Origin of the sequence: Mucilaginibacter sp., from assembly GCF_039925265.1 — a bacterium.
Lineage (GTDB): Bacteria > Bacteroidota > Bacteroidia > Sphingobacteriales > Sphingobacteriaceae > Mucilaginibacter.
Genome location: NZ_JBDSZG010000064.1, coordinates 1 through 54993, shown reverse-complemented (window position 1 = coordinate 54993; position 54993 = coordinate 1). Strand labels below are relative to the sequence as shown.

At 46.7% G+C, this 54993-nt stretch carries 44 protein-coding genes; 14 read left to right on the top strand and 30 right to left on the bottom strand.

Annotation, left to right across the window (positions count from 1 at the left end; all coding sequences use genetic code 11):
• Nucleotides 1-231: 231 nt before the first annotated feature.
• The 3 genes from ABIX36_RS26625 to ABIX36_RS26615 are packed head-to-tail and all read right to left on the bottom strand — an operon-like array spanning nt 232 to nt 2748.
• Nucleotides 232-1221: an MlaD family protein gene (locus ABIX36_RS26625; protein ID WP_348085208.1), complete on the bottom strand. Its 990-nt coding sequence runs from the start codon at nt 1219-1221 to the stop codon at nt 232-234.
• A 17-nt stretch (nt 1222-1238) separates the two neighbouring features.
• Complete coding sequence (locus ABIX36_RS26620) at nt 1239-2012, bottom strand: ATP-binding cassette domain-containing protein (protein WP_348085207.1); 774 nt, start codon at nt 2010-2012, stop codon at nt 1239-1241.
• Nucleotides 2013-2019: 7 nt separating this feature from the next.
• Complete coding sequence (locus tag ABIX36_RS26615; RefSeq protein ID WP_348085209.1) at nt 2020-2748, bottom strand: ABC transporter permease; 729 nt, start codon at nt 2746-2748, stop codon at nt 2020-2022.
• Nucleotides 2749-3278: 530 nt separating this feature from the next.
• Here ABIX36_RS26615 and ABIX36_RS26610 point away from each other — a divergent pair.
• The 5 genes from ABIX36_RS26610 to ABIX36_RS26590 all read left to right on the top strand — a co-directional run bounded on the left by ABIX36_RS26610 (nt 3279) and on the right by ABIX36_RS26590 (nt 9060).
• Nucleotides 3279-4154, top strand: a complete 876-nt coding sequence (locus ABIX36_RS26610) for an AraC family transcriptional regulator (RefSeq protein ID WP_348085206.1) — start codon at nt 3279-3281, stop codon at nt 4152-4154.
• A 207-nt stretch (nt 4155-4361) separates the two neighbouring features.
• On the top strand, nt 4362-6209 hold the full coding sequence (locus ABIX36_RS26605) for a sodium:solute symporter family protein (RefSeq protein WP_348085205.1): 1848 nt from the start codon (nt 4362-4364) through the stop codon (nt 6207-6209).
• An 8-nt stretch (nt 6210-6217) separates the two neighbouring features.
• Entirely contained in the window at nt 6218-7402 is a 1185-nt protein-coding gene (locus ABIX36_RS26600; RefSeq protein ID WP_348085204.1) for a glycosidase, read from the top strand.
• A gap of 5 nt (nt 7403-7407) precedes the next feature.
• Nucleotides 7408-8601: an AGE family epimerase/isomerase gene (locus ABIX36_RS26595; protein ID WP_348085203.1), complete on the top strand. Its 1194-nt coding sequence runs from the start codon at nt 7408-7410 to the stop codon at nt 8599-8601.
• 189 nt (nt 8602-8790) lie between these two features.
• A complete protein-coding gene (locus ABIX36_RS26590; RefSeq protein ID WP_348085202.1) occupies nt 8791-9060 on the top strand; it encodes a hypothetical protein in 270 nt (89 codons plus the stop codon).
• Here the strand turns inward: ABIX36_RS26590 and ABIX36_RS26585 are convergent.
• The 3 genes from ABIX36_RS26585 to ABIX36_RS26575 form a co-directional block, all read right to left on the bottom strand.
• Nucleotides 9057-10205, bottom strand: a complete 1149-nt coding sequence (locus ABIX36_RS26585) for an MFS transporter (protein ID WP_348085201.1) — start codon at nt 10203-10205, stop codon at nt 9057-9059. The genes ABIX36_RS26590 and ABIX36_RS26585 overlap by 4 nt on opposite strands.
• A gap of 150 nt (nt 10206-10355) precedes the next feature.
• Nucleotides 10356-10841, bottom strand: a complete 486-nt coding sequence (locus ABIX36_RS26580; RefSeq protein ID WP_348085200.1) for a hypothetical protein — start codon at nt 10839-10841, stop codon at nt 10356-10358.
• Nucleotides 10842-10920: 79 nt separating this feature from the next.
• A complete protein-coding gene (locus ABIX36_RS26575; protein ID WP_348085199.1) occupies nt 10921-11625 on the bottom strand; it encodes a DsbA family oxidoreductase in 705 nt (234 codons plus the stop codon).
• A gap of 185 nt (nt 11626-11810) precedes the next feature.
• Between ABIX36_RS26575 and ABIX36_RS26570 the strand changes: the two genes are divergently transcribed.
• Nucleotides 11811-13013 carry a DUF3179 domain-containing (seleno)protein gene (locus tag ABIX36_RS26570; protein WP_348085198.1) on the top strand — a complete coding sequence of 401 codons (1203 nt, stop codon included), beginning with the start codon at nt 11811-11813 and terminating at the stop codon, nt 13011-13013.
• Between the two features lie 129 nt (nt 13014-13142).
• Here the strand turns inward: ABIX36_RS26570 and ABIX36_RS26565 are convergent, their stop codons facing one another.
• The 7 genes from ABIX36_RS26565 to ABIX36_RS26535 form a co-directional block, all read right to left on the bottom strand.
• Nucleotides 13143-13355, bottom strand: a complete 213-nt coding sequence (locus tag ABIX36_RS26565) for a heavy metal-binding domain-containing protein (protein WP_348085197.1) — start codon at nt 13353-13355, stop codon at nt 13143-13145.
• Between the two features lie 6 nt (nt 13356-13361).
• A complete protein-coding gene (locus tag ABIX36_RS26560; RefSeq protein ID WP_348085196.1) occupies nt 13362-14807 on the bottom strand; it encodes a PepSY domain-containing protein in 1446 nt (481 codons plus the stop codon).
• Nucleotide 14808: 1 nt separating this feature from the next.
• On the bottom strand, nt 14809-17166 hold the full coding sequence (locus tag ABIX36_RS26555) for a TonB-dependent receptor (RefSeq protein ID WP_348085195.1): 2358 nt from the start codon (nt 17164-17166) through the stop codon (nt 14809-14811).
• Nucleotides 17167-17302: 136 nt separating this feature from the next.
• Nucleotides 17303-17674 carry a hypothetical protein gene (locus tag ABIX36_RS26550; protein ID WP_348085194.1) on the bottom strand — a complete coding sequence of 124 codons (372 nt, stop codon included), beginning with the start codon at nt 17672-17674 and terminating at the stop codon, nt 17303-17305.
• A gap of 252 nt (nt 17675-17926) precedes the next feature.
• Complete coding sequence (locus ABIX36_RS26545; protein ID WP_128532318.1) at nt 17927-18283, bottom strand: glycoside hydrolase; 357 nt, start codon at nt 18281-18283, stop codon at nt 17927-17929.
• Nucleotides 18284-18373: 90 nt separating this feature from the next.
• On the bottom strand, nt 18374-18805 hold the full coding sequence (locus tag ABIX36_RS26540) for a hypothetical protein (RefSeq protein ID WP_348085193.1): 432 nt from the start codon (nt 18803-18805) through the stop codon (nt 18374-18376).
• A gap of 19 nt (nt 18806-18824) precedes the next feature.
• Nucleotides 18825-19259 (bottom strand): hypothetical protein, encoded by a 435-nt coding sequence (locus ABIX36_RS26535; RefSeq protein ID WP_348085192.1) that lies wholly within the window; start codon nt 19257-19259, stop codon nt 18825-18827.
• A gap of 235 nt (nt 19260-19494) precedes the next feature.
• Here ABIX36_RS26535 and ABIX36_RS26530 point away from each other — a divergent pair, with 235 nt between their 5' ends.
• The 3 genes from ABIX36_RS26530 to ABIX36_RS26520 all read left to right on the top strand — a co-directional run bounded on the left by ABIX36_RS26530 (nt 19495) and on the right by ABIX36_RS26520 (nt 24787).
• Entirely contained in the window at nt 19495-21501 is a 2007-nt protein-coding gene (locus ABIX36_RS26530) for a glycoside hydrolase family 127 protein (protein WP_348085191.1), read from the top strand.
• Nucleotides 21502-21516: 15 nt separating this feature from the next.
• Nucleotides 21517-23715: a putative Ig domain-containing protein gene (locus ABIX36_RS26525; RefSeq protein WP_348085190.1), complete on the top strand. Its 2199-nt coding sequence runs from the start codon at nt 21517-21519 to the stop codon at nt 23713-23715.
• 118 nt (nt 23716-23833) lie between these two features.
• The gene (locus tag ABIX36_RS26520) at nt 23834-24787 is read left to right on the top strand and encodes a dihydrodipicolinate synthase family protein (RefSeq protein ID WP_348085189.1); all 954 of its coding nucleotides are present in this window, start codon (nt 23834-23836) and stop codon (nt 24785-24787) included.
• A 171-nt stretch (nt 24788-24958) separates the two neighbouring features.
• Here the strand turns inward: ABIX36_RS26520 and ABIX36_RS26515 are convergent, their stop codons facing one another.
• Complete coding sequence (locus tag ABIX36_RS26515) at nt 24959-25888, bottom strand: hypothetical protein (protein ID WP_348085188.1); 930 nt, start codon at nt 25886-25888, stop codon at nt 24959-24961.
• Nucleotides 25889-26046: 158 nt separating this feature from the next.
• Nucleotides 26047-27066: a fatty acid desaturase gene (locus tag ABIX36_RS26510; RefSeq protein ID WP_348085187.1), complete on the bottom strand. Its 1020-nt coding sequence runs from the start codon at nt 27064-27066 to the stop codon at nt 26047-26049.
• Between the two features lie 187 nt (nt 27067-27253).
• Here ABIX36_RS26510 and ABIX36_RS26505 point away from each other — a divergent pair, with 187 nt between their 5' ends.
• Nucleotides 27254-27667, top strand: a complete 414-nt coding sequence (locus tag ABIX36_RS26505; RefSeq protein ID WP_348085186.1) for an EamA family transporter — start codon at nt 27254-27256, stop codon at nt 27665-27667.
• Nucleotides 27668-27680: 13 nt separating this feature from the next.
• Here ABIX36_RS26505 and ABIX36_RS26500 read toward each other — a convergent pair whose 3' ends face one another.
• The 3 genes from ABIX36_RS26500 to ABIX36_RS26490 all read right to left on the bottom strand — a co-directional run bounded on the left by ABIX36_RS26500 (nt 27681) and on the right by ABIX36_RS26490 (nt 30161).
• Nucleotides 27681-28007, bottom strand: coding sequence for a putative quinol monooxygenase (locus ABIX36_RS26500; protein ID WP_348085185.1), 327 nt, complete (start codon nt 28005-28007; stop codon nt 27681-27683).
• Nucleotides 28008-28275: 268 nt separating this feature from the next.
• A complete protein-coding gene (locus ABIX36_RS26495) occupies nt 28276-29172 on the bottom strand; it encodes an MBL fold metallo-hydrolase (protein WP_348085184.1) in 897 nt (298 codons plus the stop codon).
• A 125-nt stretch (nt 29173-29297) separates the two neighbouring features.
• Nucleotides 29298-30161: an alpha/beta hydrolase-fold protein gene (locus ABIX36_RS26490; RefSeq protein ID WP_348085183.1), complete on the bottom strand. Its 864-nt coding sequence runs from the start codon at nt 30159-30161 to the stop codon at nt 29298-29300.
• Nucleotides 30162-30537: 376 nt separating this feature from the next.
• Between ABIX36_RS26490 and ABIX36_RS26485 the strand changes: the two genes are divergently transcribed.
• Entirely contained in the window at nt 30538-31788 is a 1251-nt protein-coding gene (locus ABIX36_RS26485; protein WP_348085182.1) for a serpin family protein, read from the top strand.
• A 390-nt stretch (nt 31789-32178) separates the two neighbouring features.
• On the opposite strand, the gene ABIX36_RS26480 is transcribed toward ABIX36_RS26485, so the two are convergent.
• Entirely contained in the window at nt 32179-34740 is a 2562-nt protein-coding gene (locus tag ABIX36_RS26480) for a phospholipase C, phosphocholine-specific (protein ID WP_348085181.1), read from the bottom strand.
• Between the two features lie 154 nt (nt 34741-34894).
• On the opposite strand from ABIX36_RS26480, the gene ABIX36_RS26475 reads away from it, so the two are divergent.
• On the top strand, nt 34895-36199 hold the full coding sequence (locus tag ABIX36_RS26475; protein WP_348085180.1) for an alpha-L-fucosidase: 1305 nt from the start codon (nt 34895-34897) through the stop codon (nt 36197-36199).
• A gap of 78 nt (nt 36200-36277) precedes the next feature.
• Here ABIX36_RS26475 and ABIX36_RS26470 read toward each other — a convergent pair whose 3' ends face one another.
• From ABIX36_RS26470 to ABIX36_RS26420, 11 genes are all read right to left on the bottom strand, one after another.
• A complete protein-coding gene (locus ABIX36_RS26470) occupies nt 36278-38749 on the bottom strand; it encodes a TonB-dependent receptor (protein WP_348085179.1) in 2472 nt (823 codons plus the stop codon).
• Nucleotides 38750-38903: 154 nt separating this feature from the next.
• Entirely contained in the window at nt 38904-39389 is a 486-nt protein-coding gene (locus ABIX36_RS26465) for a hypothetical protein (protein WP_348085178.1), read from the bottom strand.
• A gap of 77 nt (nt 39390-39466) precedes the next feature.
• Complete coding sequence (locus ABIX36_RS26460; protein WP_348085177.1) at nt 39467-41371, bottom strand: DUF3857 domain-containing protein; 1905 nt, start codon at nt 41369-41371, stop codon at nt 39467-39469.
• A 49-nt stretch (nt 41372-41420) separates the two neighbouring features.
• On the bottom strand, nt 41421-43604 hold the full coding sequence (locus tag ABIX36_RS26455) for a penicillin acylase family protein (RefSeq protein WP_348085176.1): 2184 nt from the start codon (nt 43602-43604) through the stop codon (nt 41421-41423).
• A 794-nt stretch (nt 43605-44398) separates the two neighbouring features.
• Nucleotides 44399-45127: an MIP/aquaporin family protein gene (locus ABIX36_RS26450; protein WP_348085175.1), complete on the bottom strand. Its 729-nt coding sequence runs from the start codon at nt 45125-45127 to the stop codon at nt 44399-44401.
• Between the two features lie 33 nt (nt 45128-45160).
• The gene (glpK, locus tag ABIX36_RS26445) at nt 45161-46666 is read right to left on the bottom strand and encodes a glycerol kinase GlpK (protein ID WP_348085174.1); all 1506 of its coding nucleotides are present in this window, start codon (nt 46664-46666) and stop codon (nt 45161-45163) included.
• A gap of 23 nt (nt 46667-46689) precedes the next feature.
• Nucleotides 46690-48300 carry a glycerol-3-phosphate dehydrogenase/oxidase gene (locus ABIX36_RS26440; protein ID WP_348085173.1) on the bottom strand — a complete coding sequence of 537 codons (1611 nt, stop codon included), beginning with the start codon at nt 48298-48300 and terminating at the stop codon, nt 46690-46692.
• Nucleotides 48301-48314: 14 nt separating this feature from the next.
• Nucleotides 48315-49445 (bottom strand): DUF3810 domain-containing protein, encoded by a 1131-nt coding sequence (locus ABIX36_RS26435; protein WP_348085172.1) that lies wholly within the window; start codon nt 49443-49445, stop codon nt 48315-48317.
• 119 nt (nt 49446-49564) lie between these two features.
• Nucleotides 49565-50080, bottom strand: a complete 516-nt coding sequence (locus ABIX36_RS26430) for a DUF2911 domain-containing protein (protein WP_348085171.1) — start codon at nt 50078-50080, stop codon at nt 49565-49567.
• Nucleotides 50081-50467: 387 nt separating this feature from the next.
• The gene (locus ABIX36_RS26425) at nt 50468-50662 is read right to left on the bottom strand and encodes a hypothetical protein (protein ID WP_348085170.1); all 195 of its coding nucleotides are present in this window, start codon (nt 50660-50662) and stop codon (nt 50468-50470) included.
• Between the two features lie 141 nt (nt 50663-50803).
• The gene (locus ABIX36_RS26420; RefSeq protein ID WP_348085169.1) at nt 50804-51322 is read right to left on the bottom strand and encodes a DinB family protein; all 519 of its coding nucleotides are present in this window, start codon (nt 51320-51322) and stop codon (nt 50804-50806) included.
• Nucleotides 51323-51477: 155 nt separating this feature from the next.
• Here ABIX36_RS26420 and ABIX36_RS26415 point away from each other — a divergent pair, with 155 nt between their 5' ends.
• Nucleotides 51478-52650 carry an acyl-CoA dehydrogenase gene (locus ABIX36_RS26415; RefSeq protein WP_348085168.1) on the top strand — a complete coding sequence of 391 codons (1173 nt, stop codon included), beginning with the start codon at nt 51478-51480 and terminating at the stop codon, nt 52648-52650.
• Nucleotides 52651-53117: 467 nt separating this feature from the next.
• The gene (locus tag ABIX36_RS26410; protein WP_348085167.1) at nt 53118-54764 is read left to right on the top strand and encodes a serine hydrolase; all 1647 of its coding nucleotides are present in this window, start codon (nt 53118-53120) and stop codon (nt 54762-54764) included.
• The last annotated feature ends 229 nt before the right edge of the window (nt 54765-54993 follow it).

Genomic DNA, 54993 nt, shown 5'->3' with positions numbered 1-54993 from the left:
TAGCAAGTCTATCCAAAACTCCTTCATTAAATACCTCTGAATTAAGCTTTTGTAGTAATTGGCTCAATTTTGATGTTTCGATTCTTGCGCTAAAAACATTTTTTCGGGCTTAAGTTGACGGCTATGCTCCCCGAGGAGGGAATAGAAAAAAGCACAAAAAAATAGCGATGGATTTTAAACCCATCGCTATTCTTATTTTCAGAAGTTCCCCCTTCAGGGGGCGGAGGGGGCCTATATCTTCCCCTTCAAACTGTCCTGTTTAGCCTTTTCTTTCTTTTTGAAGAAACCTTTCAGTAAAAAATTATGCTGTACAGCTTCCAAATCATCATTTAGTTTGATGGAACTTTGCTGCAGGGTGTTGATAGTGCTTTGTACTTTTTTGGCACCTACGGGGTCGTTTAGTAAAACACCCAAAATGTTATCGGTGCTGTTGAGCTTGTTGCTGGCTTTGTTCAGGTTATCGGTAAGTATGGTGGCGTTGTTAGCCGCTTCCTTTAGTTTGGCGACAGATTCCTGTATGCGGGCGTAGGCCACGGTATCAGTCAGTAATTTATCGGCAAAACCACCCTTCGTATTCATTTTATTACTGAAGGCGTCCAGCTGAGTTGCCATTCTTGATGCGGTGGCGGTAGTGGCCTGCAGGTTGCGCATGGCGGCGCGTAATTGCATGGCCATGGTGCTATCAGCTAATAAAGCGCCAACCGTTCCTTTACCGGCCAATATCTGGTGGCCAAGGGTTTTAAAATCGGTAGTGATGGCCAGCAGGTTCTCGTTATTCTTCTGCAGGGTGGCCATAATATCATCGGTAGATAGCAGTTTCGCTGCCTGCAGTACATCGCCATCCTGCACAATAGGGGCCTGCGGGCTGCCGCCATCAATTACAATGATCTTGTTACCTATCAAACCGTCGCTGCTGATATGCGCCAGCGCGTTGCGGTGTATGTATTGCTGTGTGGCAGCATCAATGGCCATATCCACATCTACCTGCGCGCCGCCGGTAAACTTTACGGCTTTAATAGTGCCGACTTTTACGCCTGAGAACCAAACGTTATTCCCTTTTTTTAAGCCCGCAACATCGCTGAATATCGCGCTTATCTTAATGCTTTTTACAAAGCTTTTATTCTGGCCACCCAGTGTAAGTATACCTACTACAAATACTGCTACGCCGAGCAGTACGAATATACCTACTATAATTGATTTCTTGTTTTCTGCTGCATCCATTTTGCTATGGGGTAATATTATTCTGTAAAATTATAATCGTAAAAAGGTTTCACCCTTACATCGTCAGTTTTAAATACTTCATCAAAAGTGCCCACCCGCTGAAACTGCCCGTCTAACAACATGGCTACCCGGTCGCCGGTTTGTTTGGCGCAGGTCAAATCGTGGGTAATGATGATGGATGAGGTGTTGTAATTTTTTTGTACCTCGTTTATCAGGTCGTTTATTTCGATGCAGGTGATGGGGTCCAAACCGGCGGTAGGCTCATCATACATCATAATTTCGGGGTTGAGGATGAGCGTACGGGCAATACCGATACGCTTGCGCTGCCCACCCGAAAGTTCCGAAGGCATCTGATTTATAGTTTGCGAAAGACCTACTGCATCCAGTACGCTTTCCACGTTTTTATCTATCTCGGCCCGGGTAATGCCTTTGCGGTTACGCACCAACGGGAACTCCAGGTTTTTGCGCACCGTCATACTATCGTATAATGCGCTGTTCTGAAATGAAAAACCAATCCGAATGCGCAACGCTTCCAACTCGCGCTGGCTAATGGCGGCTACATCGTTACCCAAAACTTCAATGCTGCCTGCATCAGGCCTTAATAAACCCGAGATCAATTTGATCAGTACCGATTTACCGGTACCCGAGCGGCCCAGCACCACCAGGTTCTCGCCCTGGAAAAGGTCAAGGTCTATCCCACGCAGTACGTCATAATCGCCAAAGGATTTCTCCAGTCCGCGAATTTTAACCACTTCGTTGCTCGTATCGATTTTTGCCTTTTGTTTTTGCATATTGCTCTTAGCGGAACCAGCCGGCTATTTGTACAATTAAAACTTCTTCAATAAATACCAAAAACATAGCGGTTACAACAGCGCCGTTAGCTGCTTTACCTACGCCTTCGGTACCCTTGTCGGCATTAAAGCCCTGGTAGCAGCCCACTATACCAATAGTGAAGCCAAAAACAATGGCTTTTGATAATGATGCCCAAAAATCTACAAAGGTAAGCGGCTCAAAGGCCTGCTCCATAAAAGTGGTATAAGTAGTGCCCTCGTTAGCGCTTACATTTAAATAACCGCCCAATAAAGCGATGAAAGCAACATACGTGGCCAGCAATGGTATAGTAATAGTGGTAGCAATAACGCGGGTACACACTAAAAATTTAAAAGGTTTGGTGCCCGATACCTCCATAGCGTCTATCTGCTCGGTAACCCGCATGGATCCTAACTCGGCACCGATGCTGCTGCCGACCTTACCCGCGGCAATAAGCGCGGTAACCAGGGGCGCAAGGGCCTTCATAATAGCGATGGATACCAACGAGGGCAACCATGAGGTTGCTCCGAAGCCTGTTAGCGACGGGCGGCTTTGCTTGGTGAAGATAACCCCCACAATAAACCCGGTTAATGTAATGAGGGTAAATGAGCGCACACCAGTTTCGTAGCATTGGCGCACAATTTCTTTGAGATCGTAAGGTGGCATTAAAACTTCCTTAAAAAAGCGGAGCACAAAAGCATACACTCTATACAGCATCAGGAAGAAATTGCTAAAACTATCCTTAGCCCTGGAGAGGCGGGACGGCATTGGCTTTGTTGTACTTTTTATGGTATTCATTTAAGCGGGCAAAGGTATAACTAATACAAGATATAGAATAGGTAAGGGCGCAAAATGTTTTAGCCGGGGAGTGATTATTACACATGGTAGACTATTCAAAATATAAGCCTATAGCCAGTGGTTGTAACCGGCTGTAAATTTGAAATAAAAGTACAATATCTGCAAGAGCGAAATTTGGGGAGTTAAAAAAGTCTGGAGAGTTGCAATTGGCGGCGTGGATAGGTAGGCTGCCGGACGACGCAAACTCGAATAAAGGCTCGAAAAAAGTGCTTAAGGCGCGAATTATGCCCAAAAAAGTGATAAAAGTATAAAAAGATGCAATTTTTCAACACTAAAAAACGCTTTTTTGCTATGATTTCATGGTGATTTTTAGTGATTCGGAGATAATATGATATTATTGTGTTAAATTCGTATTATACTTTCATTGTAAACTGCAACTCTAATTAGCCATGTCAAATAACGTAATGCGTGAGATAACCCCGCTCACCCCAAGCGATTGTTTTACCATTTTTAGCCGGGTGAAAACCAGGTTTGATTTCCCCCTGCATTACCACGAGGAGTATGAGTTGAACCTCATTATCAACGCGAAAGGCGCAAAACGGGTGGTTGGCGGCAGTATTGAAGTGATAGATGAGTTGGAGCTGGTACTCATCGGCCCAAACCTGTACCATGCCTGGTTTACCCACCAGGCTAAAAGCGAGGCCATTACCGAGGTAACCATCCAGTTTCATAAAGATCTGTTCGACGATAAATTCCTCCGTCGTAACCAGTTGAGCTTTGTAAAAGCCATGCTGGACAGAGCCCAGCGCGGCATCGCTTTCCCGCCCGAAACGATAATGGCCATTAAGGACAGGCTGCAATCGCTGGATAAGAAAAATGGCTTTGATTCGGTGCTGGAGCTGCTCAGTATCCTGCACGATCTTTCTATCAGCCGTAATATGAAAGCTTTATCTGATGCCAGTTTCACCAACGAAAAATTCAACTACAACAGCCGCCGCATAGAAAAGGTGTTCGAATACATGAACATCAACTACAACAAGCAGGTAACCCTTGCCGAAGTTGCCAAAATAGCCAACATGCCCGATGCTTCCTTTAGCCGCTTTATTAAAAAACGCACCGGCAAAACCTTCATCGATAGCCTGAACGAGATCCGCCTTGGTCACGCCTCCCGCATGTTGATAGAGAGCACTACTACGGTAGCCGAGATAGCCTATAAATGCGGCTTTAATAATATCTCCAACTTCAACCGCATCTTCAAACGCAAGAAATTCTGTATCCCAAAAGAGTTCAGGGAAACCTATACAGGTAACCGGGTATTTATTTAATTTGAAGATGTGTTGATTTGAAGATTTGAAAATGTGGGTTAATGCTGCATTTTTGGGGATGACATGTCGTGTTAAATCAATACTTGGTTAAAATAGTATTAGAGTTGGGTGGTATAACCATCTAATTTTGCTTTTAACCAATTGCCGTCGGCGTTTTGTGTGCTTTATTTTCAAATTGCCAACTTAACAAATCTTCAAATTAAAAGAATGAGATTGTCCCTGATAGATATTTCCATCATCGTATTGTACCTCCTCAGCACCATATTTATCGGGCTTTGGTATCGCAAAAAAGCCCGCGAAAACAAGGACAGCTATATGCTGGGTGGCAAATCGCTGCCCTGGTATAAGCTTGGTTTAAGCGATGCTTCGGATATGTTTGATATCAGCGGCACCATGTGGATGGTGAGCCTGTGCTTTGTTTACGGGATGAAAAGTATCTGGATCCCATGGCTTTGGCCGGTATTTAACCAGGTTTTTTTGATGATGTACCTCTCGCGCTGGCTGCGCCGTTCCAACGCTACCACCGGCGCCGAATGGCTGGCAACACGCTTTGGTAAAACAGGGGCGGGCGTAACCAGCTCACACTTAGTGGTTATTGCATTTGCACTGTTGAGTTGCCTTGGCTTTATGGCTTACGGCTTTATCGGGCTTGGTAAATTTATCGAGATCTTTATCCCCTGGGACCTTATCAAAGGCTATGTGCCCTTTAATGTTGCGCCACAGTATGTACCTCACGTTTACGGTATTATCTTTACGCTGTTTGCCATGTTCTACTCCATTTTGGGTGGAATGCACAGCATCGTAACCGGCGATATCGTAAAATACGCCATCATGACGGTTGCCTGTATCTGGATAGGGTTCATCGCTGCAGAGCAACTTGCCAGTCATAAATTAAATGTGCCAAATGGCTGGTACACACCGTTTTTCGGAAAACATTTGGGGCTGGATTGGTCGAACGTTATTAAAGAAGTGAACGTGAAGATCAAAAGCGATGGTTACTCGCTGTTCGCGTATTTCTTTATGATGATGACCTTTAAAGGCTTTTTCGCTGCCCTGGCAGGCCCTGCGCCAAACTACGATATGCAAAAGATCCTGAGCACCCGCTCGCCCGAAGAAGCCAGCAAGATGAACGGCTTTGTAAGCGTTATTTTATTGCCTATCCGTTATACACTCATCATTAGCCTAACCGCTTTAGGATTAATATATTATCACCAAATGAACCTCGCCGATGGCGCAGGCGGCATCGATTTTGAGCGCATTTTACCCGCGGTTATCAATAATTTTTTACCTGTAGGGCTGGTGGGTTTGCTGCTTGCCGGGCTGCTGGGCGCATTTATGAGCACCTTTAGCGGCACCATGAATGCAGCGCAGGCGTACATTGTTAATGATATCTACATCAAATATGTAAACCCGGAGGCCTCTACCAAAAAGATCATCGGTATGAATTACCTGGTGGGCGTGGTAGTGGTAGCGTTGGGCGTTTTCCTTGGCTTTTTTGTGAAGGACATTAACAGCGTATTGCAATGGATAGTATCTGCCTTGTATGGTGGCTATATTGCAGCCAACGTGCTTAAATGGCATTGGTGGCGCTTTAATGCCAATGGCTTTTTCTGGGGGATGCTTACCGGTATTTTGGCTGCGATGGCATCTTCTGTACTGGTTACTTATGGATATATCCCGGATGGTCAATTGCTTTACTGGTTCCCGGTTTTGTTCCTGTTCTCGCTGGCGGGTTCCATCATCGGCTCATACGCTACGCCTGCTACAGACATGGCCGTGCTGCAATCCTTTTACACCAACGTACGACCCTGGGGGTTTTGGGAGCCTGTAAAACAGCTGGCCCTGCAAAACGACCCATCTTTTCAGCCTAATAAAAACTTTAAATTAAACATGTTCAACGTGGTAATTGGCACTATTGCCCAATGCTGCCTAACCATACTGCCCATGTACCTGGTGCTGGGGCAAAAATCGCCATTGCTGGTTACCATAGCCATTTTGGCGGTAATGATGCTGATCCTCAAGAAAACCTGGTGGAATAAACTAAAAGAATATTAATACACTATATGACCCCTACCTTTAAAAACAGGCTGGCGCAGCTGCAAACTGCGTATCAGCAACTGATAGATACGCCTAACGAGATCGACGGACCGGGCAACGGCATTTTCGACCGATATAAAAACCCGGTGCTTACCGCCGCGCACGCCCCAATAAGCTGGAAATATGATCTGAACCCCGAAACCAACCCCTACCTAATGGAGCGTTTTGGCATTAATGCGGCGTTTAACGCCGGCGCCATCAAATTCAACGGTAAATACCTGATGGTGGTGAGGGTAGAAGGTGCCGACCGCAAATCCTTCTTCGCGGTAGCAGAAAGCCCTAACGGAACGAGTGATTTTACATTTTGGGAGAACCCGGTTACCATGCCCGAGACCGATGAACCTGATACCAACCTGTACGATATGCGCTTAACCGCGCACGAAGATGGCTGGATCTACGGCCTCTTCTGTACCGAAAGGCGCGACCCGGCCGCCCCGGCACATGACCAAAGTATGGCCATAGCCGCCTGTGGCATTGCCCGCACCAAAGATCTGCTTGCCTGGGACCGCCTTGCCGACCTCAAAACCAACTCTCCGCAGCAACGCAACGTGGTGCTACACCCAGAGTTTGTGGATGGTAAATACGCGCTTTACACCCGTCCGCAGGATGGCTTTATCAGTGCGGGTAAAGGTGGCGGCATCGGTTTCGGGCTTTGTGAAAGCATGGAAAATGCTGTGGTGAATGAGGAAACCATTATCGACAATAAACAATACCATACCGTTTACGAGGCCAAGAACGGGCAGGGCCCAACCCCTCTAAAAACCGGAAAAGGCTGGCTGCATCTGGCACATGGCGTACGTAACACCGCTGCCGGCTTGCGCTATACCTTATATATGTTTATGACGGATCTGAACGATCTGACCAAAGTACTATATAAACCCGCAGGTTACTTTTTAGCCCCCGAAGGTGCCGAACGCATTGGCGATGTAAGTAACGTAGCATTTTGTAATGGGTGGATAAAAGACGAGGATGGCAGCGTGTTTATTTACTATGCATCATCGGATACGCGGATGCATGTGGCAACCACTACGGTGGATAAACTGCTGGATTATGTGATGAACACCCCGGCGGATGGCCTGCGCTCGGCTGCTTCGGTAAATACGCTGAACACCATCATCAACAATAATAAAAGCCTTAAAGAACTGGTTTAGTAAGGATGAGCGAGATACTTAAGGCCTATAAGGCGGAACTGAGCGAAGAACTGGAGAACATCCTGAACTATTGGGTAGATAATACCATCGACGAAGCTGACCGAGGATTTTTCGGTAAAATAGATAATGATAACGAGGTTATCCCCGGCTCGCCAAAGGGTTCGGTGCTGAATGCGAGGATTCTGTGGAGTTTCTCTGCGGCTTATAATCAAACCCAAAACGCGCTTTATTTGGGCGTGGCTACCATTGCCTACCTTTATATCATCGATCATTTTATTGATGATGAGCACGGTGGCGTTTACTGGACGGTAGACCACCAAGGCAAGCCCTTAGATACTAAAAAGCAGGTGTACGCATCTGCTTTTACCATTTACGCGCTCAGCGAATACTACAAGGCAACCAGCGATGAAGCTGTATTGGCCGAAGCAAAAAAGCTCTATTATTTATTGGTTGATAAAAGCTACGATGCCGAACACACCGGCTACCTGGAAGCCTTTACCCGCGAATGGGCACCCCTAACCGACCTGCGCCTGAGCGCCAAAGATGCCAACGAGAAAAAGAGCATGAACACCCACCTCCACGTACTGGAGGCCTATACCACGCTCTACACCATATGGCCGAATAAAGGTTTGAAGCAGCAGATAGAAACCCTGCTGCATAACTTTATCGATCATATCATCGATAGTAAAACCCACCATCTTGTTTTGTTTTTTGACGAGGAATGGAGCGCCAAATCTGACACCGTTTCTTATGGGCACGATATAGAAGCAACCTGGCTTTTGCTGGAGGCTGCAGAAGCTATCCATCATGAGAAACTGATAGCAAAGATAAAAGCCATCTGCATATCGGTTTCCGAAGCAACCCTCGAAGGATTGGATAAGGACGGTGGGTTGTGGTACGAATATGAACCATCAAGCGATCACCTCATCAAAGAAAAACACTGGTGGCCGCAAGCAGAAGCGATGGTAGGCTTTTACAATACTTACCAACTCACCGGCGATGAAAAATGGCTGAAGCTATCCATCAATAGCTGGGAATTTGTAAAACAGCACATCCTCGATAAAAAGAACGGCGAATGGTTTTGGGGCATCTATGCGGATAGCAGCGTAATGACCACCGAAGATAAAGCCGGCCTCTGGAAATGCCCATACCACAACAGCAGGGCCTGTTTGGAAGTGATGAGGAGAATAGCTGTCTGAAACTCGAATTTTAAAGAATTGTTGGAATGGACAGAAGTCCTATCACCACCGAAATAAATTCCGAAAATTCTTTAATTCTTAAAATTCGAGTTCAGACAATGAGCAAGATTTGGAACCTGTCGCGCTATTACCTTTCTAAAACTTTTCTCCCCACCCGCATGTTTATCATAAGCACCTACAACAAAACTTATGAACGCGTACCAACAAAAATGGATAGATGTATTGGCCGCCGCTAATTTACAGGGTTGGAAAATTGAACCTATCGGCGAGGACATCCATGTAGAAATGCCCCATATTGTCGACCTGAAACTGATCAGGGATAACCTGCCCGAAACTTTAGCGGCTATTTCCTTAGATATCAGCGTGCCTAAAGAGCGGCTGAAATTTCAGTTTCATAACGGGTACGAAAACTTTGAATATGTGCTGAATCCCGGCGAGGCGGATCTGACGAAGGCTTAAATTTTCGCCTTGGTAGATACGATGGTGACGCAAATCCCCATTACCGCTATCAGCGTGAACGATGCCCGCAACGTAGCCAATCCTGCGATGAAGCCGATGATAGGTGGCCCTACCAGGAAGCCCATAAAGCCAAGGGTAGATACGGCTGCGAGTGCCACACCAGGTGCCATTGTTTTTGATTTTCCTGCCGCGCTGTAAACCATCGGGACAACTGAGGATACACCCGCGCCAACCAATAAAAATCCGGCTAAGGCGCTATAAAAGTAGGGGAAGATAACCGCTATGAGCAAACCGGCTGCGGTGAGTAGTCCGCTGATCTGCATGGTGCGTTTTAAGCCGAAACGGTGGGCAAATTTATCGGCAACAAAGCGGCCGAGGGCCATGGTAGCCATGAATGCTGTGAACCCGGCACCTATCCAGTCGGTTGGGGCAAGTACAACTTTTTTGAAGTAAATAACACTCCAATCGAACATGGCGCCTTCGCATATCAGCGAACAAAAGGCAATAACACCAAGTTTAATGAGCGAATTATCGGGCATTACAAATACCGGCCCGGTGTTAACTACTTTATCGTTTTTTAAATAGGGGATGGTGATGATCACCACTATAACGATGAGGGCCAGCATAAACGCGAAATGTTTCCAGGGCACCACCTGCATGTGCATCATAAAAACACCAATAAGCCCGCCGGTGAAACCCGCAAGGCTCCAAAGCCCGTGGAAAGACGCTAAAATGGGCCGGCCATACATCCCTTCGGCAGCTACTGCCTGGGTGTTTACAGAGATATTTACCGAGTTGCTGGCAAAACCAAAAACAACGAGGCAAATGATGAGTTGGAGCGTATTTTGGGCAAGCCCGAGCGTAACCAACGCGCAGCTATAAACAATAAGCGCTGCGATCAGCAAATTTCGGCTGCCTATTTTGGTAATAACCCAGCCGGAAAAAGGCAGGGAACACATTAAGCCAACAGGCAGGGCAAATAATACGCCGCCCAATTGTGCTTCGGATAAGTCAAGCGTTTGCTGGATGGTGGCTATGCGCGATGTCCAGCTGGCAAAGCAAAGCCCTGTCATGAAAAACATGGCGGCAACGGCTACCCGGAAAACGGTGCGTGAGTGATTGTATGGTGATATAGCGGCTTCCAAATAAATAAATTCTTCTTAGTGTAATTATTACACTAAGTTGCGAAATGTATTTCAAATATAAAACTTTGCGGTAAATTATTACAATATGATTATCTGCCTGTGGAGCTAAAAGGAAGCTTACATAAATTTAATCAATTGTAAATCAACCTGTTAATTTGTGATGCTGAACGAACCGCTTATTGCTCCAGCCGGGGAACCCGTTTTATCATTCATTTGCCCGGTAAACGTGCCTTTTACTGTTCCGTTAAAGCCATTGGCAGATGTAAGGGTAGTAAATACGATGGTGCCCTCGCCCACAAGATCTGTCCCTACAGCTATGAGTCCGTCAGGGAAAGTGCCGGCAACTGCGGTTGGGGCAATAATACTAAACAAATTCGCCGGCTCTGTGCCACCTATTATTTGGGTGCTTCCCTCGGGTACAACGCCGGGGGCTATCACCTGGAAAACAATATGGCTCTCTATCCTGGTTGTTTTACCGGCAAAGGTGTAACTGATAAAATTGCTTCCGGAGCCACCTCCCCCCGTACCACCTCCAACAGTGCCGTCCGGGTATATAGGTTGGTCGATTTTACAACCCGGGATAACGAGCGTAGTGAAAATGATAAGCGTTAATAGGCAGCAATAAATCCTCTTCATGGCACTGGTAGTTTAGATCAGGTAACTCCATAAATATAAATATTTGCCAACTAAAATACCAGCTATAAAAAGGGTTATTTTAACAATCCCCATCCGGCCCGCAAACGGGTCCGTCAATCACATCAAATTTTGGCTTTGCCTGTTCATCGTTCCACTCGCCATAGGCTTTTTCCAGCGTTTCGGTAAACACGGGTACGACCTGCGCGCCGGATACCGCGTACTTGCCATTCATCACAAAAAAAGGTACACCGCGGATGCCCAGGTATTCGGCTTCGGCTATATCGTGTTTTACGTCGTCGGTGTAGTCGTCGCTGTTTAATACGGCGATTATTTCGTCCCTGTCGAGGCCAATTTCTTCGCCAAGGTCGGCAAGTATATCGGTATCATCGGTATTTTTACCGAGGGTGAAATATGCTTTAAAAAGCGCTTCCTCTGCAGCATCGCCCAAGCCTTTGCTTTTGGCAAAATGGCTAAAACGGTGAGCTTTTAAGCTGTTGGCCACAACTGCCCGGTCGAAATCATAGGCCAACCCAACTTCGGCAGCCATTTGGGTTACCTGGGCGTTCATTTGCTGCGCGTACTCCAAAGTCCAGCCTTTTATATCGGCCAGGTATTGGCTTATGTTCACCGATGGGTCGGTTTTCATCTGCGGGTTAAGCTGAAAGCTCTTCCATTCTATTTCCACTTTGTCTTTACCCTCAAACTGCTGCAAAGCATCCTCAAAACGGCGTTTGCCTATGTAACAGAACGGGCACATCACATCACTCCAGATCTCAACTTTCATAACCTTATATTTTAAAACAAAGGTAACCGATGCAGCGAATGCCCGGGTAAGCCCAAAGTCAAAAAAATAAGCTAAAACGCTCGCCTGTTTATTTTTAGCACGGTATTGACGGCTAACTTATTTTTTATACTTTAGTATTTCACAACCTGGTTAACCAATACTGTTATAAGCCCTTTACTGACAAAATGAACACTAAGACTAAACCTTTGCTTTTTTGGGCTGGCATTGTATTGCTTATTTTACCCGGTTTGCTGCATGCTTACCTGCTGATGCCTTTCCCCGGCAGCCAGGATATCAATGCCATCACCATTTGTTATTACCTCGAAAAGATAGTTTTACCCCTGCGTATTTTAGGAGCGGTATTTATTGTAGCCTACCTTTTCATCTACCTTTCAAAAGATTCCCGCAACAATAAAATCATCAAGTTAAGCATACTTGCCCTGTGCCTCGGCAGTTTTTACTTTACCGATTATATGTTTAAGGCCGAGGTAATGTTTAAAGAAACCCAAAAGGCAAGGTTTGCCAACGGGCTAAAAAATAAGGTGCCGCAAAGCTACCTGGTAATTGGTGTAGTGCATAACGGCGTTGCCAAGGCTTACCCTATTATTTACCTGGGCTACCATCATAAAGTGCAGGATAGCCTGGGCGGTAAGCCTGTTTTAGTTACCTATTGCACCATGTGCCGCACCGGCCGTGTGTACGACCCGGTTATTAAAGGCACCGAACAAACTTTCCGGCTGGTAGGGGCAAGGCATTATAACGCCATTATGGAAGATGAAACATCCGGCTCGTGGTGGTACCAGGCAACCGGTATTGCCGCAGTAGGCCCAATGAAGGGTTCGCATTTGGAGGAACTGCCATACGAGCAAATGACGCTTGGCTCCTGGCTGGCCAAATACCCTGCATCGCAAATTATGCAGCCAGACCGAACCTATATGGATGACTATATCGACCTGAAAGATTACGACCATAAACAGGCGGTAGAAAAAGACAGCAGCCTGAAAAACAAAGATTCGCTGGTGCGCAAAAGCTGGATGATAGGCATCATTGCCAACGGAAAACCGAAAGCATACGATTGGCGCCAGCTGGTGAAAAAGCAGGTATTGAATGATAACCTCAATGGCATCCCGCTGATCATCGCCATTGAAGAGGATCAGCAGAGTTTTCATACCTGGAGCAGTATGGTTGATGGTAAGCAACTCCATTTTATTATGGATAAAGAAAATTGCCTGTCCGACGAAGAAAGCTCGTCCATTTGGGATTGGACGGGTACCTGTATCTCTGGCCCGCACAAAGGCAAGCAGCTCAATAAGATCCAGGCCTACCAGGAATACTGGCGCTCCTGGAAACAATTCCACCCGGGTACAGATCTTTGGAAAGGGGTGTAGATGTGCAGATTGGTTAGATGTGCGGATGTGCAAATAAAAATGCGTCATTGCGAGGTACGAAGCAATCGCCGACTTGTCGTGTGTAGAGATTGCTTCGTGCCTTTACAGCAATGACGCGTGGGAAAAAAGCTACTTCTTCGTCGTATCCCGATCTGCCAGCTCCATGCCACATTTGGAGCAGGTGCCGGGCTTATCCGAGGTAATGTCGGGGTGCATGGTGCAATAATATTTACCTTTTGGTTTCTCGGCTTCGGTTGCTTTGGCGTCCTTTTTTGGAGCGGTGTTACAAGCGGATAAGGCCAGCAGGCCTGTTAATGCGAATAATACAAAACGGATCTTCATAATTAGTTATTTGTTTTTGATAAAAGCGGCAAAGCCGAATAAGGAAACTACCAGCACACCCAGCGCGGCCAGCATACTCACCACATCGCGAATGTTTTTGCCCGCCCAGCTCATGCCGAAATATTTGTGTAAAAATATAAAGGAAAACCCTTCCGCGCGGTCTATCCCTGCAACTTTTGTTGCCAGGGCCGATGTGGTGGTTTCGATGTACCAATCCTCGCCGCCGGGGTATGCTACTTTTTGCACCGGCAGGCGCTTGTTAATAAAGCCATATTCGTTATCAAACTGGCGTATTGGGCTAATGTTTAGCTTACCCTTAGTCTGTTTAATGCCTAAGGGCGCTTCCCGGTAAAAGCATGTCAAAAAAATCGCGTACAGTTTATCACCATCAGCTAATTCCTGTCCGTTTGCTGCATCGAAATAAAGCACCTCTTTTTTATTGGTGCTTACCTGGTAATAAGTTTTTCCGTAGAAGTTTACTATGCCGGTTTTGAGCACGGTGCTATCGGCCAGGGGCAGTTGTAAATTTGATACCACCAGATCCTTCGTATGAATCAGTTGGCTATATTTCTTATCCCCCGGGCCGATGTTGTGTAGCTTTACGATGATATGGAAAGCCCCGCTGACGATAAAAGTGAGCATCACAAACGAAACGATGAGTCCTATTTGCCGGTGAAAACGGTGTACAAAGCGGGTATCTACTTTCCCGGCCCGTTTGCGGTTTTGCTGTGCTGCTTTAAATTTCTCCCAAAAAACCCCATAAATGGTTAGGCCGCTAAGTAAGGATAAAAACATAATACTGACGATAATCAGTAACACAGTAAGCCGGAACTGCTCGCCTCCTATTGCCGCTAAAAATTGCCAGGTGTGCAGTTGCTCAAAAAATACCAGCATGGCCTTGCGGGTGTTGTTATGGAAAGTGCCCATGCGGCTTTGCGTGGTTTCTATGTACACATCCATGCCGTCCGGCCTGTCGAAGTTTACCTTCCAAACGGGCAGCAGGTGGTTAATGGGCTGGTAATGGCCATCGAAGGTTTTTTGCAGGGTAGCGCTTTTAATGCGCGATACGGTGTCCTGTGTGAAATAACGGGCTAAATATTTGGCGTAAGTTTGGTCACCATTTTTCAACTGTTCACCACTATTGGCCGCGTAATAGTTTACAATGCTATCCTCGCCCAAAACCTGGTAAAAGGTTTGCCCCTCCAAACTGATGAGCCCGAAATTGCGGAACCGGGTGATGCCATTTTTGATCAGGACCTCCTGTACTGGCATGCCCGGTTTCATGGTGCTTTGCGGTGCGGATCTGAATACTTCCTGCGCAATGCCGGGCCTGAACCAGTTGGACATGAACGGGTGGGAGAGCCCGCTCAGCGTCCAGAAGATCACCGGTACCAGGGCGGTTAAACCCAGGATGCGGTGCCATTTATAAAAATTTTGTTTTGCTGTTGCCATGTTAATGTTTTGCTATGGAATAACTGATGCCTAATGTGATGGTGCGCGGCGGGGCGGCGTTGTAGGTGTCGCCGTACTGGTTGCTGGTTACCGTGGTGGCGTAAAGTTTATCGGTAACGTTAAGCGCGTTTAGCCAGATGCCTGCGCCTTTTAACACGCCCGCCTTCATATCATACCCTAACCGCACATTGTAAATATTATACCCCGAGTACGTTTCGGTATTGGCCGGGTTGGTAAAATATTGGTTAATGTGCTGCCATTCAGCCGAAAGGCGGAAGCCTTCGGCATAAGCCGGTTTGTAGGTGATCTCCGAATTAGCTATCCATGCCGGGGCGTTGTTCATGCGCTTGCCGTTATAGCTGATAACCGTGTTTGTGCCCGTAGCGTAATTGGTGCTCACCTCACTGTAATCTACGTACGTATGCCTTGCATTGGTCCCGCTGAAGCGGAAACTGAGTTCCTTTACCGGCGCATAAGCTACCGAATACTCTACGCCACGGTGACGGGTTGCGCCTGCATTTTGGTTTTGGGTGGTATTATCGGGCAGCAACTGGTTGATGATCTCGTGGCGGCCTTCCAGATCGTACAGGGTAACCTCGAGGTACATCTTTTTATCCAGCAGGGCCAGCCAGCCGCCGGCTTCGTAGTTGTTAAAGGTGGCCTGTTTTAATTGTACCAGCTGGCGCGAGCTGTATAGGTCGCCGGTTTCGGGCGGCTGAAAGCCTACACTGTAATTAGCATAAAAGCCTTTGTTATTGCCGAAATTGTAGGTGAGCCCCAGCTTAGGCGCCACGATGTTAAAATCGTTAGTTTCCTGCTGTTTGTATTTTGTGCTACCCGCGGGGAGGTTGTTGCTGAAGGCATAGTGGATCCGGTCATAACGTAAACCCATCACAATACGCAACGCGTCAACCGGCTTAATTTCGTATTGGGTGTAAGCCGCGGTGTTAAACAGCTTAATGTGGTAATCATCAATAAAACGGCCGGTATTGGTATAGCCGGTGTAGTAATTATTGGCTACATCTTTTTGCACCTCCAAATATTTGGCGTAGTAACTGCTGGGGCTGTTATCTGCGTAGACCCCGGCAATCAACCTCGAATGTAAAAAGGCAAAATCGGTACGGTGCTGGGCCAGCATGCCAATGCTGTGAAATCGCTGGTTGTTCTCCTGCCCGTTGGAGCTAAGGTATTTGCCGGTATTATCCCGCACATCCGAAATGAAATAACTCGGTAATTGCGCGGTGGAATTATTGCGGTAGAACAGCGTAACAAAGGTATTGCTGTTATCGCTCCAGGTATGCTCCAGCCTGGTGCTGGCCCTAAAGGCTTCCACTTTGCGGTAGGTAAAACGCTGGTTGGCGCCATAGTTGCGGTTGTGAAAATGCACGCTATCTAAACTTCCCGGCGTTTGGGTGTTGAGGTAGTTATAGGTTGCCGCAGCGGTTAAGCGGGTTGCCGCGTCAACGTCATAAGTGGTTTTGATGTTGGCGGAATACTTATCAAAATTCGAATAATCCTGCCAGCTATCTTTTTGATGGGCTATATAGCCGCCCGCGTAAAGCCCAAATTTACCCGACGTAAGGCCACCGTCGGCGTCTACCCTACGGTACTTATAATTATCGCCCTGTACCGATACATTGGCGGCATAGCCTGCGGGCGCGCTTTGGGTAATAAAGTTTACCGCGCCGCCGATAGCGTTGCTGCCATAAAGCGAAGAAGCCGGGCCTTTGATCACTTCAATATCGCGTACGCCGCTCATGTTGATCTCGTAAAGCGAGTTATGATTGAACATCCCCGTTGGGCGAATAGGCAGCCCGTCTTCCATATACAAATAAAGGGCGTTATAGGTAATGGGCTGGCGAATAGCCATGGTGTGCTGTTCGTTACCCAGGTTCACCATGTAAACACCGGGCACCTTGTTCAGCAACTGGTAAAGGGCTGTGGCTTTGGTATCGTGCATTTGGGTAGCGTTTATCTTGCTGATAGTGATAGGCGCGTTTTGTCTTGCCTGCCGTTCGCGACTGGCAGATACCACTACCTGCTGCAGGTCTATCGTAGCAGGTTCTAACACGATCTCTGCAGAAGTAACGCCCTTAACTATGGCATACAATTGCGTATCATAGCCCACAATGCTAAAACGCAGAATTTTAACACCATCGGTACTGATGGCAAAGTGCCCTTTTGCATCGGTATGGGCCAGGTTTTTCAGGTTATTAGGGTCATCGGCATTGTATACTGCAACGCCTGTAATGGGCTCATGGGTACGCGCATCGGTAATGGTGCCGGTAAAATTGTTTTGCCCGAGGGCTACTGCCGATACGAAGGAAAATAAGATATATAATAGGGTAAATGGTTTCATAAATACATATAAGATTCGCCGCGTGGCAAAAGCCACGGACATAAAAAACATACAGCCGCGTGCAAAAATTAAAATGCACGAAACTTAACCATGGGCAAGGCCATCATTAAAACTGTACAGGAAAACTTTATAGAATTTAGGAGAGCCGCGGAGGCTGAAAGATGGGGCGGATCTGGGTGGGCAGGTTAATAGGAGGCTCCGGGCTTGCTATTACCGCCAACAAAATAGAGTGGAATTTAATTTGCTCTGGCTCGTTAAATCCCGCTTCCTGGAAAAGGTTCTTTTGCGACGACCGTTCGCCGGCTGCTTTGCTGTCTTCGGCTTGCTTTATCTTTTTCATAAAGTAGCACTTGCCGTTACAATGCATCCAGGGTTTATTGCGGTTTTCGCAAAGCTTGGTAGCGATATAATTGCGGTTAAGCTCGAAACCAGCGTAAACAAACAGCCGCGTAAAGTTCACCGTTAACAGCGAAATAATTAGCAAATATGCGGTTATACGTTGCAGCATTTGCCGCAAAGGTAAAGCTTGTGGCTTGTATGTGAAAATGGAATGGTGAATTATCAGAGAAATGCTTTTAGGCTTGTTCGCGTTCGACATGGGGCGCGAACAGCCCGAACGAGCCCGAACATTGTGATTTTAAACGAAATTACTACTGAATAAGCCTGTGAAAATCTAAAAAGCGATTTCCCCGGGTGAATTATATTCCCAATAAAAAACCCCACCGTTTCGGGCAGGGCTCTATCGGTTTTAGGTTTGTAATTACTTGGCGTGTTTTAATACGAAGTGCGAAGCCGCACCACCGAAATCAATATTCATGGCAACAGAATCGGCATAAACTTTACCCGTGTGCGGGTAGTCGGTACCGTTTACGTTTACTTTAAAGGTAAAATCATCACCTTTAATTTTGCCATCATCAACGCTAACATCGCCCATGGGGGATGTGGCGGTACCGGTAAGTTTTTCGCCATCAACCTTAAAAGTGTAAGTAAGGTCGAGCGCCTGGCCATCGGGAGTGTTAAGTACGCCTACCCACTTGCCGTTAAGATCGGCAAAGGCTGCCAAACATATCATAAAGCAGCAGGATAATACGGCTGTAATAAAGATCTTCTTTTTCATAATCAGTTTGTTTTGAATTACTAAATGTAAGGCTTTTATTAAAAAAACAATAGCCGAGAAAGAAATTTAATATACCGCTAACACACGCGGCTACTCAAACTTGTCTGCCACTACCTGTATCTTCATATCCGGCATTTCTGCCGCCTCCATAGTAGCGGTAATTTTGCCGGCTTTGCCCACAATGGTAACAGTAGCGTTGAGACTTTTACCACCATCCGTAAACACGGTTGTTACCACGGTTTTTCCCTCTTTATAAGGTGTAGACCAATTGCAGGTGTAGGTTTTTATATCGCCCGTCATTTTGTGATCTTCGTCGCCGGGGGCAATAATTATCTGTGTTTTGGTTAGAGTGATAATGGTTTCCTCATCCTTGCTGCGTTGCAATTCGCCTTTGGCATTGTAATAATTGGTGGCCGATGCAATAAGCATTACAGGCTTGTCGCATTGCGCAAAGCTGATGGTGCTGCCAGCCAGTAGTAAAGCAAAGGCTAATACAGTCTTTTTTAAATGGTTTGTTTTCATTTTTTTACGGGTTAATAGGTTATTCAAACTTATCTGCCACTACCTGGATCTTTTTGCCGGCCTCTTCCTCAGCCACAAAGGTTAAGGTCACTTTTCCGGCTTTGCCTTCAATGGTGATGGTAACATGCAGGTCGTTATTACCATCGGTCAGCACCGCTTTTGCAATTGTTTTCCCGTCTTTAAAAGGGGTGGTCCAGTTACAGGTATACTCGGTAACGTTACCATTCATCATGTGGTCGCCGGGGGTAATGGTGAGTTCGGTTTTTGATAAAATGATAACCGTTTGCTCCTCTTTTGTCCGCTCTACCTCGCCCTTATCGTTTATATAGCTGGTTACCGATGAGGTGAGTTTTACCGGTTTGTCGCACTGTGCAAAGCTGATGGTACTGCCTGCCAGTATTAAAGCAAAAGCCAATAGGGCTTTTCTTAAAATGTTTGTTTTTGTTGTTTTCATTTTGTGATCGATTTTTATTTTCAACAAAGATATGTGTTTTATATAGTATTATGCAATACCAAGTACTATATATTTCTAAAATAAATTTGGTGGTATTTTATCCCTGATTTCTGTCGTAATATTTATTTAAGATAATATCCTGTTATCATCAGATAGGAATCAATAAAATCGAAGTCTGCTTTCATTTTACTTTTGAATAGCTTTATATTTAGCTAACCAATAACCCTTTTTTTCCATGAAAAAACTTTGCTTTTTGCTTTTCGTTTGCTGCAGCATCTCCGCGTACGCGCAGAAACAGGATTACCCCATACAGCCACTTGCTTTTACCCAGGTAAAACTGGCCGATCATTTTTGGGCCTCCCGCATCGAAACCAACCGAACGGTAACCATCCCGGCATCGTTCGAACGTTGCAAAAGCACGGGCAGGATAAAGAATTTTGAGATGGCCGCCGAAGGGAAAGGCAAATTTTGCACCACCTATCCGTTTGACGATACAGACATTTATAAAACCATCGAAGGCGCATCATACTCACTGGCCGTACATCCTGATAAGCAATTGGATGCCTACCTCGATTCGTTGATCACCGTTGTGGGCAAGGCACAAGAGGCAGACGGCTACCTGTATACATCCCGCACTATCGATCCATTGCATCCCGGCGACTGGGCAGGCCCCGAGCGTTGGGTAAGAGAAAGTGAGAACAGCCACGAATTATACAACGCCGGCCACATGTATGAAGGTGCCGCCGCTCATTTTATGGCAACCGGTAAACACAACTTTTTAAATATCGCCCTTAAAAACGCCGACCTTCTGGTGCAAACCTTCGGCCCCGGTAAACGCGCGGTAGCACCCGGCCACGAAATTGTGGAGATGGGGCTGGTGCGCCTGTACCGCATCACCGGCAAAAAAGAATACCTGGACCTGGCTAAATTTTTTATAGACCAGCGGGGAAAAAAGGCCTACAACAAGAAAAGCAAGAACGTTTGGGAGAACGGCACCTATTACCAGGATGATAAACCGGTAATTAACCAGGACGAAGCCGAGGGCCACGCCGTACGCGCCATGTACCTATACGCCGGTATGGCAGATGTAGCCGCTTTAACAGGCGATAAAGAATACCTGGCAGCCATTGATAAGATCTGGGATAATATGGTAGGCAAAAAAATGTACGTGCAGGGCAGCATTGGTGCCGTTGGCGATGGCGAACGTTTTGGCGCCAACTACGAATTACCAAACGCTACCGCCTACAACGAAACCTGCGCCGCCATAGGCAGCGTTTTTTGGAACCAGCGGATGTTCCTCTTGCATGGAGATTCGAAATACATTGATGTGCTGGAGAAAGTATTATATAACGGGCTCATCTCCGGTGTGGGGCTGGATGGTAAATCTTTCTTTTACACCAACGCTATGCAGATCCAGGATCACTTTACGCACCCGGATATTGAGCGCGAACGTTCGGGCTGGTTCGTGTGTTCCTGCTGCCCAACTAATGTCGCCAGGCTGATCCCTTCTATCCCCGGCTATATCTACGCCCAAAACGGTAAGGATGTATTTGTGAACCTGTTTATCAGCGGTACAGGCAGTTTAAAGGTGAATAACAAGGCCCTGCAAATTACGCAGCAAAATAATTACCCGTGGGATGGCGGTTTGGCGTTCATCATTAACCCGGCATCGGCAATGGAGATGAACCTGAAGATCCGCATACCGGGCTGGGCGCAAAACCAGGCCGTTCCTTCAGACTTGTACAGCTACCAGCAGCCGCTTAACAAAAAAGTAGAAATTAAGGTGAACGGTAAGCCGGTGGAGTACCAGCTGGAGCATGGCTATGCAGTTATCAGCAAGAAATGGAAAAAAGGCGATAAGGTAGAAATGACCCTGCCGATGGATGTACAGCGCGTAATGGCCAGCGAAAAACTGCCCGATGATGCCGGTAGAGTCGCCCTGCAGCGCGGCCCGCTAATGTACGCCGCCGAGTGGACAGACAACGGGGGCAAAGCCGCGAATATCATCATCCCTAAAAACACAGCGTTTACAAGCCATTACGAGGCCGGGCTGCTGAATGGCGTTACCGTTTTAAAAGCTGAGGTAAAGGCCATCAACGTAGATACCGCCAAGCAAACCGTAAGCACGGAAAGCAAAACCCTTACCGCTATACCGTATTATGCCTGGGCAAACCGCGGCAAAGGAGAAATGATGGTTTGGTTCCCGGAAGAGGTAAAATTTGTCGATATTATCAGCCGATAACCAAATCTCTATCAAATGAAGAAGATCCTAACCGTTTTATTCCTGCTGGCCTGTTTTGCAAAGGCCCATGCGCAGGTTTCGCTTGCAACCGGCTGGAAGTTTAAGGTCGGCGACAGCACTGCTTTCAGCGCGACAAATTTCGATGACAGCCAGTGGCAGGCCATTGATATTAGCAAACCCTGGGAACGCCAGGGGCACGACTATTACAATGGCTTTGGCTGGTACAGGCTGCATGTAACTATCCCTGCATCGCTAAAAAACAGTTCGTACTTAAAGGACAGCCTCCGCATCGATCTGCAGAATGTAGACGATAACGACGAATTGTACCTCAACGGTAAACTGATAGCCAAAGGCGGCAGCGATATCAAGGTATCTAATTACGGCCCGCGTCACTACATGCTGGCCACTAACAACCCCGCAATTTTGTGGGATAAAGAGAACGTATTGGCCATCCGCATATTTGATACCGGCGGCGACGGAGGCCTTTATGGCGATAAGTTCAGCATCAGCATGAACGATATTATGGATTATGTATCTATCAACACCGACGCGGACTTTGTGTACGGCGCAAAAAACGCGGTTGGCAAATCTATCAAACTCATCTCGAAAGGCAATAATTACCAATATAAAGGCAAACTGGATTTTAAAGTGACTGATCCGGAAACCGGCAAAGTACTTTACGAGAAAACAAACAAAGCCGCCTTTACCGGCAAAAAGCCGTTTACCTATACATTTAGCGCGGCAGCTATCGAACGCAAATCGTACCAGTTGAGCTATGTTTTTACAGATAGCTTGTCGGGCACCAAAATTTCTAAGGTAGAAAGTACGCCGTATATCCTTACGCCGGCACCATCGGCACAGCCAAAAATTAACGGACCCGAAGTTTATGGCGCAAGGCCGGGCAACCCATTCCTGTATCTTATCCCGGCAACGGGACAAAAACCGCTTACCTATAAGGCGGTTGGTTTGCCAAAAGGCTTATCACTGGATGCAGCAACCGGTATTATCACAGGTTCGGTTAGTAAAAAAGGCGATTACCCGGTAACATTTACCGTAAAGAATGCTGTTGGCTCGGGCACAAAACAATTTACCATCCGTATTGGCGATAAAATTGGCTTAACCCCCGCTTTGGGTTGGAACAGTTGGAACGCCTTCGGTTTAAGTGTGGATGACAGCCGCGTGCGCACCGCGGCGCGCACCATGATAGAGAAATTAGCCTCCTACGGCTGGAATTATGTAAACATTGACGACGGATGGGAAATTGATAAACGCCTGCCCAGCGGTGAGATAACTGCCAATCAAAAATTCCCGGATATGAAGGGAACCGTGGCCTATGTACATAGCCTCGGGCTAAAAATGGGGATCTACTCATCGCCCGGCCCAACTACCTGCGGCGGCTACTTAGGCAGCTGGCAGCACGAAGACCAGGACGCTAAAACGTATGGCGACTGGGGGATTGACTACCTTAAATACGATTGGTGCTCTTACAGCGAAGTATCGCCAAAGGCCCCAACGCTTACCGATCTGAAGAAACCTTACCAGGTGATCCGCGCATCGCTGGATAAGGTTAACCGCGATATTATGCTAAGTTTTTGCCAGTACGGCTGGGGCAAAGTATGGGAGTGGGGCGCCGAAACCGGCGGTAATAGCTGGCGCACCACCGGCGATATCCAGGATACCTGGAGAAGCATGTCGGAAATTGGCTTTAACCAGGATGAAGCCGCCAAATTTGCAGAGCCCGGGCACTTTAACGACCCCGATATGCTGGTGGTTGGCAAAGTGGGCTGGGGCCCAAGCCTGCACAATACGCACCTTAGCGCCGATGAGCAATATACGCACATCAGTCTTTGGAGCCTGCAGTCGGTACCCTTGCTGATAGGCTGCGACATGGGTGCGCTGGATAAGTTCACGCTGAATTTGCTCACCAACAGTGAAGTATTGGCTATAGACCAGGACGCTTTAGGCAAAGCAGCCCGCCAGGCAGTAAAAGGCGACACGTACCAAATATGGGTTAAAGAAATGAAGGATGGCAGCAAGGCGATAGGCCTGTTCAACCTGTCGGATAAATATCAAACCATCACCCTGCCGGGCGAAACGGCGGGCGCTTACAAAACCATCCGCAACGTGTGGGAGCAAAAAGACGTTACAAAAGGTGCGGGCGATTTTAAGGCAAGCGTTGCACCGCATGGAGTAATGCTGGTAAGGGTGAAGTAGGAAGAGACGCACGCCCCACCCAACCCTCCCCTGAAGGGGAGGGCTTAAAGAAGTAATTAACGATATATAATAAATAGTAAATCAAAAATTCCCCCTTTAGGGGGTTAGGGGGCTAAATATGAGCATAGTATGGAAAGGGGTATTCCCGGCGGTAACAACAAAATTTACAGATAAGGATGAATTGGATTTTGACGCTTTCGATGCCAACATCGAAGCGCAGATAGAGGCGGGTGCCAATGGTATCATCATCGGTGGTTCGCTTGGCGAAGCCAGTGTACTGACCGATGAGGAGAAGATAATTCTGCTGGAGCATACCGTAAAGCTTGTAAATAAACGTGTTTACGTTGTGCTCAACATTGCGGAGCAAACTACTAAAGCTGCCCTGCAATGCGCCAAAAATGCCGCAAAGTGTGGCGCCGATGGCCTGATGCTGCTGCCGCCGCTGCGTTACAAAGCCGATGAGGAAGAAACCGTAAAATACTTTGCTGATGTAGCCAAAAGCACCAAGCTGCCTATCATGATCTACAACAACCCTTTCGATTATAAGATAGAGGTTACGCTGGATATGTTTGAGCAGCTTTCGGTGTATAAGAATATACAGGCGGTGAAAGAATCTACCCGCGACGTAAGCAACGTTACCCGCATGATCAACCGTTTTGGCGACAGGTTTGCTATTATGACCGGCGTAGATACACTGGCATTGGAAAGCCTTTTTATGGGTGCCGATGGCTGGGTTGCCGGTTTGGTTGACGCTTTCCCGAAGGAGACCGTAGCTGTTTACCGCTTAGCTAAAGCCGAGCGTATGAAAGAAGCGCTGGCTATTTACCGCTGGTTTTTACCAGTGCTGGAGTTAGACATTCACCCAAAACTGGTACAGTACATTAAGCTTGCCGAAAGCGTTACCGGCCTGGGTACAGAAACCGTGCGTTTGCCGCGCCTCAAAATTACCGGCGAGGAACGCGACAGGGTTTTAGGCATCATTAAACACGCCGTAAAACACCGCCCGGAATTGCCTGCAGGCAGTTGGGGTATAGAAACTGAAGCGGAAGTTGATGTAACGGGGATTAGTTAAGGGAAGCAAGAATTAAGAGGCAAGAATCAAGATACAAGAGACAAGAATCAAGAAAAGGCGAGGGAAGATAGGATTCTCTTCGCGCATTAGCTCGTACTTTCATGCGTGCTCATCGATGACACGGAATTATATCAACGATTACTCGGGCGCTGTAAAAACACCGGCCGCTTATCAGTTGGGCGTTTCGTAGTAGTAGATGGGGGCAAACACGCCTTCGCTGGTGGTGTAGTAACCTTTACCATCTGGCGTAAAGCCAATGGCCTCGCCTTGTTTTTCCTGCTTGTAGGGCAACTCACGTGGTGGGCGCTGCATGGCTCGCCACGCAGGCTCGTTTGGTTGGCGCTGCCAATAGTAAACCTTTTCGTAGCTCTTTACAAGGATCTTTGTACCATCTTTAGAAATATCGCCGGCGGTTATCCATTTAAAGGGTTTTATGCCTTTAAAGTATAGCTTGGTCCTAAGGGTCATGGTTACGGTATCATCGTTGCGGTATTTTAGCGGATAGGTGTATACGCCAACAGTATCGTAACGCTTGGTAACAATGTAGATGAGTTTTTCTATAGGGTCTATCATCATGGTTTCAGCATCCTTTGCACCATCGGGGTATTTCAGGTTAATGGGTACCGGCACGGTGTTGGCCAGGCTATCTCTTCCCCATTCCTTTTTTTCTTCGGCACGATAAACGGTGATGAACTTACGTGAGGAACCGTTATCGCCAATATCGCCGACGTATACATAGCTTTTGCCCGGTACAGGCCCCGGGCCAACGTCAATATCTTCTACATCAATAGCGCCGAGGTGCTGCTTATGCCCCCTGTAGTAAATAGTGGTATGCAGTTTGCCATCTGGCGTTATGGCGAAGAAACGGCTGGTGTCGCCGCTATCGTTGTGTACGTAATAAATGCCTTTGTTGAGGGTAGATGCTGCTATGCCCGACGTTTCGTCCATCTCCTTATTCTGTAATTGGCCGCCTGCCTGCTGTTTCCGATCGATAAGGCGATGCTTGGCATATGCGCCAATAAACATCAGCACAACAATGGGGATGAGGATATTTAATTTTCTGCGACGGCTCATTTCTTTATATGCATTAATAACATCCATTCGCTTCATATATTATCAACTTCGCAGCAAAGGTTATAGTTATTTAACAAGTAAAGCACAAATATCGCAAATTTAGCCTGTTATGGTAAATGAAAAACTCCATGTGTACAAAAAAGCCGCCTTTTTATAAGGCGGCTTTCAATAGGGTTTATTTAAACTTAAGCAACGGCTTCAGTTTTTGTAGCCTGGGTCATTTCAATATCCGGTTTGCTTACATCGGTAATAGCTACGCGGCCACGGTCGCGACGCAGGATGCGGTTAAACAGGGAGATCTCCCTGTCGAACAAAAACTGGAAGAATAACTTGGTCCACGAGGTATGGTAATACAATGTATCGTAAAACTCGGGCGCTGTTTTTTTAATTTCAGGCAACTTATTCCATGGGATAGAAGGAAAATCGTGGTGCTCGTTATGGAAACCTACGTTAAAAGCCACTGTATTTAGTGGGCCATAATAGCTATAGGTTTCCTGCTCTACGCTGTGGGTAAGGTAATGTTCCTGGATCCAGCGGGCACCAAGCGGGTGCAAGCCAACCGAAAACGAAAAACTTAGTAGCAAAAATACAAGTGAATGCGCACCCATAAAATAAACTATGGCGGTGGTGAATACTACCTGTATTAAAAAGTTAGTTACTATCCAGCCATCAAAAGGATGGATCTCGCGTAAGCGCGATAAGCGGAAAAGCTGGAACACAGGGAAAAATAGCAGCCATAATGCCTTGCCAAAAAACGAATTACTGATAAGCTTGGCCTCCCAGCGGTTAGGCAGATCGGCGTCCAGCTCATGCACACCCTGGAAAGAGTGGTGTTTGATGTGGTATTTTTCGAATGAGATGGCGCTTGGCAATATTTGGGGCAAGTTGGCAAACATAGATGCAAAGCGGTTGGCGTTGCGGTTTTTAAACAGTAACTGATGCGTACACTCGTGTATCATTACAAATAAAGCATGATCTGCAAATGCGCCTAATAGATAAGCCGCGCCCACTACCAGCCACCACGACTGATCGCGCAGTAACCAGGCCAGTATCACCTGGAACGAAACCAGACCGATGATAGCGAAGATCGTATTCGGGTTTTTACCTATCAATTTCCTAAGATCGGGAAACTGTTTTAAAATCTTTTTTGTACGGATGCGGTGAGGTTCAGACTCACTCGAATAAACAAAATCGGTTTTCTTCATATTGGGTTAAAACGATGAAGATAAGCATATCGTGTCACAAATCCAGTTTATTGTTATAATTTGATGATATTTAGGTGAAAAAAAACGGGCAATATTTCTTTTAAGGAAATAATTTCCTCAATTTTAAATCAGGATCGGGCCTTAATTTTGCGCCTAATGCGGGGCATTTACGCTAAAAATCAATAATATGTGGTGGATATACGCTTTACTCTCAGCTGTCTTTGCGGCACTCACGGCCATTTTCGCAAAAATTGGAATAAAAGGGGTTGATACCGACCTGGCTACCGCCATACGCACGGTGGTGATACTGCTTATTGCCTGGGCAATTGTACTTATAAAAAGTACGGGCAGCGGCATAGGCAGTTTAACCCGGCTCAACTGGATATTCCTGGTGCTGTCCGGTTGTGCTACCGGTTTGTCGTGGATCTTTTATTTTAAGGCGCTGCAACTGGGCAAGGTATCGCAGGTGGCACCGGTAGATAAGTTGAGCGTTGCCATCGCCATCATCCTCTCGGTGATATTTTTGGGCGAACCGCTCACGCTAAAATCCGCTTCGGGTGCGGTGCTTATCATCGCGGGTACGCTGGTATTGATATTTTAGATGGATGCATCAATTACATCCCCGGTTTTGTTGCAGCGCCAATCAGGGTTACATCAACAAGTTCCAGCGCGGTAACCATGTGCTGCACCGTCTCTTTATATTTTTTAAAGTGAGGCGTTTCTATGTGCAATTTGTACGCGGCTGTATCGGCGTAAGTTTCCAGTATAGTGATGTGTGCCGGGTTGGTTTTATCGGCAACCGCATAGTAAGTTAATACCCCAGGCTCCAGCTTTACGGCAGTTGCCATCTGTGTTTTTAGGGCGGCATTATACTTAGCTAACTGCGCAGGGTCCACCTGTATCTTTGCCAGCCTAACCATCTGGTTTTTTTGTTGTGCCATTGTTTTGTTGCTGAAAATAAGCATGAATATACTTATAGAAAGAAATAAGAACAGCCGCGTGGTATGGTTTAATTTCATTTTGTTGCGTTTAAAATTAACGGATCTAAACTCATGCTCGTAAGATAATAACCGTCATCCTTGTTTCAGGCCCCCACGACACATGTCGCCCACATGCAAAACCGCTTCGCACGTCGCTGCTTTGCATGTGGGGTGCCGAAATAAATCGGCATGACGTGCTCGTTTTTATCTTCCAAACACTTGTGTTGCCTTAAACCGCCAATTCCTCATAAGCAGCCGTCAAGCTCCGTTGGATACCCTCGCCCTGCCATAGGGTTACACCCGGGATAGCTTTCGCCGCTAAAATCTCCTCCTTGGTTTTGCCGGCCTTGATGCTACTTTCCACAAAAGCTACCAGCTTTTCCATATAATCCTGCATTTGTTTTACATCTTCTACAGTGCCGGTAACTTTTAATGGCTCGAAGGCATGGCCGAAAACGTACTGCGTATTTTTATCGAAGTGTTTGGTAGCGGCTTCCAGCGCCTGGGGCCAGTGCTTGCAGGATGCGCCTGCAGAGCGGTCTATATAGGGGTGCATTTTGTTGAACACCAGGTCGCCGGTGTGTACAATGTTGGCATGTTCAAAATGAATAAAGGCATCGCCATTGGTATGGCCCGCGCCAAAATAATGCCCGCTTACGATCTCGTCGCCCACTTTTACCTTCCACTTATCGGTAAAGGTGGTGTCGGGGTACAGTTGCTGGTCTTCCTTTTTCTGTTTTACAGCCGACGCTTTTTGATTGACAAGCGAGTTGGCATGTGCTGCTACATTTTTGGCTATGCCCTTAAACGCGATGTTGCCGCTGGTATGGTCGCCGTGGTGATGGGTGTTAATGAGCCATTGGAAAGGTTTATCGCTTTTCTTTTGCATTTCTGCTATGAGGTGCGGCGCGGTATTAGGGAACTGCGCGTCTACCACTACAATGCCTTCCTTATTCACCATCCAGGCGATGGTACCGCCTTGCTCGATAAAGATCCCCACATTATTACGTAAGGGGATCACCTGGTAAGCCGGGTCGGCGAGGATTGAGGCAAAGCTGCGATTGCCTAAAAATGCCAAAGCGCCTGCGGTAAGTGCCGTATTTCTTAAAAATTGTCTGCGTTCCATGGTAGTTAGTTTTTATAGTTCTTTTTATAGTTCATAGATGATGGTTCATAGTTCATAGCCAAAATAGAGATAGCGATGTGATTAGCAAATTTTGTTATTAACCACTCACCGCTCCCAACTCACTATTAATATTGATGAAATGCCTGCGATACAAACTCCAGCACCACGGGTAGCGATGCGCGCCAGTAGGTCCAGTTGTGGGCCCCGTCGCGCACGCGGTACTCATGCGGAATTTCCTTTTTGCGCATCAGGTTATGCACCAGCCCGTTGCCTTCGTATAAAAAGTCGTCGTCGCCTACATCCATAAACCAGCGCACCGCTTTTTTGTTAGCATCGGGCATGGCGTTTATCAAAGGGATAACGCTGTATTTGTTATAATAATTGCTGATGGTGCTATCGGCGAGGGTAACATTCGGGTTGTTTTTCACCAACGCCGCCTTTGCTTCCTCCAGGCTCAGGAAACCGGTGGCTGCGCTCAGCGGACAGGCGGAAGAGAACATCTCGGGATGGTGCAAGGCGTAAACAAAGCTGCCGCCGCCGCCCATGCTGAGGCCGGCAACCGCGCGGTAATGCTTATCGGCTTTTATGCGGTATTTCTTTTCTACGTAGGGAACCAGTTCGGTAAAAAAGAAATCTTCATAATTAAAGTCGCCTTTTATATCGTTATTATAACCGCGCCTGCCGGTGTTGGCATCGGGCATTACAATGATCATGCTGGTAGCAATGCCATCACGAATGGCCTTGTCGGTAATATTTTGCACCTCGCCAAACTGCACCCATCCGGTTTGGTCGTCGCCGCCGCCGTGCAGCAGGTAAAGCACCGGGTAGCTGCGGCCGCTGGTCTCATAATCGGGCGGAAGGTAAATAGCAAACTTGCGCTCGCTTTTCAGGATCTTACTGTTGAGGGTTAAATTATCAAACACCTTGCTGGTTTGGGCAAACAGCAGGGCAGGACAAAGCGTCAGCAATACGGATAGCAGTTTTTTCATCAGGATAAGTTTTTTATTTGGTTTGATGCAATCGGGGTTTATTGCAGGCAGATAAATTTAGGAATAAAAAATTGATAAGCGGGATGGAGATTTGACAACTTTTTAAAGTTGTCAAATCTTTACAGATCAGGTTCCTATTACGGTTTAGTGATCTTTGCGTACAAATAACTATGGCGTTCCCTTCGGGCCAGGCTATCCGTTCCAACTCCTCATTCCGCACCGCTGATAGAAGCGGCGCTACATTCCGGGGTTTCCACTACTATCCTTAACGCGAAGACGACCAACTAATTTTTTTATCATTTCCTGTATCATCCTGTAAGCCAATGCCGTAATGTAAATAATTAACCGGGTGAAAATATACGCTAAAACTGATCTTATGACACGCAAAACTCCGCTGCTGCTCTGCTTACTGATTATCGGCCTCGTTTCCTGCAACAAAAACGATGGCATCGACCCCGGCGAAGGCAAGAGCCTGGTACTTACCACCGCCGAGCAACAAAAGGTAGCAGCGGACAATGCGTTCACGCTTAAGCTTTTCAAAGAAATTTCCGCTTCTGAAGGCAGCGACAAAAACCTTTTCCTGTCGCCCCTTAGCGTAAGCTTTGCCTTAGGAATGACCGCCAACGGCGCCAAAGCCGAAACACTCACCGCCATTAACACCACCATGAATTTCAACGGCTTTACCCAGGCCGCCATCAACAGTTATTACAACAAACTGATGACAGAATTGCCCGGACTTGAGCCAAATACGCAGCTGAAAATAGCTAATTCGATATGGTATCGCCAGGGGCTGGATGTGCTGCCGCAATTTATTGATATTAATACCAGCGCTTATCAGGCCAAAGTAGAGGCGCTTGATTTTGCCAACCCGAGCGCTAAAAACACCATCAATAATTGGGTTAACGATAAAACTAACGGTAAGATCCCCAACATTATAGATGACATAAGCGCCGAATCGCAGATGTTCTTGATCAACGCCATTTACTTTAAAAGTGTTTGGAAAACCAAGTTTGATGCGGCTAATACTATAAAAGGTACGTTCACCCAAACCCGCGGCAGCACCGTGCAGGCCGATTTTATGTCCGGGAAAATAGATTATAATAACAACATTGTAAGTGTAGATGGTAAAACGACCATAGTAGCTGAGTTTCCTTATGCGCATGATCGGTTTAGCCTGGTAGCCATTCTCCCTGCCGAAGGTGTTTCGGCTAAACAGCTGTTAGCCAGTATAGATTCTGCCAAATGGAGCAGTTGGATGGCAGGGCTCGGCGCGCAGCAGAGCCTGGTTTACTTCCCTAAATTCAAATTCGCTTACGCCAAATCATTAAAAGACCCGCTAATAACACTGGGTATGGGTAAAGCCTTTAGCAATATGGCTGATTTTACCGGCATCCGCGCCGCCGGCGGCTTATCTATAACTGACGTAAGACATAAGGCTTTTGTAGAGGTAAATGAGGAAGGTACCGAAGCCGCCGCCGTAACTTCAGTTGAAATTGGGCTCTCCTCTGCCGGGGTGATCCCCACGCTGGAATTCAACCGCCCCTTTATTTTTGCCATCCGCGAGATGAAAACCGGGCTGGTGCTTTTTGCCGGGTTAGTAAATAACCCGGTATTGGCAGGGGAGTAACCAGCACGAGAAAATATCGAACACCGAATGCTGAATATCGAATAATGAAGTGAAGGGGACGTCATTATTTGATATTCGATTCTCTCGTTTATGCATTAGCTCTATAACACTGCCCCTGTTAGGGGCTACCTGTTTGTAGCATTTGCAGCTAAAATATTTGTGCTCCGTAGGTGCAACCTCAATTTGCAGGGTAGCCTTTAATAACGTATTGGGTAGGATGGGGCAAAGAGATGATTTATTTTGTTGGCTACAAACAGGTAGTCCTTACAGGACATTGGAATTTTCTTGTGGTGGTAAGCACGGCAGTAGATTAAAAGAATATCGAACACCGATATCCAACATCGAAATTTTCTGTTCATTATTAAATATTCGGTGTTCATCATTCAAAACCTACACCACAACGCCACCCATTAGTGGGTCACTAAAGCTGTGTTTACCGGTTTCTACCCGGCCTGCGTAGCGTTTCTCAAAATTAATATGGCCTTTTACTTTGATGCTGAAATCGTACCAGCCGTGGCTTTTTTGCAGGTTTACAACCAAAGGGATAAACCTTGCCGCATTGTAAACCGTGCGGGTAAGCGGCGCAGTTTTGTAGGCGTTATCAATAATTTCAACCATTAATGGCTTACTGCTGCCCGAGCTTAGCGCGATCTGGATATTGCCGGTTAGTTTTTTGCCAGCGGCATCTTGTTGGTATTGCACATCGGCAGTTACATCAGGGTCCTGCGCGTTGCCTTTGTATTCGCGGTAAAAGCCGTTGGGGCCATAAACACGCAAGTGGTACCGGCCATTCTCAAAATCACTCAGTGCCCATTCGTCGTTAAGGCTTTCACCCGCGGTAAGCGCATAACTCCAGTTGCGGGCGGTATCCATTTGTTTGGGGTTGTGCAGGCTTGCATATTTGCCGGGCGCGTAAACGTTAAACGGCGCGCCAATGGCATGTTTCCCAAAAGCGTTGTCGCCGGCTTTAAATGCTATGCTGAACGACTTTTTATCGTCGCTCAAACTACCATCGGCATACAGCTCATAGGGCAGGGCATTGGAGTGTTTTACGCCGGTTTCCTGCTTCGGCATAAGCGCGGAAGCGTGGCGGTTTGTTTTGATCAGGGAAATATCGGCGCTGTTCAGTTTTTTAAAGGTTGGCAGCTTTTTGAATTTTGCCTTGTGGATTCCTTCCACATACTTGTCCATGTCTAAAAACACCGGATTAGCTATCGGCTCGCCATTGTAGGGGCGGAATGCCGAGGTAAGGTCCCCGCAGATGGTTCGTCGCCAATCGCTGATGTTGGGTTCTTTTATATTTTTGCCGGTTTTGTGGCTCAGAAAGTTTTCCAAAAACTGCAGGCAGGAGGTGTGGTCGAACACTTCGGAGTTTACCCATCCGCCGCGGCTCCATGGCGAAGCGATCACCATTGGCACACGGTAACCCAGACCTATAGCACTTTCGCGGTCGTAATGAGTTGGGAAATCTTTGCGTTCCTGTTCCTGCTCCAGCGTTACAAATTCTGCACGGGTATCAATCCCTTTAGATACTTTACCGGTTCCGTCCTTATGCGAATGCGGTGCCACAAAGGGAGGGATATGGTCAAAATAACCATCATTCTCGTCGTAATTCAAAACAAAAATGGTTTTCTTCCAAACATCAGGGTTCTGGGTAAGGATATCCAGCACCTCAGAGACATACCAGGAGCCATACCATGGCGCGCCGGGGTGGTCCGAGAAATTCTCGGGGGCAACCAGCCACGATACGGTTGGCAATTTGCCGGTTTTTACATCTTCCCTAAATTGGTACAAAACATCGCTTTTGGGTACCTGTACTTCGCGGGCCGTGCCATTGTCGTTGTACTTCAGCGTGCTTAGCTCGCGGTATTGCGGGTCGTTGCGGTTGGTAGCAAAACCTTTCTGGTGGATGTTTTTTTCCTTTTGCGATAACCTGCCATAGGCTCCCGGCTCTAAAAGTTTCGGGTTGTTTTTAATATCGGCCAGTTCATCCTGCATCCATTTCAGCTCGCGTTTTTTCTGCTTCAGGCCTTTATCGCCGGCAGGCATACTGCTTATTTTTTGTTCGGCCTCTGTTATTTTACCGGGGAGTATTTCCAGTAATTTTTTGCGGAAGGTGGTGTGGTTATCGTGCAGTTTTACGTTGTACTGCTCAAAAAATTCCAGCGGATTATCGGTGAAGTTGGCTAACCAGGAATCCTGCTCGCCTTCAAAGCCTGTTGGTACGCTTACCTCGTTCTGGTAACATTTCCAGCTAATGTTATTGTCTTCCAAACGCTCGGGGAAGGTGGTCCAGTTCAGGGTGCCGAAATCAGCATCTTCGTTCCACACCCTCGGGCGCGATTTTTCGTTTTGCTCCTCGCGGACGGTGCCTGTCCAAAAGAAAAGCCTGTTGGGCGTAGTGCCGGTGAGCGACGAGCAAAAATTCTGGTCGCACACGGTAAAGGCGTCTGCCAGGGCATAATTGAACGGAAGATCCTCGCGGGTGTGGTAACCCAGGGTAAGCGGCATATCCTTATAGTCGGGGTTGCCCGATTTTTTTTCGATCAGCCATTGGTCGAACTTGCCATCATTACGGGCGTTAACCTGGTTGGTCCAGCTATGTGGCAGGGAGTTCATCCAGGTGGCTTTTGTGTTTTTTATATCGAGGTGAAATGGGGCGAAAGTTTCGCCTTTTTCGTTGGATTGCAACCAAACGGGGTTCTTGTTGGGCAGGTCGATAGCTCTTGGATCGTTATACCCCCGCACGCCCTTGAGCATCCCGAAGCAATGATCGAACGAACGGTTCTCCTGCATCAGGAAAACAATATGCTCGGCATCCCGCCAGGTACTGCCAATTTTAGGGTTTATGGCCAATGCCTTTTGGATAGACGGCGGTAAAACACTGCTTAAACCAGCCGCCCCTGTAAGCATGGCCGCTTTTTTAAGGAAATCTCTGCGAGAATCTAACATGAGGTAAATATATTAAACAAGTTTAATGATGCGTAGGGCATATTAAGAACCGCAAGGTTATGCAACCACTGTTAACTGTAAATAATATAAATGTGAACGTTACGCTTAAAAAATAAATTTGCTAAATTCCCTGCGTAAATCTAACCATCTATTTATGATCCGTAAGTTCACCCTCACCGTCGCGCTGTTTTCGGCACTTGCTTTAAACACCATTGCCCAAACCGGGCCGTATGTTCCAACTGCAGATAACCTTGCCGCCCGTAAAAAATTCCAGGAGTTAAAATTTGGCCTGTTTATCCACTGGGGCATCTACAGCATTTTGGGCGCCGGCGAATGGGTAATGTACGAAAAGAAGATCCCTTACGATAGTTATAAACGCCTCGCCGGGTTCTTTAATCCGCAGGAATTTAACGCGAAGGAATGGGTGCAATTCGCCAAAAAAGCGGGGATGAAGTATATCACCATTACCTCGCGCCACCACGATGGGTTCAGTATGTTCGGCACAAAAATGTCGCCCTATAATATTGTGGATGCTTCCCCTTACCATAAAGACCCCTTGATGGAGCTGGCCAAAGAATGCGAGAAAGAAGGCATCGAACTGCATTTTTACTACTCCCTGCTGGATTGGGGAAGGCCCGACTACGCCTTTGGTAGCCCTATTGTTGATGGCAAACCGCAGAACGGCGACTGGGATAGCTACATCAAATTTATGAAAGACCAACTAACCGAGCTGATCACCAAATACCCTGCGGTAAAGGGCATTTGGTTTGACGGGCATTGGGAACGCAAAAACGCTAACTGGCATTACGACGAGATCTATGGGTTGATCCATAAGCTAAACCCCGCCATATTGGTTGGGAACAACCACCATTTGGAGCCGATAGAGGGCGAAGACTTCCAGATGTTTGAGAAGGACCTGCCGGGTGCCAATACCACCGGCTTTAGCGGGGAATCGAAAATTGGAAAACTACCGTTGGAGACCTGCGAAACCATTAACAATAGCTGGGGCTTTAATATCACGGATCGCAGTTTTAAATCGTCTAAACAGATCATCCATTACCTGGTAAATGCTGCAGGGAGGGATGCTAACTTTTTGCTGAACATTGGCCCCATGCCAAACGGTAAGATCCAATCGGAATTTACCGATACGCTGGCTATTGTTGGCAACTGGATGCAAAAGAACGGCGAAAGCGTTTACAACACCAGGGGGAGCTCGATGCCACCGCAGCCATGGGGCGTGATGACCGCCAACGGAAAAACGCTATACGCGCACGTTACCACAAGCCCGGCGCAAGCTTATATTTTCATCCCGCAGATGAAGGAAAAAGTTACCAAAGCCGTTTTGCTAAACGGTGGTGCTGCGGTAAAGTTTAAACAACAGCCCGAAGGCGTTTTTATTTATACCAGTGGGTTAGCTATGGACCCGACTGATACCATTGTTAAACTGACGGTAAATTAAGAGCATCACTAACAACACCATAAAAAATGGCCGGCTTTTTTTTGAAGCCGGCCATTTTTATTTATCAAAGTTAAAAGCTTATCGCCCGCCTGCATCCTGTGCAGGCATGTTATTATTGTCTTCCTTGTCTTTTTCTTTATCCTTGGAAAACTCCAGCTTACCAAATTTATAGCTAAGCGATATACCGAAGGATTGCAATGGCACCTGCCTGATGTTGATCTGGTTAAACGTAGTGCCGTAGGTGGTAGCCTTTTGTGTGATGTAATGGCTGAACGGGTTGGCAGCAACCAAGCCAAGGCTGGCCTTTTTATTAAGGAACTGCTTGCGAACGGCGAAATTATAAAAGAAGAAATACGGCCTGGTGCCCTGTAAATTCTTTTGCGAGGAGTTGTAGTTAGCAAATGCCTCGGCGGTAAGATCGTGCGGGAACTGGTAGCTGGCGTTTAAATTGATGCGGTAGGCAAGCCCGGTTACTTTTGCAATACCGGGATTGGTATTGGTACGGCTGGCAATGAACATATTGGTACGCAAATTTAACTTGCCGATAGGCACCGAGCCAAAAAGGTTACCACCAATAGTAGTTTGTGTGCCGATGTTGCTGCGCTGGTTTAGCAGTACGTTGGTATAGTCGCGACCATTGATGTCCAGCACCTCGTAACGGGTGGTGTATTGTTGAATATCATCAATATTGTGGCGGTAAAAGCTCCCCAGGTAAATGTTGCCACCTCCGTCGAAAGAGCGGTTGTAGCCCAGCTCAATGCCATGGCTTATCTCGGGTTTAAGATTGGGATTACCCGTGCTGATATTATACGGATCGCTGATGTTATAAAAAGGGTTCAGGTCGCCGTAGTCGGGGCGCTCTATCCTGTAGTTGTAACTTGCTTTTACCGACTGTGTAGGGCTGATTTTATGCGAGAGGGTTAAAGACGGAACCACCGTGTTGTAACCAGGTATGATCACCCCCGGGAAATCTGCCGTGGTGTTGGTATACTCATTTCTTACCCCCGCCTTTGCATCTAAAAAATTATTGAATAGCGATGTGGATACAGAAAGGTAGCCGGCGTAAATGTTGCGCTTGTAATTAAAGCCGTAGCTCTGCCCGGCGTTATTAATATAGGTGCCATCTGTTAGCAGCGTATCGGTGTTTACTACGTTCTTCAGGTTTTCTATAATGAGTTTGGCACCGGTTTCCACAGTAAAAGTTTTACTGAAGGGGTGGCTGTAATCTACCGAGATATTTGTCTCCCTATCGTTACCGGGGTTGTTGCTGCGCGAACCGGTAGTTGGGCGGGTACCGGTAAGATAATCCTGCTCGTTAAAATACGAAAAGGTGTTTTTACCATAGCTGGTGGTGTACAGTATCTCCAGCTCCTGGCCTTCGGTCTTAAACTGTTTTTTGTAGGCGAGGCTTACATCGGTAGCGTTAACCTTAAAACGACTATCGGAGGTGCGCAGGCTCATCAGCTCGGATAACAGGCTGCCGGTTGATGTTAGCGTTTGTTGCTCCTGGTTGCTGAAACCAAAATTGTGGTTGCCAAAATGGTTAAACCCTACCGATGCGGTTAATTCATCTTTTGGGGTAATGCTCCAGTTAAAGCTAAGGCTCGATTGGTAGCCGCTGCGCGTTTGGGTATTTTTACCGCTTTGCGCCAAAGTGGTAGTCGTGTTGGCAGTAGGATCGGTACTGTTGCGGAAGGTACTGTTAGACCCGGTAGTATTTAGCTGAGCGTTCCCGCTGAAAAAAGCGTTTACGCCAAAGTTGTTTTTACGCGCGTTAAGGTTAAACGAGCCATTCTCTAACCGGCTGCCTGCCGATAAATTAACGCTGCCGTTGATGCCCTGTACTTTGCTGTCTTTTAATATAATGTTGATGATACCGCCTGTACCTGCCGCGTCGTATTTTGCGCCGGGGCTGGTGATCACTTCTATACTCTTTATTTGGCTGGCGGGTATGGCCTGTAGCGCGTCGGCAAGGCTGGCACCGAAGATGCTGGATGGCTTACCGTTGATAAGGAAACGCACATTGGCATTGCCCTGCAACTCCACATTACCATCAATATCAACAGAAACCTGCGGTACTTTTTTCAGCACATCCAAAGCAACACCGCCTTGCGCGGTAAGGTCGTTTGCGGCGTTATAAACCATTTTATCTATACGGTTCTCTATAATAGGTGTCTTTGCTGTAATGGTTACACCTGCTAATTGGTTTTGCACGGGCTGCAATAATATCGCGCTTAACGCCGGGGTGCTGCCGCCATCTGTTACAGTCACATGATCAATAGTAGTGCGTTTATAGCCTAAAAAGTCAACGGTTACTTTGTAATCGCCGGCGGGGATATTATCTATGCTGAAAGTGCCTTTTGCATCGGTGCTGATGCCGTTGAACGGGCTGGCAGCACCTTGTTTAAATACCGAAATGGTAGCGTAATCTACCGGTTGTTTGGTTACAGCATCGGTTACTTTGCCGCTTATTTTGCCTTTACCAGCGGTTTGGGCGTAATTGTTTACAGAAAATAGGAGAAAGAAAAGTAGTGAGAGTACCGTTCGCATGGAGGTGTTAGTTTTATTAGAACCACAAATCTGCCAAGAAACTTTGGATTAAAACTGAGTTTTGATTTAGATGTCGGAATTGTTACAGAACCGGATCCAGGTAAAGGTTGGCTATAAAATTATTGGCCCGTAAGAGGATGCAGGTAGGAGGGCGTTAATAACCAATAAAGTTTTTCTGCTCTATCACCACCGAGCCTTTATTTTCGGTAGTGCTGATGTACATTTTTACATGGTAAAAGTCGTTATCGAAAACGTAGATGTTATTGTCGGCATCCGATCCCTGGAAATTCATGGTAAGCTTTCCACTTTTTGCCTGGGCTATTAAATTGAGCACATGCTGCGGGTTGCGGGTAGTGTAGGTTACGCTGCGTAAAACTGTGCCGCTTGAGATCATTGTGCTTACGCCAATAGTGAGGGTTTGCTCACTCACATTTGGGTTAACACTTCGGAAATGCTCAATTTTTTTACCGTCTTTTTCTTCTATATACTGATGCTTAAATACCCTGCCAAGCACTAAATAAGTATGGGCCTGCCCGTCAGAAAGATTGGTGAGGTTGGTAAGATCGTAAAATGTGATACTCTGCGCATTTGCACTCATCCGCAGGCAAAACAAAAATAGGATAAGCAGGTATTTTTTCATTTTATAGGATCCTCAACAAATATAATCTAATTCCGAAGAGTTAGGTCACCCTGAGTTAGAGCTTTAACAATTAAGCTTTAGCTCTTTTTTAGTACAATTTGCTCGTTAAGCATTTCATACACGGCTTTAAAAAACAGGCGCAAGCCCGGGTACTCTTCCCTGCTGTACTTGGTTTTATTGTAAATTATAACATAGTTTACAATAATAACACCTTCAATTTCGCCAACAATACGTTTAAAACTAATACTCTTATCTCCCATTACTGCGGTTAGCGATTTTGGCAACGCATCAACTTTATAACCAACCGGTACCTTATACCGCCCATTTATAGAGTAAACATTGCGGAAAATAAAGTCGATATCAGAAAGCCGGGTTTCGCTGATGAAAGGGTTTGGGCCAAGCCCGGTAAACAAGTTGGGGTTTATAAATATGTAATGTTCATCAGAACTGGTAAGCTCCAGTTTAAAATTAAAATCCTCCCGTAGTGGAACAGTATCTGTTTCCATGGCCGAAAACTGGTGGCCGCTTATCTCTAAATTGGAATTTCCCTCTTTCAGCTCATCCTCAATGTATTTTTTTAAGCCGAGATTATCAAATGTTTTCAGCTTGCTTATGCGCTTATAGTTCGAGCTGGTTTTTTGTACACTGCCCTCCAGTTTGCCGGCGGCATCTATGCTTGCGTTTACAAAAACCACTTCGGTTGACGGCACTACAGTGTTAAGCTTTATTACATCCGAGTTTTTTGTGTCGGGGTCAACAGCCACCATGTTTAAACCAAGCAGTTCGTAAGGTGTATCATTATAGGTATTATACTTACCTGTTGCATCCATCACATAAAAGTTCAGCGAATCGATAGCTACCCGCACTACTGTTTTGTTGAGGCGGCCAAAGCTTGGGTTTCCCAGTTCAATTTCGCCGTTATCGCGCGTTCCTAAAACCAGCAAGCTTGGTTTAATGCCGGCCAGTTTTAAAAAATGGTACAGTATCAGGTTTATTTCGGTAGAGTTGCCGGTTTTGCTTTGCCAGGCTTTTTTAAGGCCATCGTCGCTATACCATTTATCTACCTCGTTCCACTTCATAGTGTTTTTTACCGTATTAAAAACATAGGCAATTTTCTCGTGCTCATCTTTTATAGCGTTTGCATCGGTAATCAACTCGGCTTCTTTATCAAGCGGTAACTTTAACTGGCCGCCAAAATCGGGGTCGACTATGATCTCGTTCGCAATAGACGACCATGTGCGAAATCCCCGCGACGGCTTAAAATAAATCCCCTGTAGGTTATCTTCCAACGAATGCATATAAGGCTCGATCCGAAAGCCCGGTATTTTCGACATACTCCAGATGCGCGTACGCTCGCGGGTATCTTTTGCTATAAAGGTGGTATCAATATCCGTTTTTTGCGTTAGTTTTTTGATGATGTTATAGGAATAGTCAAAGTTGATGTGTGCTTCTACTTTGCTATAACGGTTTGGCAACACGCCCTGGAAAAACCAGTTAGGATAGTTGTAGCCATAAGTGGTTTTCCAGGTATATTTAATCTCTATCACCGATCCTGCTTTTACATTTGGCAGCGTGAAAGATATTGCGCGGCGCTCCTTATCTACTTTTTGGTTGTAGATGAGCTTGGGGTCTAAGGGGGTTACCACAATGGTATTGCCAACAAGGTTTATGGTTTCTGCCTCAATGTTCTTTATGTTCTCTGCACCATGGGCGCTGTAAAACTCCAGCCTTATATTCCCTTCGCTGGTTGCTTTGTCGTTAAATATTTTGATGCGTTTGTGGCGCTCCATTACTATCGCCTCGGTGTTGGTATAAGCAATTTTACCAACGTCAAATAAAATCATGGCGTTGGCACCTTTGTCAAAATCGCAGGAGGTTAGTTTGAGGTCGGCAGTGTCAATTTTTCCGTACGCGAGCGATTGTGCATTACTTTTAATGCCTGCAACAATAAAAAGTAAAAAGAGTAAGTATAGGTTTTTCAAATGATGTGGTTTGGTGGCAGCAAATTAACAAAAAACCGGGTAAGTAAGGTTATGGATGATAAGTTTGTACCGCGTGCCTCAATACATCGCCTTTGTAAAATAGAACATCTTTAAACTTTCCATCTATATAGCCCTGGGCTTGGTCGGTAAAGTTTGGCGACGAGGCATCAAATGAGTGCCCGCCGGTGATAATGGTTTTTGCTTTTACGAAACGGCCAAATTCTATAGCGGCTATAAAGCTATTGCCAGAGTAACCGTAGCGTTTTTTGGTGCCCGGCATTATTCTGCTTTGGAACGATGGCAGTTGCCCAAAGTTGGAGGACGTTAGGCCAACAGGCAGACTTGGCAGTTTATCGTCAAAAGTTATGCCGTCTGCCGGGCGCTGGTAGCGGTTGATGTCGCCCCATTGCATCTTCCAGGTGCCGTAACGGTTTTGCAGGCCGGTAATGGTATGGCTTAGCATGGCCAGCTGGCTTTCGGGTGTGATGGTTTGCAGCATTTCTTTTAAGCGCTTTACTATATAACTGGTTTCGCCGGGCAGGGGCGGCGGCATGGTGCGGAACATAGCACTGCCCCATTCAATAGCCACGGTGCTGGCAACCGAGTTTGCGGCGGTGCGTCTATCCCATGCTTTTAAGAGGGCAATGGGTTCGGCAAGTTTAGTTTTAACGCTGTCGGGCGCGGCATTATAGGCAGCAAATAAGCTGGGCAGCATATCGTCGAAAGCGCGCAGGTAATGGTCGTACCCTTTTGCTATCAATCCATCCAGCGTAAGGTTCTTGGCATCTTTAAGTAGGCTAACGGCGTTTACACCCCTGTAGTTTTCATCATCGGGTGCCATATATAGCGGGTATTTTGTTTTATCGGGACTGGCTGCGCCTGCCGAAGTAAATGGTGACGAATTACAGTTTTGGATATATCCGGTGGATGGATTGTAGACATGTACGATCTCGTCCAGCGAGTGCAAGCCTTTCCATTCTGTTGCGGGTGTGCTGCCATCTACAGGTAGGGCCCAGTTGATCTTCGGGTCGCGTTTGGGCATAAAATCGCCATACCAAAAAGCAGTGTTACCCTGTCCGTCGGCATAAACGGTATTGTTGCTGGTGTTGGCCAGCAGCCCCATCGCCTTTTTGTATTCGGCAAAGGTGTTTGCCTTGGTGATCAACCACGATTCCAGCAAAGCCTTGTACGACCGGTTGTAATGTTTCAACGCCAGCCACTTGCCATCCCTTGCGGCCAGCACCGGGCCATGGTGAGTATAATAAGCAGTGATATCGGTAGCCACCAGTTCATCGCCCTTTTTAACGCGCATAGTCAGTTTTTTAACGGTTACGGGTTTTAGCTTGCCATCGTATTCGTAAAACCATTTGCCATCTTTTTTTATCACTTTTTCGGCATACATATCGCCCACATCGGCATAGCTGCTGGTATGCATCCAACCGCAGTTTTGGTTAAAGCCCTGGTAAATAAAAAACTGCCCCCAGGTAACTACGCCATAAGCGTGCAGACCCTCATCGCTTTGTAGCCCAACCTCGCTGCGGAAGTAGAAAGGCACATGCGGGTTAATATAGAGCATAGCATGCCCGCTTGCCGTGCGCGATGGCGAAATGGCAAACCCGTTGGAGCCGGTTTCACGCTCCTCGTGCGTGTTAATAATGCTTTGGGGAGAATACACCGCGCCGATGTTATTAGCTGCATCGCCGTAAAAGGCCTGTGTTTCTTTTGGGGTAATGTCGCCGGTTTCGGTAGCGGCAACACTACCGTCGGTAAACATCAGCGGGAACCAGGGTTTGAATTTTTTAAATACCATCGGTGTTACCTCCGGGTGTTTGTAGAGGTAATAATTCACCCCATCGGCAAAGGCGTCCAGCAGTTTTTTAAACGAGGGTGCGCTGTTGTTATAATCTTTTATGGCATCGGCGCTATCGGCTATCAGTTGTAGCTGTACATCGGTATATAAAGGAGTAGCGCCATCGGCCTCGCTTTGGCGGCCAAGCTGGTACAGGTAATTACGTTCTATCCCTTTAAAATTTTCCTCGCACTGGGTGTACATCAGCCCAAACACCACACCGGCATCGGTTTTTGAATAGATGTGCGGCGTACCATAATTATCGCGGATGATAGTTACCGCTTTCGCCTGTTGCTGGTAACGGGCAATTTCTGCAGGGGTATGTTTTTGAGCGATGGATAGTAAGGGTAAAACAAGGACGATAAGGGTAAATATTTTTTTCATAGATAACAAAATAGGGCATCAACAGCCACCCACGGATGATTAATTTATCTTCAATCTCCTAATTTAATAATAATTGGTATAATCTGCAGGGATAGTGTAACGGGGCCCGAAAAGGGGTTTGATGGAAGTTAAGCGGGCCTTAATAATTGTTATTTTGACGGTTAAATTACCTGTTTAACACTATTTTAACACTAACTGTTTATCAATTGTACAACCTTTAAACAGAAAAAATAGAAGTAGTATAAGGTAATTTAGCTTTATCTGCAGCTAAATGCTGTATGTTTTTTGGGACAAAAAAAAATGCTTTAAAAAGTTTTTTACACTATCCCCCAAAATTACTATATTGCTACCGTGTTTATAAGGTTTTAATTTTCGATGTTATTTTATCGATAAATAAAATAAATAACCGTTTCGCTGTAACATATTGTACTAAAGCAACGTCTTTTTTACAAAAGACGGATATAATATATTTACCGCCGGGCCGTTCATTGTGTATCTTTGACACCGAATTGTGGGACTTTAAAAAGCGGGTACAATAATTGTATTGCTTTTGCCACAAAGAATTTAGTTACGATAATTTAGTTAACCGCCAGGTTATTAAATAAAGAGCTTGGGTAAAACTAACATGTTATCTGAGATTTAGTTGATCAGCATTATTTGAGAGATGATGTTGCAGAGGCGTTCCGGGGTGAGATACGGAACGCCTTTTTATTTACACCGATTCCACAGATTAATTTTGATTTCACCGATTGTTGCGGCCGATTTTTCAACGATTTATTATTGCTGCCCAGAACTTACCTAATATACAAATACAACAGCGCTGCTAATGCCGCGCCAAGGATGGGCCCTATTACGGGGATCCAGGCGTATGACCAATCGCTGTCGCCTTTATTTTTTATGGGGAGCAGCGCATGTACAATGCGCGGACCAAGGTCGCGCACCGGGTTGATGGCGTAACCCGTAGTACCGCCCAGTGAAAGGCCTATGACCCATACCAGCAAAGCCACCGGCAGCGCTCCAACCGAGCCAAGGCCAACAGGTGTTTTTGTTGGCGTTATCTCGGCCCCTGTGATGAAGAACACCACAAAAACAAGCACAAATGCACCAATGATCTCACTGGCGATATTTGAAAAATAATTGCGCACCGCCGGCCCCGTGCAAAAAACGCTTAAGATGGCGGCAGGGTTATTTGTTCGCCTAAAATGGTCTATATACATCAACCACACCAGGCTTGCGCCTATAAATGCGCCCAGGAATTGCGCAGCTATATAAGGCAGTACACTGCTCCAGACAAATTTGCCCGCCAATGCAAGCCCGATAGTTACCGCCGGGTTTAAATGAGCGCCGCTGTAAGGCCCGGCTACCGTAACCCCTACAAAAACGGACAAACCCCAGGCAGTGGTTATGACCAGCCAGCCGGCGTTGTTGCCTTTTGTACCTGTTAAAAGCACATTGGCCACTACGCCATTGCCTAATAAGATGAGCAGCATGGTGCCCAGTAGCTCTGCTAAAAATGGAGACATCAGTATATTGGTTTAAGGTTTATAATTGTATTGCTATGCCCCTGTTTCTTCGTCGCTCCAGCACTGGGCGGTACGGATGGCTTTTTTCCAGCCTTGTATTCCTTTACTAATATTCGGCAGATCGGCCTGTACATCAAACTCTTTTTCTGCCTGCCATAGTGCCCTTATTTCGTCTATATCTTTCCAGTAGCCTACCGCCAGCCCCGCCAGGTAAGCGGCTCCCAGGGCCGTGGTTTCCACAATGGTTGGCCTTATTACTTTACAATTAAGCAGGTTGGCCTGGAATTGCATCAGCAGGTCGTTGGCCGTAGCGCCGCCATCTACGCGCAATTCCTTTATCTTCATACCGGCATCTGCTTCCATAGCGTTCAATACATCCATGGTTTGGTAAGCTATGGAATGTATGGCGGCAAGGGCGATGTGCCCGGCGGTTGTACCACGGGTAATGCCCACAATAGTACCGCGCGCATCAGGGTCCCAATAAGGTGCGCCCAGCCCGGCAAATGCAGGCACAAAATAAACACCGCCGGTATCCGCAACGCTTAAAGCAAGCTGCTCTACCTCTGCCGAGGTTTTAATGATCCCCAGCCCGTCGCGCAGCCATTGCACCACGGCGCCCCCAATAAATATACTGCCCTCGAAGGCGTACTGCACCTGGCCGTTTATCTTGCAGGCTACAGTGGTAAGCAAGTTGTTTTTTGAGGCGATAAACTCGCTCCCAATGTTCATCAGCATAAAACAGCCTGTTCCGTAGGTGTTTTTCACCATTGCCTTGTCAATACACATCTGCCCAAAAAGAGCGGCATGCTGGTCGCCGGCTATCCCGGCTATAGGGATCTTTGTGGCGAATATAGTGGTGGCGGTTTCGCAGTATACCTCGCTCGATTGCTTAACCTCCGGCAGCATGGCGGCGGGGACATCCATCAGCGACAGCAATTGCTCATCCCACTGCTGCGTGCGGATATTGAACAACATGGTACGGCTGGCGTTAGTAATATCGGTAACATGCACCTTGCCCCGGGTAAATTTCCATACAAGCCAGCTATCAACCGTGCCGAAGGCAAGTTCGCCGGCAATAGCCTTTTCGCGGGCACCGGCTACGTTATCCAGGATCCATTTTATTTTTGTGCCCGAAAAATAGGGATCAATTACAAGGCCTGTTTTGTTACGGATGAGTTCCTGGTGACCGGCTTGTTTTAATTCTTCGCAAAAATCGGCGGTGCGGCGATCCTGCCATACAATTGCGTTGTAAACAGGCTCGCCGGTGAGGCGGTTCCAAACTATAGTGGTTTCGCGCTGATTAGTAATACCTATGGCCTTAATGTTGGTGCCATTGATGCCCATTTTAGCGGTGGCTTCGGCAGCAACACCCGCTTGGGTAGACCAGATCTCGTTAGGGTCGTGCTCTACCCAGCCCGGTTGCGGAAAAATTTGAGTAAACTCTTTTTGCGCCAGCGACCGGATCTTCCCGGCGTGGTCAAAAATAATAGCCCGCGAGCTGGTTGTGCCCTGGTCTAAAGCTAAAATGTAATCTTCCATAAATTAAGTATCCGTTGGTCGGTTTAAATTGGTGTTGCAGGTGATCCTGCCGGAAAATACGGTTCTAACAAATAGGCTTGCGCCAATAGTGTAAATGTATCAATTTGTTCCTTTTTCCATGCAGCATCTTTGTTAAGTTCTGCTGCAATTAAAGCGGCTACAGTTGGCGCCATATCAATTGCCGCACGGGCATCTAAAAACAGTGCCCTTACCCGCCGGGCTAAAATATCCTCAACGGTACGCGCCATCTCGTACCTCACACCCCATACCACTTCCGCAGCTATATAAGGCAGGCGCGGATGCAGTTTCTCCTTCCATGCGGCATCTTCGCCGGCAAACTGCAGCAGGGCGGCTTCGTCGCTGCCATAAACATACAGGTGACTGCTGCTGTCAACACCCGCCATGCTGCCGTGAATGGGCAAATCCCTGGTTTTACAGGGCGATGGGTTTAATTTACCAACCACAATGGCTCTGTCGATAGTATCTTCGCCCATTTTGCGGTAGGTTGTCCATTTGCCGCCTGTTATAGTGATGAGACCCGAACCGGAAACCACCAACTTGTGGCTGCGCGAGATCTCTTTGGTTGTTGAGGAATCTTTTTCGGGCGCGGCCAGTGGGCGCAGACCTGCAAATACGCTCAGCACATCTGCTTTTGCAGGTTGCTTAGTTAGGTATCTCCCGGCAGTTCGCAATATAAAATCGATCTCTTCCGGCAGTGCTGCGGGTTCCAGGCTATGGTTATCAAGTGGGGTATCGGTGGTGCCCACAACCAGTTTATCATGCCAGGGAACGGCAAAAAGCACACGCCCGTCGTCGGTCGCCGGGATCATGAGGGCATCGCCTCCCGGCATAAAAGAACGGCTAAGCACCAGGTGCACCCCCTGGCTTGGCCGCACCATGGGCTTTTTCCCGGGCTTATCCATGGTTAGCAGTTCATCTACAAAAACCCCGGTGGCGTTAACCACAGTTTTACCTTTAATAGGGTAGGTTTCGCCGGTCTCCGCATCGGTGGCCACTACCCCTGTTATATTCCCCTGCGAGTCTTTTATTAAATTAACCACCTGGAAATAGTTTAGCACGGTAGCGCCCTGTTCGATGCAGGTTTGGGCCAGATTAATAGCCAGCCGCGAATCGTCGAACTGGCCATCATGATAAACAACCCCTCCATACAATCCCTTTTGCTGTATGTTAGGCAACCGAGCGATCACTTGTTTTTTGGAAATATGTTTGGCCCTGCCAAAGCCGAGCCTGCCTGCCAAAAGATCGTAAAGGCTGAGGCCGATGGTGTAAAACAAACCGCCCCACCACTCATAATTGGGGATGATGAACGATTGGTTGGTGACGAGGTGAGCGGCATTTTTCGACAGCAGGCCGCGCTCATTGAGCGCCTCTCTTACCAGGCTGATATTGCCTTGTGCCAGGTAGCGTACGCCCCCATGCACCAGCTTGGTGCTTCGGCTTGATGTGCCTTTGGCAAAGTCGGCTTGTTCCAGCAGCAGCGTTTGGTAGCCCCTGGAGGCTGCATCAAGCGCAGCGCCCAGGCCGGTAGCACCGCCCCCAACAATAATCACATCCCAAACCTTTTCGGGATTGTTTAGCGCTGCAGTTAATTTACTCCTTGGAATATGCTCCATATATTTATTGTAAACTACTTCTCTAACTTCAGTTCCCCCTTCAGGGGGTTAGGGGGCTGCGGTTGTTGCCTTTTATACGTCGCCATAACCAGCGTTACCATGCGGTTGTAGGTATCCAGGCCTTGCGGCTGGTTGTTCGCTTTTAAAAAGTTGTCATAAAAAATGCCGGTTATTACGTTTGCCTTGTTTTGATAAGCCAGCCAGTATTGGCGCTCCTGCTTAAAATCGGCCTTCACCTGCGGAGAGATGCGCTTTTTTAATTCTTTATTCATCAGGCTATCGGTAAGGTACAGGCTAAACATAAATTCGCGAACGGCCAGCTGGTATGCCGAATAACGCAGCAGCCTGTTTTTGGAGCCGATAGCTGCCAGGTAACCCACAAAGTTTGCCTCATCCTCTGCCCCGTAACCCATCTGATGCGACATTTCGTGGCAGGCCACAAAGGGCCTTACAAAAACCGGCTGCTGGTAATTCAGCTGTGCCTCGGTAGTAAAGGGGTTGTAATAGCCCGATGTGCCGATGTAATTGAGCAAAGGGGTTAACAGTGATGGCTTGATGCAGGGACTATACGTTTTAAAATTTGCCGATGTGCCGCCCAACTGCCGCACGGCATTAATAGCTGTAGCGTAAATGGTATCGTTGCTTTGTTGCAGATCGGCAGGGGTAACGCGTGCACGGGAAGCGTTAGCGCTATCGATAAGTGTGGTGGTTACCGCCTGCAAGTCGACGGCTGTAAATTTGGATTCTTTTAAATTTAACCTTTCGGCAGCCGAAGGGCGGAAATAGTTCATGCCCCAAAAAATATAGAAAAGCAGCAGCCCGCTTTGGATGCCTATGATTACCCCTGTGATTAAGAGGCCGGCTCGTAAAAACTTCTTCTTTAAAAGCAATTTAATGAGTAAGATAACCGCATAAAAGAGGTAGGCAACAACAGCGATGTATACTACATCGCCAACGCTAAAGGGGAAGATATTTAAAACAGGATGGAGTACAAAACAAATAGCCGGGTAAAGGCCCTGCGAATAGTATTTTTCAACCGCCTGTGGGTGCCCTGCAAAAAGCATCAGCAGGTATATGGCTAATGCCAGGGCCAGTATAACAGCCACTCTTTTTAGTAAAGGTTTCCCGGCGAAATAGCTTTTCATTTGGCTGGTAAATATATAGGTTAAAGAAGAAAAGGAGAGGGGCGAGAGGAGAAAAGCCGATAAAAAGACAAAGCCCCCCGGGTTATACCGGGAGGCTTGCTATTTAAAATCACAAAAAACTATTTTACAGATACCGGTACTGATACCTTATCCCAGTTTAAAGAGAAACCTTTAGCATTGATTTTGTAAACCAAACGCTCGCTCATGGCCGATGCTACCGGTTTTACGGTTACACGCAGGGCGTCTTTGGTTTCGTCGTATTTATACGCGCCCCATTGTTTAGCTACTTTATTGAAGATAATGGTCCAGGTAGTTTCGGTAGGGATAGCAAAAAAGCCGTAAGTGCCTGCGGGCAGTGTTTTACCTTCAACCTTAATATCTTTTGTGGTGGTAAATACGGTTGCCTCGTTTGCACCGGCACGCCATACTTTACCGTATGCTTCTAATTCGCCAAATACTTTGCGGCCCTTTACAGATGGGCTGCCGTAGTTAATGGTAATGGTTGAGCCGGCAACTTTAGCGCTAACGCTATCGCGTGGGCTGGCCGGTTTTTGCTGTGCAAATGCAAAGCTGGAAACTAATAAGGCAAATACAAAAAATGCTGCCGCTTTAAACTGAAATGTTTTTCTCATCATGTTGGTGTTTCTTAAGTTTAATTATTAACGTGTCCTTAAATATTTATTGTGCGCAAATATAATGGCATTAATTTATAACAGTAGTGGTTTTTTATAATACACTCCAAATTAGTTTATGAATACTCCTGTCGCTTAAAACTTTCCGTTGGGCTGCATGTTATACAACCAGAACGCACATTGCAGTTAGGAATTGACCGAAAGGTTAAACAATTGTTGTGAGTTTTTGCCCTCGTGTTTCAACAGACATGAGGGTTTTTTATTCGCCGCAATATTTAATTAGTTACCGGTCATTGTTTTCTATCACGAAGGGCACCTCAGTTGGTAAATAAACGTACTGATTTTCAGTTGAGCAAGGCAAGAATATAATTGTTTGTTTAAAGCGGCCGGTTACTCGTCATCTTTTATCTCTTCCCAATAAACCGTTTCCTGGTAAATATCATTTTTGATGGCAACCTGTGCTTTTATTTTTTCCAGTTCGGCTTTCATCTCTTCGGCACTGAGCGAACTTACCAGCGAATGGTAGTATATGACATAGCCGGTGCGGCTATTAATGAATTTATAATGTTTGTCAGCAGTATTCATGGCAGAATTGCTTTATATCACTATAATATAAACTGCCGGGGTTTTGTTTTAGTATTTTAAGCTGAGGTATTTAAATTTTAGCTTAAAGGTTAATAGGCCTGTCAACTTCAAAAAAAGCTGACAGGCCTATGTATTGAGATATTAAACCGCCTCTACTTCAAGCGGTGTAAATTGTTCATCGGCACTTGGCCCGTAACTGCCGGGGATAGATACATCCAACAGGCGCAGGTAAACGCCTAATTGTGCGCGGTGGTGTATAATTTGCGAAATCGTCATCCGTATCACTTCCCATTTAGCCTCGCGGCTGTAAATTTCCGGGCCGTTGCGCAGGGTCCAAATTTCGTTCATTATCCATTCTTTATTGGGCACTAATGATGCTTGTGCCTCGGCAAACGATTTCTCAAACAGCGCTACCAGATCATCGGTATTGTTGATGATGGTTGGGTTGTAAGGGGCGGCGGCAAAGTCCAAACCTTCGGTAGATAATACCATGGGGATCCAGGTTGGCAGTTCGGCAATGTGGGTGGCCAGGCTGCGGATATTCATGCTTTTTGGGTGTGGTTGCCAGTCGTATTTGTCGTTTGGTACGCGCTCCAGCATTTTGCGGGTGGTTACGGCTTCTAAATTTAATTGTTCCAGAAAAAATTCGATGGTTGTCATAGCTTGTTGTTTTAAGTTTATGATACAAAGAAACAGGGGGCTAATGACAGCCCTATGTCAGCAGGGAATAAAAAACTCAAAAAGAATAAAATACTATGCATGCATAGTATTTTATTCCTATCTTTACGGCAACCAATTATAACCCTGATTTTAAAATGGACCATTTACTAACCGATACTCCTGCCGGCTTCGATTTTTCTGTAAGCGATAACCAAAAGATGATAGGCCAGATGGCCAAAGATTTTGCCGAGAAGCATATTAAACCTAATGTAATGCTGTGGGACGAGGAACAAAAATTCCCCTTGGAGCTGTTTAAGCAATTGGGCGAAACCGGCATGATGGGCGTTTTGGTTCCCGAAGAATATGGCGGCTCGGGCTTTGGCTACGCAGAATATGTAACCGTTATAGTTGAGATTGCCAAAGTTTGCGGCTCTATAGGTTTATCGGTAGCCGCGCATAATTCACTGTGTACCGGGCATATTTTAGCATTTGGCAACGAAGAACAAAAGCACCGTTGGTTACCTAAGCTGGCTACTGCCGAATGGCTGGGCGCCTGGGGATTAACAGAGGCCAACACCGGCAGCGATGCTATGGGCATGAATACCACAGCTGTTTTGGATGGCGACCACTATATTGTAAACGGATCGAAAAACTGGATAACACACGGCAAAAGCGGCGGTGTAGCCGTAGTAATGGTGCGTACCGGCAATAAAGGCGATAGTAAAGGCATCTCTGCCCTGGTGATAGAGCGGGGTACGCCGGGCTTTAGCGCAGGCAAAAAAGAGAATAAGCTTGGGATGCGTGCATCAGAAACTACCGAAATGATATTTGATAACTGCCGGGTGCCTAAAGAGAATTTGTTAGGTAACGAGGGCGAAGGCTTTAAACAAGCTATGAAAGTGTTGGATGGCGGTCGGATCTCTATCGCGGCGCTGTCTTTAGGCATCGCCAAAGGCGCGTTTGAAGCAGCAGTTGCTTATTCTAAAGAGCGCCACCAGTTTGGGCAGCCTATAAGCAGTTTCCAGGGGATCTCGTTTAAATTGGCGGATATGGCCACCGAAATAGAAGCGTCTGAATTGTTGGTAATGCAGGCCGCCGACCTTAAAAACCGCCACCTGCCGGTGACCAAGCAATCGGCCATGGCCAAATACTTCGCATCGGAAGTAGCGGTGCGTTGCGCTAACGAGGCCGTGCAGATCTTTGGCGGATACGGCTATACGAAGGATTTCCCTGTAGAAAAATTTTACCGCGATGCCAAGCTTTGCACTATAGGCGAGGGGACATCAGAGATCCAAAAAATTGTAATAAGCAGGGAAGTGTTGAGGTAGGGAGGCTTCAAGTACTTAACTGGTGCCGCTATAAATGTTGAATTTGTAGCGGCTTTTTTTTTAGATAGGTCCGCCTGTATGAGTAATAGCGCTACCGAACAATGATTCGCCAAAAAGCCCATAAATAAAAAAAGCAGGATTGGCCTTGCGCTATTCCTGCTTTCGTTTAATCTTAACTAACTATTAACTGACCGATTTTAATTCGGTTAATTATTGGTATAACTACTAAATTGTATTTATAGTATAATAATTATATTAGAAATTAATATTTTCTATTCGAATTAGCTCTACCCACTGCATCAGGTGGTTATGTGAATATGAAGCGTTCGGAATTTTAATTCGACTTATATACTGTTTATGGCATGTTTGTTCTGTATTATTCCAATTTAATCTATTTTAACAGAATTTAATTTTGTTATTGTGTCTTTTGCTGATACCTTTAACCGGTAAATCAGTGATCGTCTTCCATGAAAAAAATATTTTGCTTTTTCCTGTCCGTTCTTTCTATCGCCACCTTAAAAGCCCAGCAATCGCAACTGCAGAACATTGCCGAGGATAACGGTTTGCCCGGTATTCAGTTAGCTTATACCAATAAAGGTAAAACCACCGAATACAACCTTGGTACGGGTAAAGAGGGGCTGACGAAGCAAATAACAACTAACACGCTGTTCCGTGCCGGCTCATTGGGTAAAAGCGTATTTGCCTACGCGGTTTTAAGGCTTTGCGATAGGGGCGTGCTCTCTCTTGATACCCCACTAATGCATTATATAGGTACCTACTCCAGGTTTGATATGAAGGACCCGCGCTACAGCATGATCACCGCGCGGATGGTGCTGAGCCATACCAGCGGGCTGGCCGAGTTTCCGCAGTTTGAGACGGGCGAACCGGTAAAATTGCTGTTCGCGCCGGGCAGTTCTTATGCATACTCTGGCGAGGGTTATTGGTTTTTGCAAAAGGTGATTGAAAAACTCACCGGCATGCACTTTGAGCAGGTGATGCAGGAGGAGGTTTTTAAACCGCTGGGCATGCATAACAGCACCTACGTTCAAACCAAGGAAATGGATATCAGCGTAATAGGCCCCGAAAGCCCCGATCTGGCTCCGATGTTGCCGAACGCTGCGTTTAGCTTGTTGAGCAACGCGCACGATTATAACTTGTTTTTACAGGCGCTCTTAGTCGGCAAGGGTTTAAAACCTGCAACACATCAGCGAATGTTTAGCAAACAGTTGCGCAAGCCGCAGGGCAATACCGATACAGCTAAATATGTCAACTGGGGGCTGGGCGTTGGGCTGGTGCAAGGCAAAAATCAAAACCTCATTTGGCATTGGGGCAAAACCGACGATTTTATTTCTCTGTTTGTGGCCAACCCCGCCACCGGCCAAAGCCTGGTTTTCTTTACCCGTGGCCCGGCCCTAAAAGTTGCCGACCAGATCATCAGCCTGTTTTTGGGCAGGCAAACGGCCCTCACCATGCGTCCGCTGCATTTTAGGTATGATGAACCTGATACTATGGCGCGGCTTTTCTCTGCTTTGCGGGCACAAGGCTTCGGCAATGTGCCGGCGGTATTTAAAGGGTTGCAAAGCAAAGGATATCAATTTTCCGAAGGAGATATTAATTACTATGGCAATGTATTACTGCGTAACGGGAAAAACCGGCAGGCCCTCGCCATATTTAAACAGCAGGTTGCTATGTACCCCGCAAGCGCAAATGCCCGGGATAGCTTTGCCGCCGCTGCCGAGAGTTTGGGCGATACTTCGCTGGCCATAACAAATTATAAACAATCGTTAAAGTTGGATACGGCTAATCAATCTGCCGCATACCATATTAAGAGTTTGCAGCACCCCGGTTTCACAGCCGCGCAGCTTGGGGCTTTCACGGGTAAATTTACACAGAGGGGCAGCCCGCAATTATACCTGCGGTTTGCCGTGAAAGGGAATGTATTAATACTTACACAATCCTGGGATAACCATCAACTGGAATTTTTCAGGGTAGATGATCTGGAATTTTATAATACCGAAACCACCTTTAAGCTGAGATTTGAGAAAGATAAGGCCGGGAGCATCAGCAAAGCTTTTGTGGCGACGCCTGTAGAATGGCAGAAGGTGGGGGAGTAGGGGGGCTTAGATCCGGATAGAACTGTATTTTTATAATTGTTATCACAGCTCTAACTTACCTAACCCCGCTTGGCGGGCAAGCGGCTACTACCGTTGTTTAGCTGACCCGTCCTGAAATAACTATACACTAAAAAAAGGTGTATGAAAATAGAGGATGAAGATTTAATAAGATCGGGTCGGCTCTTCGCAGGGGTTCATTTCCCGAAGGGTTTACGGGAAGAGCTGATCC

Coding starts and splice junctions, on each gene's coding strand:
- ABIX36_RS26625 (WP_348085208.1), bottom strand. CDS start 1,221: ATGGATGCAGCAGAAAACAAGAAATCAATTATAGTAGGTATATTCGTA.
- ABIX36_RS26620 (WP_348085207.1), bottom strand. CDS start 2,012: ATGCAAAAACAAAAGGCAAAAATCGATACGAGCAACGAAGTGGTTAAA.
- ABIX36_RS26615 (WP_348085209.1), bottom strand. CDS start 2,748: ATGCTGTATAGAGTGTATGCTTTTGTGCTCCGCTTTTTTAAGGAAGTT.
- ABIX36_RS26610 (WP_348085206.1), top strand. CDS start 3,279: ATGTCAAATAACGTAATGCGTGAGATAACCCCGCTCACCCCAAGCGAT.
- ABIX36_RS26605 (WP_348085205.1), top strand. CDS start 4,362: ATGAGATTGTCCCTGATAGATATTTCCATCATCGTATTGTACCTCCTC.
- ABIX36_RS26600 (WP_348085204.1), top strand. CDS start 6,218: ATGACCCCTACCTTTAAAAACAGGCTGGCGCAGCTGCAAACTGCGTAT.
- ABIX36_RS26595 (WP_348085203.1), top strand. CDS start 7,408: ATGAGCGAGATACTTAAGGCCTATAAGGCGGAACTGAGCGAAGAACTG.
- ABIX36_RS26590 (WP_348085202.1), top strand. CDS start 8,791: ATGAACGCGTACCAACAAAAATGGATAGATGTATTGGCCGCCGCTAAT.
- ABIX36_RS26580 (WP_348085200.1), bottom strand. CDS start 10,841: ATGAAGAGGATTTATTGCTGCCTATTAACGCTTATCATTTTCACTACG.
- ABIX36_RS26575 (WP_348085199.1), bottom strand. CDS start 11,625: ATGAAAGTTGAGATCTGGAGTGATGTGATGTGCCCGTTCTGTTACATA.
- ABIX36_RS26570 (WP_348085198.1), top strand. CDS start 11,811: ATGAACACTAAGACTAAACCTTTGCTTTTTTGGGCTGGCATTGTATTG.
- ABIX36_RS26565 (WP_348085197.1), bottom strand. CDS start 13,355: ATGAAGATCCGTTTTGTATTATTCGCATTAACAGGCCTGCTGGCCTTA.
- ABIX36_RS26560 (WP_348085196.1), bottom strand. CDS start 14,807: ATGGCAACAGCAAAACAAAATTTTTATAAATGGCACCGCATCCTGGGT.
- ABIX36_RS26555 (WP_348085195.1), bottom strand. CDS start 17,166: ATGAAACCATTTACCCTATTATATATCTTATTTTCCTTCGTATCGGCA.
- ABIX36_RS26550 (WP_348085194.1), bottom strand. CDS start 17,674: ATGCTGCAACGTATAACCGCATATTTGCTAATTATTTCGCTGTTAACG.
- ABIX36_RS26545 (WP_128532318.1), bottom strand. CDS start 18,283: ATGAAAAAGAAGATCTTTATTACAGCCGTATTATCCTGCTGCTTTATG.
- ABIX36_RS26540 (WP_348085193.1), bottom strand. CDS start 18,805: ATGAAAACAAACCATTTAAAAAAGACTGTATTAGCCTTTGCTTTACTA.
- ABIX36_RS26535 (WP_348085192.1), bottom strand. CDS start 19,259: ATGAAAACAACAAAAACAAACATTTTAAGAAAAGCCCTATTGGCTTTT.
- ABIX36_RS26530 (WP_348085191.1), top strand. CDS start 19,495: ATGAAAAAACTTTGCTTTTTGCTTTTCGTTTGCTGCAGCATCTCCGCG.
- ABIX36_RS26525 (WP_348085190.1), top strand. CDS start 21,517: ATGAAGAAGATCCTAACCGTTTTATTCCTGCTGGCCTGTTTTGCAAAG.
- ABIX36_RS26520 (WP_348085189.1), top strand. CDS start 23,834: ATGAGCATAGTATGGAAAGGGGTATTCCCGGCGGTAACAACAAAATTT.
- ABIX36_RS26515 (WP_348085188.1), bottom strand. CDS start 25,888: ATGGATGTTATTAATGCATATAAAGAAATGAGCCGTCGCAGAAAATTA.
- ABIX36_RS26510 (WP_348085187.1), bottom strand. CDS start 27,066: ATGAAGAAAACCGATTTTGTTTATTCGAGTGAGTCTGAACCTCACCGC.
- ABIX36_RS26505 (WP_348085186.1), top strand. CDS start 27,254: ATGTGGTGGATATACGCTTTACTCTCAGCTGTCTTTGCGGCACTCACG.
- ABIX36_RS26500 (WP_348085185.1), bottom strand. CDS start 28,007: ATGGCACAACAAAAAAACCAGATGGTTAGGCTGGCAAAGATACAGGTG.
- ABIX36_RS26495 (WP_348085184.1), bottom strand. CDS start 29,172: ATGGAACGCAGACAATTTTTAAGAAATACGGCACTTACCGCAGGCGCT.
- ABIX36_RS26490 (WP_348085183.1), bottom strand. CDS start 30,161: ATGAAAAAACTGCTATCCGTATTGCTGACGCTTTGTCCTGCCCTGCTG.
- ABIX36_RS26485 (WP_348085182.1), top strand. CDS start 30,538: ATGACACGCAAAACTCCGCTGCTGCTCTGCTTACTGATTATCGGCCTC.
- ABIX36_RS26480 (WP_348085181.1), bottom strand. CDS start 34,740: ATGTTAGATTCTCGCAGAGATTTCCTTAAAAAAGCGGCCATGCTTACA.
- ABIX36_RS26475 (WP_348085180.1), top strand. CDS start 34,895: ATGATCCGTAAGTTCACCCTCACCGTCGCGCTGTTTTCGGCACTTGCT.
- ABIX36_RS26470 (WP_348085179.1), bottom strand. CDS start 38,749: ATGCGAACGGTACTCTCACTACTTTTCTTTCTCCTATTTTCTGTAAAC.
- ABIX36_RS26465 (WP_348085178.1), bottom strand. CDS start 39,389: ATGAAAAAATACCTGCTTATCCTATTTTTGTTTTGCCTGCGGATGAGT.
- ABIX36_RS26455 (WP_348085176.1), bottom strand. CDS start 43,604: ATGAAAAAAATATTTACCCTTATCGTCCTTGTTTTACCCTTACTATCC.
- ABIX36_RS26450 (WP_348085175.1), bottom strand. CDS start 45,127: ATGTCTCCATTTTTAGCAGAGCTACTGGGCACCATGCTGCTCATCTTA.
- glpK (WP_348085174.1), bottom strand. CDS start 46,666: ATGGAAGATTACATTTTAGCTTTAGACCAGGGCACAACCAGCTCGCGG.
- ABIX36_RS26440 (WP_348085173.1), bottom strand. CDS start 48,300: ATGGAGCATATTCCAAGGAGTAAATTAACTGCAGCGCTAAACAATCCC.
- ABIX36_RS26435 (WP_348085172.1), bottom strand. CDS start 49,445: ATGAAAAGCTATTTCGCCGGGAAACCTTTACTAAAAAGAGTGGCTGTT.
- ABIX36_RS26430 (WP_348085171.1), bottom strand. CDS start 50,080: ATGATGAGAAAAACATTTCAGTTTAAAGCGGCAGCATTTTTTGTATTT.
- ABIX36_RS26425 (WP_348085170.1), bottom strand. CDS start 50,662: ATGAATACTGCTGACAAACATTATAAATTCATTAATAGCCGCACCGGC.
- ABIX36_RS26420 (WP_348085169.1), bottom strand. CDS start 51,322: ATGACAACCATCGAATTTTTTCTGGAACAATTAAATTTAGAAGCCGTA.
- ABIX36_RS26415 (WP_348085168.1), top strand. CDS start 51,478: ATGGACCATTTACTAACCGATACTCCTGCCGGCTTCGATTTTTCTGTA.
- ABIX36_RS26410 (WP_348085167.1), top strand. CDS start 53,118: ATGAAAAAAATATTTTGCTTTTTCCTGTCCGTTCTTTCTATCGCCACC.